The sequence below is a fragment of the Anabaena sp. CCY 9402-a genome, assembly GCF_963920945.1.
In the GTDB taxonomy this organism is placed as follows: Bacteria; Cyanobacteriota; Cyanobacteriia; order Cyanobacteriales; family Nostocaceae; genus Trichormus; species Trichormus minutissimus.
Window position 1 is genome coordinate 1 of sequence record NZ_CAWUDL010000021.1, and the last position, 57,671, is coordinate 57,671.

Annotated in this window: 50 protein-coding genes and 1 CRISPR repeat array (1 of these 51 running past the window's edge); of the genes, 25 read left to right on the forward strand and 25 right to left on the reverse strand. The window is 41.3% G+C overall.

Annotation, left to right across the window (positions count from 1 at the left end):
* Positions 1 to 233: 233 nt before the first annotated feature.
* A complete protein-coding gene (locus tag ACM0OR_RS09920; protein ID WP_414576090.1) occupies positions 234 to 1,175 on the reverse strand; it encodes a GNAT family N-acetyltransferase in 942 nt (313 codons plus the stop codon).
* A 450-nt stretch (positions 1,176 to 1,625) separates the two neighbouring features.
* Between ACM0OR_RS09920 and ACM0OR_RS09925 the strand changes: the two genes are divergently transcribed.
* Positions 1,626 to 2,456 carry a tetratricopeptide repeat protein gene (locus ACM0OR_RS09925; protein ID WP_414576091.1) on the forward strand — a complete coding sequence of 277 codons (831 nt, stop codon included), beginning with the start codon at positions 1,626 to 1,628 and terminating at the stop codon, positions 2,454 to 2,456.
* Between the two features lie 37 nt (positions 2,457 to 2,493).
* Here the strand turns inward: ACM0OR_RS09925 and ACM0OR_RS09930 are convergent, their stop codons facing one another.
* Complete coding sequence (locus ACM0OR_RS09930) at positions 2,494 to 3,708, reverse strand: FAD-dependent oxidoreductase (RefSeq protein ID WP_414576092.1); 1,215 nt, start codon at positions 3,706 to 3,708, stop codon at positions 2,494 to 2,496.
* Positions 3,709 to 4,097: 389 nt separating this feature from the next.
* Between ACM0OR_RS09930 and ACM0OR_RS09935 the strand changes: the two genes are divergently transcribed.
* A complete protein-coding gene (locus tag ACM0OR_RS09935; protein ID WP_414576093.1) occupies positions 4,098 to 5,381 on the forward strand; it encodes an ABC transporter ATP-binding protein in 1,284 nt (427 codons plus the stop codon).
* A 235-nt stretch (positions 5,382 to 5,616) separates the two neighbouring features.
* Positions 5,617 to 7,942: a CRISPR direct-repeat array (repeat unit 37 nt; unit sequence ATTGCAATTTCATTAACTCCCTATCAGGGATTGAAAC).
* Between the two features lie 637 nt (positions 7,943 to 8,579).
* Positions 8,580 to 9,065: an allophycocyanin gene (locus tag ACM0OR_RS09940; RefSeq protein ID WP_190699827.1), complete on the forward strand. Its 486-nt coding sequence runs from the start codon at positions 8,580 to 8,582 to the stop codon at positions 9,063 to 9,065.
* Between the two features lie 406 nt (positions 9,066 to 9,471).
* On the opposite strand, the gene ACM0OR_RS09945 is transcribed toward ACM0OR_RS09940, so the two are convergent.
* Together ACM0OR_RS09945 and ACM0OR_RS09950 are read right to left on the reverse strand one after the other, a co-directional pair.
* Positions 9,472 to 10,455: a hypothetical protein gene (locus tag ACM0OR_RS09945; RefSeq protein ID WP_414576142.1), complete on the reverse strand. Its 984-nt coding sequence runs from the start codon at positions 10,453 to 10,455 to the stop codon at positions 9,472 to 9,474.
* Between the two features lie 235 nt (positions 10,456 to 10,690).
* Positions 10,691 to 13,219 (reverse strand): sugar phosphate nucleotidyltransferase, encoded by a 2,529-nt coding sequence (locus ACM0OR_RS09950; protein WP_414576094.1) that lies wholly within the window; start codon positions 13,217 to 13,219, stop codon positions 10,691 to 10,693.
* A gap of 656 nt (positions 13,220 to 13,875) precedes the next feature.
* On the opposite strand from ACM0OR_RS09950, the gene ACM0OR_RS09955 reads away from it, so the two are divergent.
* A complete protein-coding gene (locus tag ACM0OR_RS09955; protein WP_190699821.1) occupies positions 13,876 to 14,064 on the forward strand; it encodes a hypothetical protein in 189 nt (62 codons plus the stop codon).
* 89 nt (positions 14,065 to 14,153) lie between these two features.
* Here the strand turns inward: ACM0OR_RS09955 and ACM0OR_RS09960 are convergent, their stop codons facing one another.
* The 6 genes from ACM0OR_RS09960 to ACM0OR_RS09985 form a co-directional block, all read right to left on the reverse strand.
* Positions 14,154 to 14,555 (reverse strand): hypothetical protein, encoded by a 402-nt coding sequence (locus ACM0OR_RS09960; RefSeq protein WP_414576095.1) that lies wholly within the window; start codon positions 14,553 to 14,555, stop codon positions 14,154 to 14,156.
* A 269-nt stretch (positions 14,556 to 14,824) separates the two neighbouring features.
* A complete protein-coding gene (locus ACM0OR_RS09965) occupies positions 14,825 to 15,094 on the reverse strand; it encodes a YciI family protein (RefSeq protein WP_237990939.1) in 270 nt (89 codons plus the stop codon).
* Between the two features lie 74 nt (positions 15,095 to 15,168).
* Entirely contained in the window at positions 15,169 to 15,741 is a 573-nt protein-coding gene (locus ACM0OR_RS09970) for a Uma2 family endonuclease (protein WP_414576096.1), read from the reverse strand.
* A gap of 66 nt (positions 15,742 to 15,807) precedes the next feature.
* Positions 15,808 to 16,173 carry a type II toxin-antitoxin system RelE/ParE family toxin gene (locus ACM0OR_RS09975; RefSeq protein WP_414576097.1) on the reverse strand — a complete coding sequence of 122 codons (366 nt, stop codon included), beginning with the start codon at positions 16,171 to 16,173 and terminating at the stop codon, positions 15,808 to 15,810.
* Complete coding sequence (locus ACM0OR_RS09980) at positions 16,163 to 16,402, reverse strand: hypothetical protein (protein WP_414576098.1); 240 nt, start codon at positions 16,400 to 16,402, stop codon at positions 16,163 to 16,165. Before ACM0OR_RS09980 ends, ACM0OR_RS09975 begins: the two co-directional genes overlap by 11 nt.
* A gap of 172 nt (positions 16,403 to 16,574) precedes the next feature.
* Positions 16,575 to 19,565 (reverse strand): NACHT domain-containing protein, encoded by a 2,991-nt coding sequence (locus tag ACM0OR_RS09985; RefSeq protein WP_414576099.1) that lies wholly within the window; start codon positions 19,563 to 19,565, stop codon positions 16,575 to 16,577.
* 168 nt (positions 19,566 to 19,733) lie between these two features.
* Here ACM0OR_RS09985 and ACM0OR_RS09990 point away from each other — a divergent pair, with 168 nt between their 5' ends.
* Positions 19,734 to 19,946: a hypothetical protein gene (locus ACM0OR_RS09990; RefSeq protein WP_414576100.1), complete on the forward strand. Its 213-nt coding sequence runs from the start codon at positions 19,734 to 19,736 to the stop codon at positions 19,944 to 19,946.
* A 149-nt stretch (positions 19,947 to 20,095) separates the two neighbouring features.
* Positions 20,096 to 20,314, forward strand: coding sequence for a hypothetical protein (locus ACM0OR_RS09995; RefSeq protein ID WP_414576101.1), 219 nt, complete (start codon positions 20,096 to 20,098; stop codon positions 20,312 to 20,314).
* On the opposite strand, the gene pheT is transcribed toward ACM0OR_RS09995, so the two are convergent.
* Together pheT and rimI are read right to left on the reverse strand one after the other, a co-directional pair.
* Positions 20,304 to 22,739, reverse strand: coding sequence for a phenylalanine--tRNA ligase subunit beta (gene pheT / locus ACM0OR_RS10000; protein WP_414576102.1), 2,436 nt, complete (start codon positions 22,737 to 22,739; stop codon positions 20,304 to 20,306). The genes ACM0OR_RS09995 and pheT overlap by 11 nt on opposite strands.
* Before the next feature lie 210 nt (positions 22,740 to 22,949).
* Positions 22,950 to 23,495 carry a ribosomal protein S18-alanine N-acetyltransferase gene (gene rimI / locus ACM0OR_RS10005; RefSeq protein WP_414576143.1) on the reverse strand — a complete coding sequence of 182 codons (546 nt, stop codon included), beginning with the start codon at positions 23,493 to 23,495 and terminating at the stop codon, positions 22,950 to 22,952.
* Between the two features lie 94 nt (positions 23,496 to 23,589).
* On the opposite strand from rimI, the gene lysA reads away from it, so the two are divergent.
* The 3 genes from lysA (at position 23,590) to ACM0OR_RS10020 (ending at position 26,903) form a co-directional block, all read left to right on the forward strand.
* Positions 23,590 to 24,993 carry a diaminopimelate decarboxylase gene (gene lysA / locus ACM0OR_RS10010; RefSeq protein ID WP_414576103.1) on the forward strand — a complete coding sequence of 468 codons (1,404 nt, stop codon included), beginning with the start codon at positions 23,590 to 23,592 and terminating at the stop codon, positions 24,991 to 24,993.
* 240 nt (positions 24,994 to 25,233) lie between these two features.
* Positions 25,234 to 26,157 (forward strand): diadenylate cyclase CdaA, encoded by a 924-nt coding sequence (gene cdaA, locus ACM0OR_RS10015; RefSeq protein ID WP_190699741.1) that lies wholly within the window; start codon positions 25,234 to 25,236, stop codon positions 26,155 to 26,157.
* Positions 26,154 to 26,903 carry an isoprenyl transferase gene (locus ACM0OR_RS10020; protein ID WP_414576104.1) on the forward strand — a complete coding sequence of 250 codons (750 nt, stop codon included), beginning with the start codon at positions 26,154 to 26,156 and terminating at the stop codon, positions 26,901 to 26,903. Before cdaA ends, ACM0OR_RS10020 begins: the two co-directional genes overlap by 4 nt.
* 141 nt (positions 26,904 to 27,044) lie before the next feature.
* On the opposite strand, the gene ACM0OR_RS10025 is transcribed toward ACM0OR_RS10020, so the two are convergent.
* Together ACM0OR_RS10025 and ACM0OR_RS10030 are read right to left on the reverse strand one after the other, a co-directional pair.
* The gene (locus ACM0OR_RS10025) at positions 27,045 to 27,317 is read right to left on the reverse strand and encodes a DUF3143 domain-containing protein (protein WP_414576105.1); all 273 of its coding nucleotides are present in this window, start codon (positions 27,315 to 27,317) and stop codon (positions 27,045 to 27,047) included.
* Positions 27,318 to 27,354: 37 nt separating this feature from the next.
* Positions 27,355 to 27,897: a J domain-containing protein gene (locus ACM0OR_RS10030; RefSeq protein WP_414576144.1), complete on the reverse strand. Its 543-nt coding sequence runs from the start codon at positions 27,895 to 27,897 to the stop codon at positions 27,355 to 27,357.
* A 195-nt stretch (positions 27,898 to 28,092) separates the two neighbouring features.
* Here ACM0OR_RS10030 and ACM0OR_RS10035 point away from each other — a divergent pair, with 195 nt between their 5' ends.
* The gene (locus ACM0OR_RS10035) at positions 28,093 to 28,974 is read left to right on the forward strand and encodes an Rpn family recombination-promoting nuclease/putative transposase (RefSeq protein ID WP_414576106.1); all 882 of its coding nucleotides are present in this window, start codon (positions 28,093 to 28,095) and stop codon (positions 28,972 to 28,974) included.
* Between the two features lie 35 nt (positions 28,975 to 29,009).
* On the opposite strand, the gene ACM0OR_RS10040 is transcribed toward ACM0OR_RS10035, so the two are convergent.
* Complete coding sequence (locus ACM0OR_RS10040) at positions 29,010 to 30,002, reverse strand: DnaJ C-terminal domain-containing protein (protein ID WP_414576107.1); 993 nt, start codon at positions 30,000 to 30,002, stop codon at positions 29,010 to 29,012.
* Between the two features lie 189 nt (positions 30,003 to 30,191).
* Positions 30,192 to 32,261, reverse strand: a complete 2,070-nt coding sequence (gene dnaK, locus ACM0OR_RS10045; protein ID WP_190699757.1) for a molecular chaperone DnaK — start codon at positions 32,259 to 32,261, stop codon at positions 30,192 to 30,194.
* Positions 32,262 to 32,579: 318 nt separating this feature from the next.
* Here dnaK and ACM0OR_RS10050 point away from each other — a divergent pair, with 318 nt between their 5' ends.
* Complete coding sequence (locus ACM0OR_RS10050; protein ID WP_414576108.1) at positions 32,580 to 33,428, forward strand: M28 family peptidase; 849 nt, start codon at positions 32,580 to 32,582, stop codon at positions 33,426 to 33,428.
* A 78-nt stretch (positions 33,429 to 33,506) separates the two neighbouring features.
* On the opposite strand, the gene ACM0OR_RS10055 is transcribed toward ACM0OR_RS10050, so the two are convergent.
* The 5 genes from ACM0OR_RS10055 to ACM0OR_RS10075 form a co-directional block, all read right to left on the reverse strand.
* Entirely contained in the window at positions 33,507 to 34,436 is a 930-nt protein-coding gene (locus tag ACM0OR_RS10055) for a bestrophin family protein (protein WP_414576109.1), read from the reverse strand.
* A 281-nt stretch (positions 34,437 to 34,717) separates the two neighbouring features.
* Positions 34,718 to 35,545: a type I methionyl aminopeptidase gene (gene map / locus ACM0OR_RS10060; protein ID WP_414576110.1), complete on the reverse strand. Its 828-nt coding sequence runs from the start codon at positions 35,543 to 35,545 to the stop codon at positions 34,718 to 34,720.
* Positions 35,546 to 35,677: 132 nt separating this feature from the next.
* A complete protein-coding gene (locus ACM0OR_RS10065) occupies positions 35,678 to 36,166 on the reverse strand; it encodes a cupredoxin domain-containing protein (RefSeq protein WP_414576145.1) in 489 nt (162 codons plus the stop codon).
* A gap of 58 nt (positions 36,167 to 36,224) precedes the next feature.
* A complete protein-coding gene (locus ACM0OR_RS10070) occupies positions 36,225 to 39,122 on the reverse strand; it encodes a M16 family metallopeptidase (RefSeq protein ID WP_414576111.1) in 2,898 nt (965 codons plus the stop codon).
* Positions 39,123 to 39,247: 125 nt separating this feature from the next.
* Positions 39,248 to 39,676, reverse strand: coding sequence for a VOC family protein (locus ACM0OR_RS10075; RefSeq protein ID WP_414576112.1), 429 nt, complete (start codon positions 39,674 to 39,676; stop codon positions 39,248 to 39,250).
* A gap of 86 nt (positions 39,677 to 39,762) precedes the next feature.
* Here ACM0OR_RS10075 and ACM0OR_RS10080 point away from each other — a divergent pair, with 86 nt between their 5' ends.
* Positions 39,763 to 40,086, forward strand: a complete 324-nt coding sequence (locus ACM0OR_RS10080) for an NIPSNAP family protein (RefSeq protein ID WP_414576113.1) — start codon at positions 39,763 to 39,765, stop codon at positions 40,084 to 40,086.
* Positions 40,087 to 40,209: 123 nt separating this feature from the next.
* On the opposite strand, the gene ACM0OR_RS10085 is transcribed toward ACM0OR_RS10080, so the two are convergent.
* Positions 40,210 to 40,722: a TIGR02652 family protein gene (locus ACM0OR_RS10085; protein WP_190699780.1), complete on the reverse strand. Its 513-nt coding sequence runs from the start codon at positions 40,720 to 40,722 to the stop codon at positions 40,210 to 40,212.
* A gap of 238 nt (positions 40,723 to 40,960) precedes the next feature.
* On the opposite strand from ACM0OR_RS10085, the gene ACM0OR_RS10090 reads away from it, so the two are divergent.
* From ACM0OR_RS10090 to ACM0OR_RS10115, 6 genes are all read left to right on the forward strand, one after another.
* Positions 40,961 to 41,485 (forward strand): gamma carbonic anhydrase family protein, encoded by a 525-nt coding sequence (locus ACM0OR_RS10090; protein WP_414576114.1) that lies wholly within the window; start codon positions 40,961 to 40,963, stop codon positions 41,483 to 41,485.
* Positions 41,486 to 41,667: 182 nt separating this feature from the next.
* The gene (locus ACM0OR_RS10095) at positions 41,668 to 41,793 is read left to right on the forward strand and encodes a photosystem II protein Y (RefSeq protein ID WP_414576115.1); all 126 of its coding nucleotides are present in this window, start codon (positions 41,668 to 41,670) and stop codon (positions 41,791 to 41,793) included.
* A 224-nt stretch (positions 41,794 to 42,017) separates the two neighbouring features.
* Positions 42,018 to 42,785 (forward strand): Uma2 family endonuclease, encoded by a 768-nt coding sequence (locus ACM0OR_RS10100; protein ID WP_414576116.1) that lies wholly within the window; start codon positions 42,018 to 42,020, stop codon positions 42,783 to 42,785.
* A gap of 237 nt (positions 42,786 to 43,022) precedes the next feature.
* Positions 43,023 to 44,270: a bifunctional folylpolyglutamate synthase/dihydrofolate synthase gene (locus ACM0OR_RS10105; RefSeq protein WP_414576117.1), complete on the forward strand. Its 1,248-nt coding sequence runs from the start codon at positions 43,023 to 43,025 to the stop codon at positions 44,268 to 44,270.
* A 646-nt stretch (positions 44,271 to 44,916) separates the two neighbouring features.
* Positions 44,917 to 46,092, forward strand: coding sequence for an FIST signal transduction protein (locus ACM0OR_RS10110; RefSeq protein WP_414576118.1), 1,176 nt, complete (start codon positions 44,917 to 44,919; stop codon positions 46,090 to 46,092).
* 6 nt (positions 46,093 to 46,098) lie between these two features.
* Positions 46,099 to 47,181 carry a sensor histidine kinase gene (locus ACM0OR_RS10115; RefSeq protein WP_414576119.1) on the forward strand — a complete coding sequence of 361 codons (1,083 nt, stop codon included), beginning with the start codon at positions 46,099 to 46,101 and terminating at the stop codon, positions 47,179 to 47,181.
* Positions 47,182 to 47,564: 383 nt separating this feature from the next.
* Here the strand turns inward: ACM0OR_RS10115 and ACM0OR_RS10120 are convergent, their stop codons facing one another.
* The gene (locus ACM0OR_RS10120; RefSeq protein WP_414576146.1) at positions 47,565 to 48,863 is read right to left on the reverse strand and encodes an ABC transporter substrate-binding protein; all 1,299 of its coding nucleotides are present in this window, start codon (positions 48,861 to 48,863) and stop codon (positions 47,565 to 47,567) included.
* A gap of 272 nt (positions 48,864 to 49,135) precedes the next feature.
* On the opposite strand from ACM0OR_RS10120, the gene pilM reads away from it, so the two are divergent.
* The 5 genes from pilM to ACM0OR_RS10145 all read left to right on the forward strand — a co-directional run bounded on the left by pilM (position 49,136) and on the right by ACM0OR_RS10145 (position 55,533).
* Entirely contained in the window at positions 49,136 to 50,245 is a 1,110-nt protein-coding gene (gene pilM, locus ACM0OR_RS10125) for a type IV pilus assembly protein PilM (RefSeq protein ID WP_414576120.1), read from the forward strand.
* 4 nt (positions 50,246 to 50,249) lie between these two features.
* Entirely contained in the window at positions 50,250 to 51,011 is a 762-nt protein-coding gene (locus tag ACM0OR_RS10130) for a PilN domain-containing protein (RefSeq protein WP_414576121.1), read from the forward strand.
* Complete coding sequence (locus tag ACM0OR_RS10135) at positions 51,008 to 51,769, forward strand: pilus assembly protein PilO (protein WP_323265431.1); 762 nt, start codon at positions 51,008 to 51,010, stop codon at positions 51,767 to 51,769. The genes ACM0OR_RS10130 and ACM0OR_RS10135 overlap by 4 nt, the downstream gene beginning before the upstream one ends.
* Positions 51,770 to 51,991: 222 nt before the next feature.
* Positions 51,992 to 54,373: an AMIN domain-containing protein gene (locus ACM0OR_RS10140; RefSeq protein ID WP_414576122.1), complete on the forward strand. Its 2,382-nt coding sequence runs from the start codon at positions 51,992 to 51,994 to the stop codon at positions 54,371 to 54,373.
* 518 nt (positions 54,374 to 54,891) lie between these two features.
* Positions 54,892 to 55,533 (forward strand): Uma2 family endonuclease, encoded by a 642-nt coding sequence (locus ACM0OR_RS10145; protein WP_414576123.1) that lies wholly within the window; start codon positions 54,892 to 54,894, stop codon positions 55,531 to 55,533.
* Between the two features lie 186 nt (positions 55,534 to 55,719).
* Here ACM0OR_RS10145 and ACM0OR_RS10150 read toward each other — a convergent pair whose 3' ends face one another.
* Both ACM0OR_RS10150 and ACM0OR_RS10155 read right to left on the reverse strand, forming a co-directional pair.
* Positions 55,720 to 55,950, reverse strand: a complete 231-nt coding sequence (locus ACM0OR_RS10150; protein ID WP_414576124.1) for a type II toxin-antitoxin system HicA family toxin — start codon at positions 55,948 to 55,950, stop codon at positions 55,720 to 55,722.
* Entirely contained in the window at positions 55,947 to 56,186 is a 240-nt protein-coding gene (locus tag ACM0OR_RS10155) for a type II toxin-antitoxin system HicB family antitoxin (RefSeq protein ID WP_414576125.1), read from the reverse strand. Before ACM0OR_RS10155 ends, ACM0OR_RS10150 begins: the two co-directional genes overlap by 4 nt.
* A 981-nt stretch (positions 56,187 to 57,167) precedes the next feature.
* On the opposite strand from ACM0OR_RS10155, the gene ACM0OR_RS10160 reads away from it, so the two are divergent.
* Positions 57,168 to 57,458 carry an HU family DNA-binding protein gene (locus ACM0OR_RS10160; RefSeq protein ID WP_190699735.1) on the forward strand — a complete coding sequence of 97 codons (291 nt, stop codon included), beginning with the start codon at positions 57,168 to 57,170 and terminating at the stop codon, positions 57,456 to 57,458.
* 20 nt (positions 57,459 to 57,478) lie between these two features.
* Positions 57,479 to 57,671: the 5' portion of a threonine-phosphate decarboxylase CobD gene (gene cobD, locus ACM0OR_RS10165; protein ID WP_414576126.1), read on the forward strand. Its footprint extends 953 nt past the window's final position; 193 of the gene's 1,146 nt are visible here — the first part of the coding sequence; the start codon lies at positions 57,479 to 57,481; the stop codon falls past the right edge of the window.

Sequence of the window (57,671 nt, forward strand, 5' to 3'; positions counted from 1 at the left end):
GTCTATCTTTTTAGGCTGGAAACTCGCTCAGGGTTGACTTGTGTATACACGGTAGCTCCCTTGCAGGGGAGAGGCTTTGATTTCTCCCCCTTCCCTAGTAGGGAAGGGGGTTGGGGGGTTAGGTTTCGCATTAGCTTTTCCACATGATGTGCAAAGTCAGATGTTAGGAGGGGTCAGAATAAGATGCAGCTTCACAAAAAATGGTATTAAATATTTTTGATTCCGAATTGAATTTATTGGCTATATTTAGCCATATTAAATACTTTTGTAGTTCCCCAAGATTGGCGTATAGATAACTGATGGGGAAAAATTCTTTTGTGCATAAATTTAACCATAGGCGTGTTATCAGCAACTATAGTAAACACCGCTTTAGTATCTGCTACTGTTACTAATTGAAGCTGAATTGCTTTTGCTAACAAGGGTATAGCACGACCTAGGCGTTGCAAATCTTCTCTGACAAAAAGTTTGGTATATCTGATTGTATCTACAGCAACTCGATGTGTAATCATCCAACCTACTACTTGGTTTTGAAAGCGTAACCCCAAGCTGTTAAGCGGTTCAATTATCTCTGGTTCTGTCCAGGGAGAGAGAATATCGGGATACCATCTAGAATTTGCTTGTTGTGTTTGAATTGATTCTTTTTCTTGTGTAGTTAATTCCATCCAAGGAAATATGCTATATCCAGAAGGTAAAGCATCAGCTAGTTTTAACCAAGAAGCATCCTTCATGTTAATTATTGGTGCAGAACAAACTAACATCCGTAACTGAGGGGTAGACCAATGACATTGCTTGAGGATTTTTTCTAAATAGGGAGTTGTAGAGTTAGGTACATAAACTAAATTAGCTTGTGAACAACCATGTTCAGCTAATTCTTCTTCTATGTAAGTGAGCAAAGTTTTACCTAGTCCATATCCCCGATGTTCTGGGATTACAAATAATGACAGAATTTCCCCAATTCTTTGATAATGAGAAGTTTCAGCTAAAATCAGCCCAACTGGTTGTGAACCCTGATTTACTCCTATTGCAACTATAGATTGATCAGTATCTATATTTCTGAGACGTGGACGAAAATGGGGGTAGGTCAGTTTCTCATAAAAGAGAGATATTTTACTGCTCAGGTTGACAAAATTATATAAAGATTGGGTATCTTTTTGATTTGGGCTGATTTCTAGCATTGGAAAACTATGTGATTTGGCAAAAAGAGTGTAAGTTTCAGAATTACTGTGTGTAATTAAAATATTTTAATTATTCTTTCATAAATAAATATTTTTTCTTTATTAAATAACGATAGAAAACCTCATTATATCACTTCAATATATAATCCTAACACTCTATCACACCTGGTTTTTGAAGATAGTAATATGTAATAGAGAAATAGTTTTAGGACATAAAAGTTTTACTTTAGGTATGATATTTTAATTGAATTCTAACGCCAATCTTGTCTGGTAGAATGAATAAATTTCAAAACTTTGTGGTATGGAAAAGATAATGGCTAAGTTTTTAACTATTAATAATCTTTTATTAACCTAAAAACTAGATAATTAGCTTAAGTGTATTTTTATCATCAAAATAATGTGACTTGCTATTAGTAGCATTGCCACTAAGAATTGACGAGATACAAGCTTATGAAAGGATTGAGTTGGACGATCGCAGCGACAGGATTGGCAGTAGCAATATACGGTTTGTCGGTAAATGCTGCAAATGTGTCAAATTCTCCAGAGTTAGGAAAAAAGCCAGGATTACGACTATCAGAAGTTAGCAATCAAGATGAGAAATTCTATAATCAAAGAGGTATTGATCGTGCATCAGCAGGAAAAATAACAGAAGCGATCGCAGATTTTAACCAAGCCTTAAAAATTAACCCTAAATATGCTGAGGCGTATAGAAATAGAGGTATAGCTCGCGGATTATCAGGAGATTTAAAAGCAGCGATCGCAGATTTTAATCAAGCCTTACAAATTAATCCTCAATATGCTGATGCTTATAAAAATCGCGGGAAAGCTCTCATGTTATCAGGAGATTTAAAAGCAGCGATCGCAGATTTTAATCAAGCCTTACAGATTAATCCTAATGATGATGATGCTTACTACAGCCGAGGCGTAGCACGCGACAAAGCAGGAGACTTAAAAGGCTCTATAGAAGATTTTAACCAAGCCTTGCGAATTAACCCTAAGTATGTAGATGCTTACAATAATCGGGGTGTGAAGTATGCACAAACAGGAGATTTAAAAGCAGCGATCGCAGATTTTAATCAAGCCTTACAAATTAATCCTAATAATGCAGATTCTTATAACAATCGTGGTCTTGCTTACTCTAAAATAGGAGATGTCAAAAGAGCGATCGCTGATTTACAAAAAGCAGCTAAACTTTTTCAGCAACAAGGCGACACAGCTAAATCTCAAGCAGCATTAGATCAAATTAGGCAGATCAATAATAGCTCAAAAATTAGGACGTAAAATGAAGTTTGATTCAGCACAGGCTAAACGCTTCTACTCACAACTCTTTCACATGAACCGGAAACACCCCTAAAGCAATTAATCTGGCTGGTAAATCGCGCAGAATCGGCAAGCGTAACCAGGCTGGGGGTTGGAAGGAGCGATTAGATGAAAGGATGGGGGCAAAAACTCGTTTTTGGATCAAAGTCTGAAATGCTTGAATAATGCGTGTGGGTAATTCGCGCCGATGCTGCACTTTTGCCAAGTCTTTCAGTTCTACATGGTGATTTTGCAGAGGTTTAGTTAACACATTCGCAGCCACCACCGCATCCTGAATGGCGTAGTTAATTCCCACACCCCCAACTGGTGACATGACATGAGCTGCATCACCCATGAGTAACAATCCTGGAAGATACCAGCGTTGCACACGGCTAGACTCCACAGAAAGAAACGCTATCTGTGACCAGTCGTGTAAATTATTAATTCGGTTGGCTAATTCTGGGACAACTTCCACAACCGATGTTTTTAATGTCTCTAAACCCTCAGCACGTAACTTCTGATAGCCTCCCTTAGAGATGACATAGGCAATTTGCCATTCATCACCACGGTCAAGCATCGCTACAATGTGACCGGAAGCAAAGCGTCCCATTCCGCCCTCACCGTCTTCTGGTTGACGCGGTAAGCGAAACCAAAGTACATCCATTGGTGGTGATGTTTCAATCGTGGCAAAATTTCCTAACTGTCGTAACTTGGAATGACGACCATCTGCACCAACTGTCAGCATAGCGCGGACTTCGTGCCAACCACCGCCGCCCCGATAACGTACACCTTGAATTACACTGTTTTCTACAATTACTTCTTGGACATTTGCCCCCATGACTAATTGAAAATTCGGATATTGTTGTGCTTCCTCGGTGATAAATTCTAAAAATTTCACCTGGGGAAGCATTGTAATGTAGGGATAGGGAGTTTTCAGGTGACTAAAATCAGCCAGTGTGATGGTATCTCCAGGGGTTTTAATCCTAATTTGGCGCATCTTAGCATGGGGCAATTGCAGCAAGCGATCGCTCAACCCCAATTCCTCCATAATTTCCATTACCGAGGGGTGAATCGTATCCCCGCGAAAATCTCGGTCAAAATCTTTGTGTACTTCCAACAGCATCACAGAAATTCCTTGCCGCGCCAGCAACAACGCCAAAACTGCTCCAGCCGGTCCACCACCAACAATGCAGCAATCTGTAGTTTGTAGGTCTACAATGTCATGGTTAGTCATGTTGCTTTCCTCCAAATTCAAAATTCAAAATTATACTCCTCCGGAGTTCGCGGTAGCGTAGCAAAGCAAGCTACGCGTTAGCGTCACGCAGTGAAGAACTTTTGGGGACTGGGGATGCAGGCGGTTTTGTTGTAATTCATAATTAGCTTACTGCTATGCTAACTCTTGACCAATGACTAAACTCAGTGCTGAGTCCTGAGTCCTGAGTGCTGAGTGAATTAAGAAGTCTTCAGCACTTATGTACTTGATAAAAGCCCTACCCCTTGTGGGTAGAATCTTTTTTTCAGGAGGAGGTTGATACCCCACCCATAAGAGGTGGTCTTTCAACTCAGGACACTGCTCAACGCTCCGCTACCGCTAACAGCACTCTTCATTATTGACTAAAACCCGTGGCACAAGTTTTTATAGAAAACGTTTATAAAAGTTTTCCTCCCCGCCGAGGGGAAGGGGTGGTATTACCAAGCGAATCTGGCAAGAAAAACGAGATACCACCAGAACAAGCAGGAAGTATCAATGTATTGCGTCGGATTAACCTCACCATTCCTGATGGGGAATTTATGGTATTGGTGGGGCCTTCTGGTTGCGGAAAAAGTACCCTATTGCGGTTAATTGCTGGCTTAGAAGAAATGACAGGCGGTAATATTTGGGTAGGCGATCGCTTGGTGAATGACTTACCCCCCAAGGAACGGGATATTGCAATGGTGTTTCAAAATTACGCCCTCTATCCCCATATGACGGTGTATGACAACATCGCCTTTGGTTTACGTCGTCGGGAATTAGGAAATGGGGAAAATCACCACTCCCAACTTCCAAATTGGGCTGAAAATCTCTTGGTGGGGACGACAAAAAAGCTACCCAAAGGATTACGTTATATATCGGATAAAGAGCGAGAAGTAGATCAACAGGTGCGGGGTGTAGCTGAGTTATTGCAAATTGAAATGCTGCTACATCGCTTACCCAAACAGCTATCAGGGGGACAAAGACAACGGGTAGCACTAGGAAGAGCGATCGCCCGCAATCCTCAAGTATTTTTAATGGATGAGCCGCTTTCTAACCTAGATGCGAAGTTAAGAGCAGAAACCCGCGCTCAAATCGTCAAATTACAGCGACAATTGGGAACAACGACGATTTACGTCACCCATGACCAAACTGAAGCTATGACAATGGGCGATCGCATCGCCATCATGAATCAAGGTCAAATTCAACAAGTCGCTTCTCCCTTAGAGCTTTATAACAACCCAAACAACCGCTTTGTCGCCGAATTTATTGGTACACCACCAATGAATTTTATTCCCGTAGAATTTCACGCACCTCTGTTAATTACCCATGCTCAATTCCGTCTCACCCTCCCAGAAATTTGGGCTAGTCCTTTGCAAAAATATGATGGACAAACCCTCATTTTAGGCATCCGTCCAGAACACTTGAACTTAGCTGTACCTGCTACTAAAAACTTACAAGTACAAGTAGACTTAGTAGAAAACCTGGGTAACGATGCTTTTATTACTGCAACACTAGTTGAAGAGCAATCTAATTTCGCTCATATCATCAATCCTCTGCAAGTACGAGTTCCACCAGAACGATTAGTCAGTGTAGGTGAGCAACTTTGGTTATCTCTAACGCCAGATAAAATTCACTTTTTCGACCCAAACACCGACTTAGCTATTTTTCCTTAGTCCCGTAAATGCGCGAATGGGTAGGTGTTCAAAATCGGCTTTTGACAACGCAGCCTGAAATTGCAGTAGCGTAAGGCTTTTGACAAATTTATTGATCAAAATAGCCGCGCACTTTATATAGTAAGGGTTTTAGGCATTTGTATACTAGTCAACCAAAATTTTTTATGCTACGATTACTGCATTCGCGCAACCGAACCTTGAAAACTAAATACAGACCGTATTTGAGGTCGCCGCTATTGCAATTTCATTAACTCCCTATCAGGGATTGAAACTCTATCTTAACAAACTTTATAACCTCTAACACTGATATTGCAATTTCATTAACTCCCTATCAGGGATTGAAACGAGTATTCCAACTAACTATCAAGAATTATCAGGATTTAGAAATTGCAATTTCATTAACTCCCTATCAGGGATTGAAACCAGTTGCAGGGCGACCGCGCTTTATGCGGCTGCGATTGCAATTTCATTAACTCCCTATCAGGGATTGAAACAATAACTTGTTTGATGATTGCATAATGTCTGATCCATTTGGCATTGCAATTTCATTAACTCCCTATCAGGGATTGAAACTTTCTAGTATCGCATACCCAACTGTAACCCATCTGTATTGCAATTTCATTAACTCCCTATCAGGGATTGAAACAGCTTGAATATCTCCCCAAGTCAGGGCGAATGCTTATTGCAATTTCATTAACTCCCTATCAGGGATTGAAACGCCACTATTCCAGCCTCTCTAACAGTTGAAAACTCTATATATTGCAATTTCATTAACTCCCTATCAGGGATTGAAACCTGCAACTGGACAAGGGGAAACGCGCTACATACCATTGCAATTTCATTAACTCCCTATCAGGGATTGAAACTAGTTGTAGTTCACCATCACTCTTCATTGCTTCTAATTGCAATTTCATTAACTCCCTATCAGGGATTGAAACTTCACCCGATGAAGTATTAAAAAATAGCTTGATAATTGCAATTTCATTAACTCCCTATCAGGGATTGAAACTCCAGAAAATAGTTTTCCTGTCGCCCAGGATATTCCTTGGGCTAAATTGCAATTTCATTAACTCCCTATCAGGGATTGAAACAGTTTGCCAATCTGATAATTGGTACTGGGTAGCAATTGCAATTTCATTAACTCCCTATCAGGGATTGAAACACTGTAAAATCTGAAAAGGTTGAAGTTACCAACAAATTGCAATTTCATTAACTCCCTATCAGGGATTGAAACACTAAAACAACCGCAGAATTGCTTGATAATGATTCAATTGCAATTTCATTAACTCCCTATCAGGGATTGAAACATATCTTCGCCCTACATCCCTACCCAGTTTCTTGAGGTAATTGCAATTTCATTAACTCCCTATCAGGGATTGAAACATGAGTAAGAATAGCTGTGAATGAATCTCCAAGATTGCAATTTCATTAACTCCCTATCAGGGATTGAAACAGTTTGCTTTTGATAGTCCTACAAAAAGGAATGCGAAAGATTGCAATTTCATTAACTCCCTATCAGGGATTGAAACAGCTCCTTCTGAGTAATCTTGTTGGCATCAAATTGCAATTTCATTAACTCCCTATCAGGGATTGAAACAGAGTTCAATGCTCACATCATTAGACAAATTGATATTGCAATTTCATTAACTCCCTATCAGGGATTGAAACTGATATACCAACAAAAGATGCGTGGTATTGATGTAAAATTGCAATTTCATTAACTCCCTATCAGGGATTGAAACAGGGTTAGGTGTGCTATCGTGGCGTTCGAGCCAACGCATATTGCAATTTCATTAACTCCCTATCAGGGATTGAAACAATATCATAATAGTCTGACTCCATTTCTAGATAATCTATTGCAATTTCATTAACTCCCTATCAGGGATTGAAACCAATACTCTGTACAAAAGAACAGGCAACTATGATTATTGCAATTTCATTAACTCCCTATCAGGGATTGAAACACCTTGTCCCGAATAACGACCGTTTCCTGTGGGGGAATATATTGCAATTTCATTAACTCCCTATCAGGGATTGAAACAAAGGATAACTTAATCCAGTATACTGCCATCTACCATTGCAATTTCATTAACTCCCTATCAGGGATTGAAACCTTATATATGCGTATATCGCGAGCCACCCATTTTGGATTGCAATTTCATTAACTCCCTATCAGGGATTGAAACTTTAGATTTATTTCGGAAATCAAGGAATGCAGCAATGATTGCAATTTCATTAACTCCCTATCAGGGATTGAAACATAATTAAAAAATTAGAGGCGAGTAGATTTAATATTAGATTGCAATTTCATTAACTCCCTATCAGGGATTGAAACATAGTTTGAATGTACAAGCTTTGATGTGTACCAGGAGTCCAATATTGCAATTTCATTAACTCCCTATCAGGGATTGAAACAGAATAAGTTTAATCCTTGTTCGGGGCGATCGCTCATTGCAATTTCATTAACTCCCTATCAGGGATTGAAACGGGTGTTCATGCCGGGGGCGTAGCAATTTCTTCACAAATTGCAATTTCATTAACTCCCTATCAGGGATTAAAACCAGGACTTACCGCCACTGCAAAGCGAGCCAAGACATTAGACTATAAAATCATACATTCATATAAGTCAATTCTCAGTATATTTAGCATACTAAAAGGCGATCGCCCCTTATCATCTTTTTGGCTAAAAAAAATCTATCTAATAACTCTTCCCACGATAGTTGCAGTCATAAAATATCTGGGTTCTTTTTATATAGAGACGCAATAAATCGCATCTGACAAAACCTAAGATGTCATAGAGAGAAGCGTTTGCAATGACAGAAAATATTATATTTATTTACACACATCTACTTACTTAGTATATAAACATTTATAAAAAGCCCAAACTTAAGTATTTCATCATACTAAATGGGTGTATTTCCCTGATATAAATTATTTAAGAGAATATAACTGCTATGATATAGATACAAAACAGCGAAAACGCTACACATCGTAAGGCAGCCAAGATGGATGCTCAATAGGGTTTTAAGGTATATGTAGCCAGGTAAAAAAATTTTTAAGCAGGCAGATTTGAGAGGAATCAGCTATCAGAATTTCAACCTTTAATATAGTAGCTTTGTCTTAGTCTACTAGTTAAATCACCCCTAGAATTCTCATAGAGCAAACCGAACGTAATTTCTTTTTTTAAGGAGTCTTTTAATGAGCCTAATTATCAAGTCAATTCTTAGTGCAGATATAGAAGCTCGCTATCTTAGCCCTGGTGAATTAGGGTCAATTAAAAGCTTTATTAAGAGTGGTGAAAGCCGTCTGCGCCTTGTTCAGACTTTAACAGAAAACCGAGAGCGTATTGTTAAACAATCTGGAAATCAACTGTTTCAAAAGCGTCCAGATATTATTTCCCCTGGTGGGAATGCTTACGGACAGGAAATGACTGCAACTTGTCTACGAGATATGGATTACTACCTACGCTTGATTACTTACAGTATCGTCGCTGGTGACTCTACTCCCATTCAAGAGATTGGCATCAGTGGTGTTCGTCAAATGTATAGTTCTCTCGGCACTCCAATTGAAGCTGTTGCTGAAGGTATCCGTGCGATGAAGAGTTTTGCTACCTCAATGATGTCAGAAGAAGATGCTAACGAAGTTGGCAGTTACTTCGACTACTTAATTGCAGGACTCCAGTAAGGTAATGAATCACCTTGCTGGAACTGCTAGAGTAATTTAACTGTGTTGGACAAAAGTCTGACTAGAGTTCTACAAAATGTTGAATAAAGTAGAAGTAAATTGCTTTATAGCTACTTTATTTATTACTACAATGGAGAGTCATAATGTCTAAGGAAAAAAAAGGTAACAAAGAAGCGAAGAAACCAAAAAAAGATCCTGATAAGAAAAAGGAGAAAAAAGATCCAAATAGATATGATGGATTAGGTTAGTAAATTGAGAAGCTTTAAGTCTTGTCTCATGTGATTTTGATAATACTTCATCTAGTAATAGATATGTAGGAGTCACCAAATACATGAAACTCTAGTAAATCTTTTTACTAACTTTTTATAGACACATGAATCAGCCAATGCAAATGGCTGAGTTTTTTTTACATAAATCTAAATCTATCTAATAACTCTTCCCGCGATAGTTGTAGTAACAAAGGCGTAAATTCTTCTGGAGATAAAGCCAATAAAGGTTCAATCATTTCTCTTAATTCCGCATCTAAAGCACCAAACCTAACTTGTAATAAATTTTCTATAACTTTACGACGTTCTGCTTTAGTACCTTCTTGAATCCCCTCTTGCATCCCCTCTTGAATTCCTTGTTGTTTAGCTTCTGTTAGTCTCTGCTCGTAAACTTGACGTGCTTCTTGAATGCCTTGTTGTTTAGCTTCCGCCAGCTTTTGCTCGTAAATAGGTGATAAACGCATAATTAAATCTCTATCCTCCTGGTCTACATTTTGATTTACTTCTAAGGTGGTCTTTAAACTCAATAATAAATCAATTGCTTTGGCACGTAAGGGATGCTCTGAGGGAAGTGCTTCTAGTTCATCTATGGCTTGTTGCTGGACTCTGCCCTTACCTAAAATTCTTAACCATAATGTTTCTTCATTACAGGGTAATTGATGAATTGCTACAATTGCTGTTCGCAAATAATCAGCTAAAAAATGTACTCCTCTCTCCCAGTGTTCCGTATCTAGGTTAGCTCTGAAACCATCTAATATAGATTCAGAAGCCGTTGGTGACAGAATCCACAATCTGGGTAATTCTGATTCATTAATCCGATTTTTACCAACTTTACCTTGACGCTTAATTTCAGCGAAGATATCAAATAATTTGTTCATGCAACTACGGATTTCGGCAATTGTAGCTGCATTTCTAAATGGTTCAATTAATGCAGGTTCAGCCGCAATCCTTCCTAATAACCCTAAATCTATTGTATCGCTGATTGATGGGGGTGCAGGTGCAAAATAAATATCAATCTCTCTGATTTCTGCCGGAACTTTCCGACTTGTTTCCACTTCTCCTAATGGTTGTAACAATTCTTTAAGATAGTCTTTGGCAAACTGGTCGTAGGGAAACCTGGTCATTAGCTGATTTTTAGACTCTACCAAATATTTTACATGAGTGCGATCGCTACCAATAAACACGGGTGTCTGTAAAGAAAAAGCGTTCTACCTGAAAGACATCACGATTGTTTTGCAAATTCAAACTAATCCCAAATGCAATTTCAAGGCAGCATCAATTTAATGTTATCTCCCAATCGCTTTAAACATGAGGAGAGCGATCGCCTCTGGCGATCGCAATTACCCAACTAGGAAATCTTCAAACTTCCGCCGGGTGATATTCCTGCTGTCTTTCTACAAAGGTTTGCACACGGGAACGGTAATCTCTGACGATTTCATCCACCCAATCGCGTTCATTACTGTTGGCATACAAATGCACTAACGGTTCACTCGCATCAGGTAAAACTAACAGCCAACTATCATCGAAGGGTTGGCGAATTTTCACGCCATCGATGAGTTCGAGGTTTTGGGCGGGGTGAGTTTCCACTAAGTAACGCATCAATGCACCCTTAGCTGACCAAGGACAGCGAATGGTATAGTTTTTGTGAATGACACGGGGTAATTCTGCTCGAACAGTAGCTAGCGATCGCTCCTGAATGGTCAACATCTCAATAATTTTGGCGATGCAGAACATGGAATCAAAGCCGGGATGTAACTGTGGGAAGATAAAACCCGTATCACCGCTACCACCTAGCACCACATTGGCATTTTTCTGGCAAGCTTCCATTAATGCGGTTGGGTTCGCTTTGGTACGAATCACCCGCCCATCATGACGACGCGCCACCTGTTCCACTGCACTGGATGAATGCACCGGCACAACTACCGTCCCTCTAGGGTTAGAGGTGAGGATCATATCTACCATCAGGGCGGTTAACAGTTCGCCCCGAATCGCGAAACCTGACTCATCTACTAAAATTAGCTGTTCGCCGTTGGCTGATACTTGCACACCAAAATTAGCTTTCAAAGCTTCCACCACATGACCCAATTGAGTCAGGAGTGCTTCGCGGTCAGTGGTAGTTACAGCATTTTTATTTAGACTGGCGTTGAGAACAACAGCATCAGCACCAAATTTATCTAGCATTTGCGGTAAAACTGCCCCAGACACCGCATACACGTAATCAATCACCACTTTAGCCCGACTATTGCGGAGGGTGAAAACGTGTAATAGCTTCTCAAAAGCTGTGCAGTAAAGGTCAATGACTTGACTGGGGTAAGCGACATCCCCAATTTCATGAGCCAAGGCGCGGCGCATATCTTCTTTAAAGAAAGCCCCCTCAATTTTCTTTTCCAGGGCTTTGGAAATATTAATCCCCTTACCATCCATGAATTCTATCAGGATGTAGTCTGGGCGATCGGGGTGTACCCGGACATGAATACCACCTGCTATTTTCATGTTGGGTATGACTGTCCGCGCAATAGGAATGGCTGTCGCATCAAGGTTCTGCACATCTACACCCACTGACATCAAACCCGCGATTAATGACCTTGTAACCATGCGGGAGACGTTGCGTTGGTCGCGGGAGACAGCTACTTTAGATTTGGGCTTTAAGGTAGAACCATAAGCAGCCCCCAACTTGACGGCAAATTCTGGGGTGATGTCGATATTAGCTAATCCTTGCACACCCCGTTGCCCAAATAAGTTGCGTTGGGCTGTGCTACCCCAAATCAGGTTAATGTTTAAGATTGCCCCTGATTCAATTTTCTTACTCGGCCAAACTCTGACACCGGGGCTAATTTGGGCTTCTTCCCCAATAGTGGATAAAGAACCAACTACAGCCGCTTCTAAGACATGAGCGCGGCGGTCTACACGAGTTCCACGGGAGATGACGCAGGCACTCAATTGAGCTTCATCACCGATAATTGCGCCATTCCAGACAATCGGACGCTTGAGATTGGCATCAGCCCCAACGGTGACGTTATCCCCAATGATAGTTCCCCCTTCAATTTGGACTCTCGCACCGATACGGCAGTTGTTTCCGATCAATGCTGGGGTTTCGATATGGGCGGAGGGGTCAATGTAAGTATTTTGTCCTATCCACAAATCAGACATTTCTTGTTTGTAGGCAAAATCAAGTTTTACCTTCCGTTCTAAAGCATCATACTGGGCTTCCCGATAGGCATCTAAATGACCGACATCACACCAGTACCCTTGGGCAATGTAACCGTACATGGGTTCATCTTTAGCCAGCAGCAAGGGGAATAAATCTTTAGAAAAGTCGCATTCAGTGTGATCTGGCAGATATTCTAAAACTTCTGGTTCGAGAATATAAGTCCCAGTATTGACGGTATCCGAAAAAATTTCACTGGAGGAGGGTTTTTCTAGAAAGCGGTTAATTTTACCAGTTTCATCGGTGATGACTACCCCAAATTCAATGGGGTTAGGAACTCTAGTTAAAATTAACGTGGCTTTAGATTGTTTTTGTTTGTGAAAAGCGATCGCAGCTGTTAAATCAAAATCTGTGATACTATCACCGCTAATCACTAAAAAAGTTTCATCCAAAAGTTCGGCGATATTTTTGACGCAGCCTGCTGTTCCCAACGGTTGGTCTTCCTCCACAGCGTAGGTCATTTGTACGCCAAAATCACTGCCATCTTGAAAATAATCCCGCAAGACATCAGGTAAATAATGCAAGGTTGCAATCACTTCCGTAATTTGATGTCTTTTGAGTAAATTGATAATATGTTCAGCAATGGGTCGATTCAGAATCGGCACCATCGGTTTTGGTAGATCACAAGTTAACGGGCGAAGTCGCGTTCCCGAACCGCCTGCCATCAGCACTGCACGCATAAATCCTCCTTAACCTTTTACAGCCATATATTGGTTGCAAACCTGTGAGAGTATATTGTGTTTTTCTCCAGTCTCCTACAAACACTGATTGTTGAGGAACTTCCGCTAGAGACATCTAGTGAGAAATCAGTATAAGTGTTTATGCCAATCAAACACTTGCTACCAAAATATCAGAACTTATACAACGATAATTTTGGCAATTTGCGGGTGTAAGGCTGTAAGGCTGTAAGGTTTTTAAACACCTACACCCTTACATCCCTATACCCCTGCATCCCTTGCCCAAATCCTTGATTTTGCGTTTTCATGCGTAAGTCCTCAAGATGTTCCTACTGCTCAAGTTTCATTATGTTAGCTATGAGAACCTTGAGAGACAACCAGGAAGAAGGAAAAAGTAATATAGAAATTAAATAATACTCTGTATATCTTTTATACCTGAATTTGCTATCTTTGTGTTGTTCTATCGTGGCAGTAGATATAATTTCTGGTTAACCCGTAAATAGCTATGATGGTTAGAATCATCTACAATTTCAAGGGCAGAGGTATGATGAACTAACTCAGAGTTTAAATATTGGTGTATTGATGTTAGTTATGAAATGCCTACATCATGTAGTAATACTTATCTTGAATTTTGTCACTAACTAATGGAGTTGATGGCGATGAATTTATTTATTTTTGCTTTAATTGTGGTTTATGCAGGTGGTGCTTGGAAATTTTGGACTGGTTTTACGCGGACTAATTTTTCTAAATCTCTACCCAATCGTATTGGTTTATCTTTGTTATGGCCGGTTTTATTTGTTGCCAATAAATCTTATCGGAGTAACTTCAGGAAAGCTTTGAAGGGTTAGATTAGAGAAGTGAGAATATTTCTACTACAGAACCCCGGTTTATTGAAAAAACCGGGGTTCTAGATTGTTTGAGATTCTATCAAAAGAAATTATCTTTTTCTGTTGCGATAAATATGAACGGCTGTACCTGCGGCTGCACCATTGATAGCATTATTTCCTGGTCTTCTGCAACCACCAATTACCGCCCCAGTCACTGTACTAGCACCAGCACCTACAACCGCATCTTGACCCAAATTACGGTTTCTGCGATTGCGTCTCAAGCCATTAGCACCGTTCACAGCTGCACCAGCCACTGCACCCTTAATAGCATTGTTTGCTACAGAACCGCACCTGGTAAAAATTCCAGTTACTGCACTAGCACCAGCACCAATTAAGGCATCTTCTACGACTTTGTTATCAGCAGCAGCCGGTTGTGCTTGTAGCAAGGTGACACTGGCTAAACTTGCAGCCATGAGGCTGGGTAGAAATGCGCGTTTGAGGATTTTTTTCATAGGGTTCACTTTGTGAAAACATCTACAATTAGATCAAAATAGCAATTTTCGCTGTTGCAGATGTAGTAGATGTTGTTATTTTTGGTGTAGACAACTGCAACTATTTTATTAATGTCACTATTGCATAATGGCATTAATAAAATAGCAATAGCATCTACTATAAGCCGTAATCTTTTATATTTCTTTAAAAAATATTCTCGTAATAGACAATAAAAAAACTGGCACATTATCAAATTTTTAATGTACCAAGTATTATATGTGTGACGAACCTAAAAAGCTTGAATCCACTCTTTCACAGAGTATTCAGTCCAAATACCATTTTGCCAGTAAGGGTCATTTTCGATTAGCTGGCGCACAGTGGCTTCATCTTCAGCTTCGTAAAGACCAAAAACTTTGGTAACGTCCTTGGTAGGGCCAATTGTAATTAGCACACCAGATTCTTTTTGTTTGGCTAAACCGTCTAAGTGTGCTTCACGGTAAGGTGCGCGTTTTTCCAGAACGTCTTCGCAGTAAGAACCCCACATCACATATTTGGGCATGATGAATTTTAGATTGATTAACTACCTCTTGTCATCTTATGAGAAAATGGCATTTGGGCAGACAAGCTATTTTTTTACGTATTAATTTTCGTTGGTCTTAGCCATGCAAAAACCTGCGTAACAGTTAAATTTAGTTGTAAAAATTCCGGTACAGGTAATACTTCATCGCCAGCCATCTCTATAGGTTGCTGTCCCGGCAAAAAGACTAAAATCAAGCGTTCATCTGGATCAATTAACCAGCCTAAGCGAGTGCCATGTTTTAAACAGTGGAGAATATTTGTAATTACCTTGGTTGTATTCTGTTCTGGTGAAAGAATTTCAATTGTCCAATCGGGATAAACACCAAAGGTATTTTCAATTTCCCCATTCACATCAAAGGGAATCCGTTCCCAAGCAAATACACTCACGTCTGGAACAATCGAACGTCCGCCAAACGTGCAGCGTAATTCTGGGAAAGCTAAGGCAATTTCTTGTTCTTCAGCAATGTTGTTAACTGCATTACAAAGTTTTAGTTGTAGGCGGGAGTGTTTGCCTTGTGGCATTGGTTTTTGATAGATACGACCGTCGATAAATTCACTAGTAGGTTTGGTTTCTGGTAGTTTAAGGAACTCTGCTAACGAAATTGATTTGTGCAGCGTGGTTGACATAGCTGTGCAAATGCCATATTTAGTTGAAATTTTAGCATTTTTAAGTTTTGGATTTTGAGGGTGTGGCTATTCTTCTGGATTTCGCTGCTGAAAATCACTTAAGATTTCTTTGATTTCGTCTGCTAAGATATCTTCCTGCTCAGATTTCGAGTAGATGGTTACTAAAATAATATTTGTATCGGTCTTGACATAATAAATTACTCGATACCCACCACTTTTACCTTTTTGAACATCACTATTTTTAACTCGTAGCTTAAAAATGGTGTATCCAACTCCGGGTATTGGGTTTCCCGGTAATTCTCCTGATTGCAGTTGTTCTATAACTGGTTGTACATCATTACGAATACTGCGATACTTCTTTGCTAAAATACGCAAGTTGCGTTGAAATTTAGCAGTAGCTACAACTTGAATTAAGGGTGGTTCACTCTGCATCAATACCTACCCACAGTTGAGAGATAGGTACAGTGTTTCCAGTCATCGCATCGTACCAACCTTGACGAAAACTTTCGCTTGCAGACTCGACAAGTACATCATCCTCTTGATTCTCTTCTGTAATGAGGACAATGACTCGGACTCGACTGTGTTTTGCTATGGTCAACGGTTCGTCTAAGGAAAGTTGACCAAGTTCATTGACAGTTCCCTGAACCTCAATTGCTTTCATGGTGATGAATTTAAGTTGTGCTGTTAATAGTATAGGATTTGAATTGATAAGTTTTACTTAAGCTGTGGTAACGACAACATAAGCATTTGCCACAAATAGATAAGCTGTCACAACAACAGAACTTAGTGATCTAACGACAAAATAAGTTGTCGTGACTAACGCACAAATATAATTAACTAGGGCGTAACCATTCTAAAATTTCATTAACTGACTGGTTGAGTGTAAAGACTTTGAGGGTGTTGTAGTCTGGTATGGGGTCGCTAATCAAACAAATCGCACCTTCAAATTTGCTGATAGCGTTGAGAAAGGCATGGCTGTATGTCGCCTCATCTTTATTATTAGTTGCGCCTGGGTGAAATATTAAAACTACTCGTTTGTCAGTTTTTAGTAGTTTGAAGTAAACTTTTAAAGCTGACATATTGTTTGGTTGTCCAGAAATATGTTCTGGGCAACCTTGGCTAACCATTTCGGCATAAATTTCGGCTGCTGGGTTATCTGGTTCGATGAATTGACTGGTGTCGATACAGATTAAGTGAATGTTTTGGCTAAGTTGAGAGTCTTTGTTAATTGCAGCTTGCAAGCGTTGGGGTAAGTTAAGATAGGTACGAATGACTTCTTCACGATTTTCTTGATACCACGCATCGTAAAAATCTGGGTAGGACATATTTTCGGCGCAGTAAAAAAGAATATCGTGACAGATACCATAAGGATCGGTCTGATGTTTATCTACATAATTTTTTAAACTTTTAACTACTAGGCTAGATAAACTTACAGAGTAGTTTACTTCCTCTAAAATAGATTTTAGGCTCTCCAATGCTGCTTCACATATTAATTCATGATGATTAAATTGTGTTTGAAAAATTTCCAGAACATCATGAACTGATTGAACTGTATCAAAAGAAATTTTAACTTTTTTCCGTAGTGCATTTAATATATCTAAACCTGAAATGTTGCCAAAATATGAAAATTGCATACCCCACACTTCTTTTTTAGATTGCAGAGGAAATTGTAAATATTCATACACTTCTTCAGGAACTCTAAAATATGGAGGAGAAGGTAATAAATGATTATGATAAAAATTATGATAAAAATGTGGATATAAAACATTAAATTTTAGTTCACAATAATCTTCATCAAATTGTATTATCTCATTAAGACTACAACCTAAAAACTCCTTGATTCCATTTTTCACTAAAATATAGGCTTTACTAGCGTATGCTCCTTCAACTTTATTTTTAGGCTGTAAAAATTCGCAAATTTTTTGGATAAATGCTTCCTTATCCTCTTTACTCACATCTACATCCTCTCTTCCCAACCACAGCAAAATAACCTCTCTCCACTGCGGTTCAAAAATGCGGTAAATTCTTTGTGTCGGATTGTCAGGAACATGATTAAAAAAATCCTTCTGCCAATCCTTAACATTTAAAGCTGCAAAATATTCTTGAAAATTAGGATGAAAGAAAGCATAAACTTCTTCATCATTTTCAGCTAATCTATCTACTAAATTCAACCAACCAACATCACAAGCTAATTTAAATAATCTCTCACCCATTTCTTTATGTGCTGAACTCCGCCGCAAGCGAAACATTGCACTACTGTTAATTCCTGCAAAAGCTAATTTGCTTAAAGCACAGTGTAATTCATCCTTTAAATTATCAGAGTTACATAACTCAGGAAATAACTCTGATTTCCATTCATAAAAATAGCGGGTAAATCTCTGATAAAGTGCGGCTTTCGTTTCTGGTAATTCTCTCTGCTTATCTAAATCAAATGTCTGACACAACAGCGACAACCGCAGAGGATTCGTTACTAATTTACGAATATTTTCATGTTTAGTTTCTTTTAATTTTGCCTGTAGTGTCTTCCCTTTTTGTAAATCACCAGCACGCTCAAACCACTGTTGAATAAATTCATCAATTTGTTCTGGTTTAAATTCTTGGGTTTTATAAGTATCAAATCCTGTGAGTGTATTATTAACCTGGGCATCCCAAACATTTAACCGACAAGTTAAAACCACTCGCGCCTGTCTCAAAGATGCTGTCAGTTCTCGATTAATTTTGGTTAATGCTTGCACAGGTGAATTTTCACCCATTTCATCTACACCATCTAACAGTAACCAAACTCTCTCTTTACCAAAACAAGCAAGTAATTGACGTTTAATTTCTGGCGTGACGACAACATCAGATTTAACTAATCTCATTGCTTCAGTCAGCCATTGCTTGAGTAAATATTCCTCAATGGTTCTTCCCTGTAAGCTGGCGAGAGAAATACAGATGGGTAAATCTTGGGTGTTGTCTTTAATAAAGGAAGCTATTGTACTCAATAAAGTAGTTTTACCTGCTCCTGGTTCACCGATGATAGCAATATGTTTATTATTTCCGCTTGGCTGTTGTGTAATTACTTCTCGGAGAAATGCGCCATGTTCATAGGTTTTGACTAGGACTTCTTGGGTTAATTCATAGACATTTTCTCTGTCTCGATGTTCATCTTGTTGTCGGCGTTGCTGCTGTTTGCGTTCCACCAGTCCCAAGGGAACATAAACGTTAATTTCAAAACCTTGTTCTGTCGCTTTGCGTCTGAGTTTTGCAGCCTCCTGCTGACTTTCCAGCATGGCGGTGCAAACTTCACGCCAGTTAATGCTGTCATCTATTGCTTTTGTAAGCTGAGAATTTGCGGAAGAATTTTGCTTCTTATTCTTGGGATGTTCATCCCACTTTTGCTTAATTACTGCTAAATTTTCTTCTTTTGTTGCTGTCTGATGCTTCAGTGTGAGCGTAAATTTCCAATAACCAGGCTTAGTAGTTTCATCTTTGACCAAGATTTTTAATTCTCGGAGACTATCGAAGATATATTGCACTTCCTGCAATTCTTTATCTTGCTGACTACTACCAGATTCTGTTTGACGTTGAGGGAGTTTTAAATTTTTAACTAACTTTAGTAAATGTTCTTTTTTTGTGCCTACTTCAACTGTACGGCTGATTTTTGCTCTTGTTTGTTTAGTTTCGTATCCTGTGACTTTGAGTTTGTCACTATCCCACTGAACATAAAGCTGGGGTTTTAGTTGTAATTTGTCTGATTGCTGTTCTGATAGTTGCAGCAAAGCTCCCACCAAATTTAGCACATTGTCTAGAACCGATTCATCCCAGCGAATATTCCTTGGCATTCGTTAAATATAAACACTATCTTAAGAAATTTGTTTTGCCCAAACAAATAAGCTTCCCCAAGCTGCAAACCTTGGTGATACAGGCATTATAGATTATGCTTGGGGAACGTGTCTGGGGAAATACCCAAAAAAACAATTCACCTTGTAACCACAAACAAGGTGAATGCAATGGTGACTAAAAAAACTAATTTCAGCTTGAACCGTAAAATTATTACCTTGCTGCTAGTTTTGCAAACTTTACTGTTGGGTGTTCAAGCTAAAAACCTCATTCAACAGGGAGACTCAGCTATTGAGGTGATGATTTGGCTGATTAATCAATGTTTTCCTGTGCTGCAACGGGCTAAAGGTTTGCAGGATGGGGAAAGAAAGGGTGATAAGTAATGCTGTGTGAAACTTTCTCTCGAACCTAACCCCCAACCCCTTCCCTACGAGGGAAGGGGAGCAAGAATTAATGTAGAGACGTTGTATGCAACGTCTCTACAATTGCAGGCTACCATGTACACACAAGAGAGTTAATCGATACGTTGACGATGTTAATCGATACGTTGACGATGTTGGGCGATACGTTGACGATGTTGGGCGATACATTGCCAATGTTGGGCGGTACGTTGGCAATGTTAGGCGGTACGTTGGCAATGTTAGGCGGTACATTCACCGATTTTTTCTACAGCTTTGGCCAAGATTCCCGACTTCTTCAAGAAGTCGGGAATCTGAATTGGGCAAATCTTAAAATTCAGATTAACTTCTGAGGTTAACGCCGAATTTCTCTACCAAGGCTTCCCGAACTTTGTTGTGAACCGGCTCAACTTCGGTATCAGTAAGAGTACGATCGCCTGCCCGATATACTAGACGAAAGGCTAAACTGCGTTGTCCTTGGGGGACGTTTTCGCCACGATATTCGTCAAACATTTCTACAGATTCCAATAAACCTGTACCAGCTTTGGTAATAGCTTTTTCAATGTCGGCGACAGAGATTTTCACCGGTGCAAAGAAAGCGATATCGCGATCGCTCGCTGGATAGGTAGAATATGCCTTAAATGCTGGGATAAGAATTTCATCTTGGTCTAAGGCATCCAATAGCACATTTAAATCTAATTGGAATAGATAAACCGATTCTGGTAAATCTTTATCCCGGCGGAGTTGGGGGTGGAGTTGTCCAAATACACCTAAACTAGTTCCCCTAATCCATAAAGAGGCGGTGCGTCCTGGGTGGAGGCGTGCATCACGACAATCTGGCTGATATTCTACTAGTATTCCTAGTTCCTGGAAGACGCTTTCTAAAATCCCTTTGGCTTCAAACCAGGTCATAGGTTGTTCTTTTCCACCCTTTGACCATTTGCCGATGGTTCTATCTCCTCCCATGATGCCAGCGATCGCATCTTTTTCTAACAAACCTTCTTCTTCTTGCCAGAAAATCCGCCCAATTTCAAAACCATTGAGTGAACCGTTACCTTGTTCGAGGTTGTATTGAAACGCGTCAATTAACCCAGAAAGTAAATCGGTACGCAAGGCGGAATATTCAGCAAATAAAGGATTACTTAAAACGATTTGTCTGCTATTCCCTGGCTTGACTAAGGAATATTGAATCAATTCCGTCAAACCTTCCGCCCGCAACGCCGCGCGTAACTTGCGAGTTAATTCTTGGTCTAAGGGTAAATAACCAGCTTCTGCCTTATCCGGTAAAGTATCACAGAAGCGATCGTAACCATAGAGACGAGCAACTTCTTCAATTAAATCAATTTCCCGCTCTAAGTCACGGTAACGATAAGGCGGAACGGTAACATTCCAAGTTTTCTCTTCCGTCGGAGTTAGCTGACAACCCAACGCCGTGAGGATTCTTTCTACATCTTCTGCTGCTAGTTCTCCCGTTTCTTCACCCAAAATCACTGGACCTAGCACATCATTCATCTTGTCTAAACGCAGTGAAATCGAATGACTCCAAGTAGAGGGGTCAGGACGGGTATCAGTAATTTCTTGATGAACAATTACACCCCCAGCCAATTCAGCGATGAGGGATAAAGCCCGGCGACAAGCTACTTCTAACTCTGCACGGTTGACACCGCGTTCATACCTTCCCGAAGCTTCACTTCTCAAGCCTACACTGCGGGAGGAACGGCGAATGGCGACGGAATCAAATAACGCTGCTTCTAAAACTAGGCTTTGTGTACCGTCATGGACTTCTGTTTCTTCCCCACCCATGACCCCCGCTAAAGCCACGGGTTTATCGTTAACGGTAATTAATAGATTCTGTGTGGCGAGGTTGCGAGTTTGCCCATCTAGGGTTTTGAGGGTTTCCCCTGAGTTAGCAAAACGCACACCAATCTGTAAGGTTTCTGTGCCACCTACAGATTTTAAACGCTCTTTGTCAAAAGCGTGTAGTGGTTGTCCCCATTCCAACAATACATAGTTAGTAATATCAACTATATTATTAATCGGTCGCACTCCCGCCGCCCGCAAACGCTGTTGTAACCATTCTGGGGAAGTGGCAATTTTTACCTGGTCAATAACTGTACCAATGTAAGCCGGACAAGCTTGGGTGTCAGCGATTTTTAAACTTAACGCCCCGGCATTTTGAAATACAGATACTTCCCCAGGTGCAGGAATGCTCAACTGTGCGCCAGTCAAAGCCGCTACTTCCCGCGCTATCCCTACCATACTCAAAGCATCAGCACGGTTAGCGGTGGCGGCGACATCTAAAATTACGTCATCCAAACCCAACAACGGCCGCACATCACTACCCACGGAGAGATTTTCTTGGGGGAAAATATGAATCCCGTCTAAATCCGTAGGTAAACCGAGTTCCTTTAAAGAACAAATCATCCCCTGGGAAGGGACACCGCGCAGTTTGGCGGGTTTGATTTTTAAATCGATGTTTGGTAAATAAGTTCCTGTAGTCGCCACTGGAACATAGATATCTGCCCGCACATTAGCAGCACCACAGACAATATTTAAAGTCTCACCTGTACCGACATCGACCTGGCAAACACTCAATTTATCAGCGTTGGGGTGGGGTTGACGCTCAAGCACTCTTCCCACTACAACGCCGTTTGCCCAAGTGCGACGGTCTTCAATGTCTTCGACTTCAAACCCAGCCAGCGTCAGGGTTTCCGCCAATTCTTCGTGGCTCAGTTTTATCTCTACTAGTTCCCGCAGCCAATTCAGAGATATACGCATGAGTGTGCTTGTTTTAAAATTCGTCTTTTGCTCTAATTCTAGGTTGCCTCTGTGGTTTTGAGGTTTTCCCGTTCATCATCCTACTACGTTGTGACCAGGCAGTTCCAATCAAACCAGGCGATCGCATTTGCAATCAATTAAAAGTGAGGCGAATAGCACTACTGAAGAGTTTGCATATCAGGATAGTTAAGAATTTTCTGATCTCAATAATCAAATTAACTGCCAAGCCGATTTTTCCAACTGAGTCTCAATCATATTGTGCCAGTGCTGCAATTTTTCTGTAAATGAGGGCTGTTGTAAATCCGAAAGCCAAAGAATCAAGGCATCTTCACCGTTGTCTTGGTAATAACGCCGTCTCCGGCCTGCTGTTTTGAACCCAAATTTTTGGTATAAAGAGATTGCTGCTTCATTAGAAGCGCGGACTTCCAGGGTAGCTCGTTCTAAATTGCGATCGCTAGCTGTTTTCAGCAAAGCATAAATTAAAGCCTGTCCCAAGCCCTGACGTTGATATTGGGGATGAACTGCCACAATTGTAATGTGAGCTTCCTCTAAAATCGACCAGAAGCACCCCATACCCAGCAAGGTTTTGCTGGAGTGCGGGGCAAATATTCCCAGTAAATCACTGTTAGGACTATCCAGTTCTCTTTGGTAGCCCTCCAGCGTCCAAAGTCCACCAAAACAGGCTTGATCTAGTTCTAAAATTGCACTTAGATCCTCTGAGGTCAATGATTTGAGTTTTAAGTTAGAAGATAAGATCACTTTTATTGGGATAAGAAGACAAACCCTTTGTAAACTGGGATCGGGAGACTTGCTCACGCCCATAATTTAAACAAGGACAATCTATATAAATATGGTATCGACTCACCCTGCTGAGGTTCAATATGCTGGAACGCAGTATTTACCTCAAAGCCAGAGCATAAATACAAATACTTCCCCCAACCAAGAACTTTTACCCCTAACAGCGAAAGTTAATAGTGATGGGTGCTTGGAAATCGGTGGGTGTGATGTCACAACCCTAGTTCAGCAGTTTGGCTCACCTTTGTATATTTTAGATGAGGAAACCCTCAGAACAGCCTGCCAACAATATCGAGATAGCTTTCAAAAATACTATCAAGGCGAATCTCAGGTAATCTATGCTTCTAAAGCCTGGAATTGTCTGGCTGTCGGTGCGATTATCGCCTCGGAAGGGTTAGGAATTGATGTTGTCTCTGGCGGTGAACTTTATACAGCTCTAGCTGCTGGGATTAGTCCTGAAAAAATTTACCTCCACGGTAATAATAAATCCCGTGAAGAACTAAATTTCGCCATTGAGTCTGGGATCACGATTGTTGTAGATAACTGGTATGAATTACATACCTTGGTGGAGATGTTGCACGCAATGTCTATACCACCAGTGCGGATCATGTTGCGACTGACACCAGGGATTGAATGTCATACTCACGAATATATCCGCACAGGACACCTAGACAGTAAGTTTGGCTTTGATCCCAACGATTTAAATGAGGTGTTTGAGTTCGTCAGCCAACAACCAAATTTAAATTGTGTAGGCTTACACGCTCATATTGGTTCGCAAATTTTTGAGCGTCAACCCCATCAGGATTTAGCGGCTGTGATGGTGCAGTGGTTAAGAGATGCGGTTAAATACGGTTTAAATATCACCGAATTAAATGTTGGTGGCGGTTTGGGCATTAAATATGTAGAATCAGATGATCCACCAAGCATTGATGAGTGGGTAAAGGCGATTTGTGAAGTTGTGCAGGCAGCTTGTGCAGTCGAAAATCTACCTCTACCAAAGTTACTCTCTGAACCAGGGCGATCGCTAATTGCTCCAGCTTGTGTTACTGCTTACACCATCGGTTCATCTAAAACAATACCGGAAATTCGTACCTACGTCGCCATAGATGGCGGTATGTCTGATAATCCCCGTCCCATTACCTACCAGTCAGTTTATCGCGCCGTCGTTGCCAACAAATTGTCTGCGCCTATGACAGAAACCGTCACAATTGCGGGTAAACATTGCGAATCAGGGGATATTTTAATCAAAAATGCCCAACTGCCAAGAACTGAACCTGGGGATATTCTCGTAGTTATGGGAACTGGTGCGTACAATTACAGTATGGCCTCCAACTATAACCGTTTACCCAGACCGGCAGCAGTTGTAGTGGCAAATGGCGAAGCAAACTTAATTTTGCAACGCGAAACTTATCAAGATTTAATTCGACAAGATTGCTTACCTGAAAGATTAAAGAGTTAGTCATGATTTATTAGTTATTAGTCGTTATTTAAGTCCAGGGTTTCTGGGATTTTTTCCTGAATCACTGGCTTTAAACTAGAATTTCTTTGATTATTCTGGAGAAGCAAGCAAAACAAAATGTCCCAACCAGAAGAAAAAAGAGAGGAAACAGTGCATGAAAGTTCATGAGTTAATAACTAATGACTAATAACTATTAATTACTGACTATTAACTAAAAGTATTAAGAGTAATCCAGATGTCATGAGAGATTGGTGGAAGCAATGGCTGGCAAACCTAGGATGGTCTCAGTCCTTGCTGCTGGGGACTCTGGATATTGTATTGGTGCTGGCGTTGACTTACATGATACTAGTTATTATTAGTGAGCGTCGCACACTGTGGATGGTGCGGGGTTTCATTGTCTTAATGCTAGCCTCAGCACTAAGCGGTAGGTTTGGTCTACCACTCTTAAATTTTGTCCTAGAAAAGTTAGTAATTGGCTGTGCTGTAGCAATGGCAGTTGCTCTCCAGTCAGAGTTCCGCCGATTTTTAGAACAATTGGGACGAGGTGAATTCCGGCAATTGTTTCAACCATCTAATCTGACTATTCCTAAGTCTGATAGTGTAATAGATGAAATTGTGGAAGCGGTTAAAGAACTCTCTAAAAACCGAATTGGAGCTTTACTAATTTTGGAAACAACTGGCCCCATTGACGAACGGGATTTTTCTGTACCTGGTGTCAAACTCAATGCGGATGTTTCCAAAGAACTGATACACACGATTTTTCAACCGAAGACCCTGCTGCACGATGGCGCAACATTAATCCGTGGTTCACGGATTGTATCTTCGGGTATAATTTTACCGCTTTCGGGACGCACAGCCTCGCGCCAATTGGGTACACGCCACAGGGCGGCGATGGGAATTACTGAGCGCGTCGAAAATTGTATTTGTGTCGTTGTATCAGAAGAAACTGGTTCTATTTCCCTCGCGGAACGGGGAACTCTAAATAGGCCATTGACGATTAGGAAGCTCAAAGAGTCTTTAGAGGCTCGATTGTCCCCAACTGTAGATCGGGAAGCGGTAGCTCCTGGTTTGTTAAGCTTGGGTCTTCAGATTGGTAGTAAGGCACTAAAACTAGCTTCACGTTTACTTGGATTACCCTCGACCGCTTCTCAAGACAAAAAATGACAATACAACAAACTGAACTGCAAGAATTGCCCCTGGACTTGAAACGAGAACTACTGCCCAAACACGTTGCGGTAATTATGGATGGCAATGGTAGATGGGCTAAACGTCAAGGTCTACCGCGAATTATGGGTCATAAGCGCGGAGTTGATGCCCTCAAGGATTTGCTGCGTTGTTGTAAAGATTGGGGGATTCAAGCATTAACGGCTTATGCCTTTTCCACAGAAAACTGGAAAAGACCCCAAGAAGAAGTAGATTTCTTGATGACGCTGTTTCAGAGAGTGTTACGTCAAGAGTTGCGGGAAATGGTCGAGGAAAATGTCCAAATTCAGTTTGTGGGAAATTTAGCAGCTTTGCCGCGATCGCTACAAGCGGAAATTTCCCGTTCAATGGAAGAAACCAAGCATAATCGCGCTATCCGGTTTTCTGTGGCGACTAACTACGGCGGGCGACAAGAGATTTTACAAGCTTGCCGGGCGATCGCCCAAAAAGTCCAGCAAGGTCTCCTCCAACCTGATGAAATCTCTGAAGAAGTATTTGAACGCCACTTATACACAGCCGGAATTTCCGACCCAGATTTGCTCATCCGCACTAGTGGAGAAATGCGCCTCTCCAATTTCCTCCTCTGGCAAATGGCTTATGGAGAAATTTACATTACTGATACCCTCTGGCCAGATTTTGACCGCGCTGAATTTCACCGCGCCTTATGTGCTTATCAGCAAAGGGAGCGACGATTTGGCAAGGTTTAGAGATAGGTGACAGGTGAAAAGAAAGCAGGGGAAGCAGGAGAAGCATGGGGAGAAAAATACAATGCCCAATAATGCCTACCTACTCACTACTCACTACTCACTACTCACTACTCAGCACTCAGCACTCAGCACTCACCACTGCTAAGGGCCAGAAAACACCGCTTGTTCGATATCTTCTCGACTCAGGGAATATTTGAAGGCGCGTTGGATATCTTGTCCATTTTCCCCAGCTTGGACGTATCGCACGATAATTTGCTCGATATCCAGCCAGAGTTCAGCTTGCCAACTAGGTCTTTGTATGCGCCAGCAATGTAGTTGTGTATCATCTTGTTGACAGCCTTGGTCTTTTAACCACTGCTCAATTTGTGGCAGAGGATGACTGTATAAGGGCGTATCTGAGGGAAGTATAGACATAAAAATTCAAAATTGTTTATTAGTTATTAGTCATTAGTTACTTTACCTGTAACCTGTCACCTCTCCCCACAGAAGAAATTGGTCGTTGTAGTGTAACTGTTGGTTGTGGTATCTGGGTTTGTAAAGCTTGATCACCACGAGTTAGACCGATGGCGATCGCTAGCAGTAAACAACCTACCAAAGTCACAGCTAAAATAAATAAAGCAAAAATTTCGCCAGAGGAGAGGGGGCGATCACCTCCGGTGGGGCGTAGCCCATCACTGGCATCCAAGTAAGCTGATTTTGAGTAATCATAAGCAGAAGAGACAGGATGGTGCAAATCAGGCGGTGCTTGAATCACCCCAAACCGAGAATAGCCTATCTTGATGTCATAATTTAAACGCCTTTCGGGATTACTCAGGGTGGCGTAGGCTTCGTTAATTTGCTGAAATTTTGGGGTGGCGACAGCAGCAGGTAATTCTGTGCTATCGGGATGATAGCGTTTACTCAGTTCCCGATAAGCGCGACGAATATCGATAACTGATGCTGAGGGATGCAGCCCTAGCATAGAGTAATAGCTGGGTTTATTGCTTTGCGGCATTGCCCCATGTTGATTCACAGCTGTTTGATTCACCTTGCAATCAAGTTTCTTAATATTGTAAACCTGCCACTCTCACTAAGTTACGATAAATTTCATAGGACTTAGGCAGAAGAAAGGATAAATATTTCTCTCCTACACCTCCTGATTTATCTGTGGGGTAATTAATTTTGAATTTTGAGTTCGGAGCGCAGCGACTTGACTAAATCCGCAGATGTCAGCACTAAAAAATTAATCAGCCTTGCACCCGACAATTGGGTAAGATGGGTAACTCAAATGCCTGATATCGTTGCGGGAGAAATTCTTAATTCTGAATTTCAGTGGATTAGCCGACAAAGTGATGTTTTAGTCCGTGTCACCAGTTCTGAACACGGTGAATTTCTGGTTCTCAACGAATTGCAATTACGCTACCAACGCCAAATGCCACGCCGAATGCGTGCTTATGCAGCATTGGCAGAAGAAAAATATAATTTACCTACGTACCCGGTTTTAATCAATATTCTCAAAACGAGTAACGAAGAAATACCTACAAGCTTTACATCAAATCTGGCAGGGTTACGTGCAATCCAAGATTATCGGGTGATTAACCTTTGGGAAGTTGATGTGAATATTGCCTTGAAACAACCCTTACCATGCTTATTGCCATTTGTTCCCATTCTCAAAGGTGGTGAGGATGAGTCTCTCATTCGAGAAGCATTGCAAATTCTCCGTGCAGATGAACAGTTAAACCAATTAGAAACAGTCTTAGCTTTTTTTGCTACGTTTGTTTTAGATAGTTCCTTAGTTCAAGAGATTATGAGGTGGGATATGACTGTATTACGTGAATCACCCTGGTATCAAGAAATTTTGCGTGAAGGTGAAGCACGAGGCGAAGCACGCGGGGAAGCACGCGGGGAAGCACGTGGGGAACGGCGTGGAATAATATCTAGTATCGAAATTAATTTAGAGGCGAAATTTGGCGAGGATGGCTGGCAATTGCTGCCACAAATCAATCAAATTAGCGACATAGCACAATTAAAAGAACTTTTACGCCATGTTATTACAGCAAGCACAATTGAGGAATTACGTCAACTGCTGTAGTACAATTCAACAGGTGAATTTTTCAAAGCACAATCCTAACCCAATAAATCAGCGCGGGGTTTAAAGGTTTCAATTTGCCGTAGCTTTTCGTATAGTTCTCGTTCTTCCTGGCTAATGTTTTTCGGGGTAACTATTTGGATTTCGACCAATTGATCACCACGTTTACCATCTTCGATGGGATAACCTTTATTAGCCAAGCGGAATCTTTGACCAGACCTAACTCCTGGAGGGATGGTCATTTTCACAGGACCATCCAGAGTGGGTGCTTCGACCTGTCCGCCTAAGACTGCTTCAGTGGGAGTTACTGGTACTTGGCAAGATATATTAGAACCTTCAATTTTAAATAATGGATGAGGCTCGACGGTAATTTTTAAGTAGAGGTCGCCGCCACCAATGCCTTGATTTCGCAGGCGGACACTTTGCCCTGTCACCATAGCGGGGGGCATATTTACTTCTAGCGATCGCCCGTCTTCTAGTCTAATGCGTTCTGTTCCACCTTGATACGCTTTTTCTAATGGTAGGGTTAACCTAGCTTCGATATCCCGACGAGTGGGACGCGGTGGATTTTTAGGAACTGTGTATTGGACTTTACTTTTTGGGGTACGGAAGGGATCAGTCGTAGTGCTGCTACTTGCCCCATTTCTAGTGTCTTGGCGAACACCTACACCCACAACTTGATTAATAAAGTCTTCAAAATTGGCAAACTGGCTAGGATCTACATTTTGATTGGGATTGCGTTCTGCTGTACGTTCCCAAGCTTTAGGTTTTGGTGTTTGTTTACTAAAGCCTTTTTGCTTCCAGTAACGGCTAAATTGGTCGTACTGCGCTCGTTTAGCGGTGTCAGAAAGGACTTCGTAAGCTTCCCCAATATCTTTAAATTTGTCTTCTGCTGCTTTGTTGCCTGGGTTGAGATCAGGGTGATATTGTCTAGCTAACCGCCGATAATTCTTTTTAATGTCCTCATTGGTAGCATCTTTATCTACCCCTAAAATTTCGTAGTAATCTCGAAAATTCTGCAAATTCTGCATATTCATTTAATTAGCTTTTAAATTTTAGATTTTAGTAATCGTTAACTAGTAATGGATAATATCAATTACTAATTACCAATTACTAAATCCGAATTCAGGAAGAAGGGGTTTAAGGGTGTAGGGGACAAATTAGACAATGTAAATTATATTTCCCATGCCTAATGCCCAATGCCCAATGCCTCATTCCCTCTATAACCAATCATCATCTTCATCCCAATTATCCTGGTAACTCGGCCGGGCAGAACGACGAGGAGGCGGACTGCTATCGTAGGTAGAACGGCGATCGCGTTCATAATCTCTGTTATAGTCTCGCTTGTAAGAGTCGCGTTCAGAGTAGCTGTCTCGATAATTATCTCTAGAAAAGTCGCGATCGCGTTCTTTGTCTTTATCGCCTGTAAAGATGTCCCGAATTGTGCCGAATAAATCGTCGTCTTCGTCCTCAGCATAATACTCGCGGACTTCCCGATTCAGTTCATACAAAGCATCTTGCAAGTCAACATAGGCTTGATCGATGCCGCGATCGTCATCTTCTTTGAGACTGTCCCGCAGTTCTCGGCTAATATTATCAATGCGTTGGCGACGGTTACGGGCAAACTGCATTCCAAATTCTAAGGCGACTTCTCTTAGCTGTCGTTCGGCTTGCAAAATCAAAGCTTCCGAACGGGTGCGTTTTTCTACCCTTTCTTTGCGTTCCCGATCAACATCAGCATATTTTTGAGCATCCTGAATCATCCGGTTAACTTCAGATTCACTCAAGGTAGAAGCACCTTGAATGGTGATACTCTGTTCTCTGCCCGTGGTTCTATCTAAGGCTGTCACCTGTAAAATCCCGTTAGCATCAATATCTAACGACACTTGAATTTGTGGGATTCCCCGTGGTGCGGGTGGAATGCCATAGAGTTTGAACCTGCCCAAAGATTTATTATCATCTGCCATTTCCCGTTCACCTTGGGCAACGTGGATTTCCACGCTGTTTTGGTTATTTTCTGAGGTGGAGAAAATATCAGAACGGCGGACTGGGATAGTAGTATTGCGAGGAATCAGTTTTTTCATTACGCCGCCGATGGTTTCTAAGCCCAAAGATAAAGGCGTAACATCCAATAGCAGCACATCTTTAAATTCCCCGGCGAGGATACCTGCTTGAATGGCTGCACCCATCGCCACGACTTCATCAGGATTGACATTTTCGCTAGGTTCAATGCCAATCATATCCCGCACCAGTTGTTTCACCATTGGCATTCGTGTAGAACCACCAACTAGTACGACTTCTTCAATGTCGTCTGGACGCAAGCCTGCATCTTTTAAAGCCCGTTTGACTGGGGTGCGAATACGTCCTAATAAGTCAGCACACAAACCTTCAAACTGGGAGCGTGTGAGGCGAGTTTCTAGATGTTTGGGGCCGTCTTCCGTAGCAGTGATAAAGGGTAAGTTAATGTCGGTGACGCTGACGGCAGAAAGTTCTATTTTGGCTTTTTCTGCGGCTTCCATCAAACGTTGCAAAGCTTGGCGATCGCGTCTTAAGTCTACACCTTCTGCTTCTAAAAATTGCTCTGCTAACCAATCAACTACTTTTTTATCAAAGTCATTACCACCTAGTTGAGTATCACCACTGGTAGATTTAACTTCAAACACCCCATCGCCTACTTCCAGAATTGATACGTCAAATGTTCCACCACCCAAGTCAAATACTAAGATGGTTTCCGTATAACCCCGATCTAACCCATAAGCTAGGGATGCGGCTGTCGGTTCGTTGAGAATCCGCAACACTTCCAACCCAGCAATCCTACCTGCATCGCGGGTTGCTTGCCTTTGGGAATCATTAAAATAAGCCGGAACTGTAATTACTGCCCCGGTGACTTGTGCGCCTAAGTAGGTGCTGGCATCGTCTGCCAATTTTTTCAGCACCATTGCCGAGATTTCTTCGGAGGCAAAGTCTTTATTGAGACGGGGACAGGCAATCTTGATATTACCTACATCGTCTTTACGGATAGTGTAGGGTACACGCTTCGATTCTGAGTTCAGTTCGCCGTACTTGCGCCCGATAAAGCGTTTAACTGCAAAATAAGTATTTTGCGGGTTGAGGACTGTTTGCCGTCTTGCCATTTGCCCAACCACCCGTTCGCCTTCTTTGCTGAAGCCAACTACGGAGGGGGTTGTTCGCATTCCTTCTGCATTGGCAATCACCACCGGCTTGCCACCCTCCATTACGGCGACTACTGAGTTGGTTGTACCCAAGTCGATGCCGACTACCTTGCCCATGCGTTACTCTTCTCCTAGTGTGACTTATACATATATTATGATTGGGCGGAACTACCTCTAGCTTAGTGCTACAGGGTAAAATTGCCTCAATGGTATAATAGAGATCATCGAAGCAAAAATTGAAGGAATTAAAGCTTGAGGAGTTAGTTGCAAGACTAGGATAGCATTCACCATGCTGAGTATGTCCTAGAACCCTGAAATCTTGTACTCCATTGACTTAAGTTCATTGCTGCTTTAAGTTGGGAAATCCCCCTATAAATCTTTGTTTTTTGCTTTATCCCTACATGATAAATTTGAGATTAAAAATCTTCTAAACACTTGAATTTACAAGAAAGATTACATAATCACCTCCAACAGATAGCGCGAGAACGCGATCCTTACATGGCGACTGCGGGACATTTCTTTGTCCAAGAATACATCCGCCAAGAATTTTCTCAATGGGGAAGTGTGGAAATCCACACCTTTGCTGTTAACAATAGAAATTTTCATAATCTCATCCTCAATTTACCTGCCCAATCTACACCCAAAAAACAGGATTTACCTCCAATTCTAATTGGCGCACACTATGATGCTGTACCAGGAACGTCAGGGGCTGATGATAATGCTACAGGTGTGGCGGTATTGTTGGAATTAGCGAGGAAATTTGCCGCACAACCAGCTAAATATCCCTTGCGGCTGGTGGCTTTTGATATGGAGGAATATGGTTTGTTGGGTAGTGCTGACTATGCAGCCTTACTGCGACAACAAAAGCAACCTTTACGCTTGATGATGTCTCTAGAAATGTTGGGATATCGTGATTTTACCCCTGGTAGCCAAAGTTATCCCCCTCCTTTGGAACGCTTTTACCCCGATACTGGTGATTTTATTGCTTTAATTGGCAATTTACGCACAATTCCTGATTTAATCGGCATGAGTCGCAGTATTCGCCAAGCTGGGATATCAAGTCAGTGGCTACCAGTGCCAAATAGAGGCTTGATAGTCCGTCAAACCAGATTAAGCGATCATGCTCCGTTTTGGGATGCAGGTTATCCGGCCATGATGGTGACAGACACAGCTTTTTTACGAAATCCTCACTATCATCAACGTAGTGACACAATTGCTACTCTAGATTTCGATTTTCTTGTTGGTGTTTGCGAAGGTTTGGAACTAGGTATTAGGAAGGTGTAGGGGACTGGGGACTGGGGATTGGGGACTCAGCACTCAGCACTCAGCATCGGCTAAACGCCGCGCTACCGCTAACAGCACTCAGCACTCAGGAGGCAGAAGGGGTAATTCAGTATCTTCAGGCGATCGCACATTCAAAGATAAACTGATTAAATCATCAATATTGCGTTTCATGGTGTGACAAATTGCATCTAATGGTAAATCATTGGCATCATAACCAAAGGGGTTTTCTATCTCTAAACCAATGGCTTCAATCCCGAATAAAGTAAAACTTACCAACGCTACAACTGCGCCTGTCCACCATTCTAAACTCTGTACCATCTGAAATGGTAAAAGCAAGCAATACAGTAATAATAATTGCTTCAAATGAATGGAATAAGCTAGAGGCATGGGTGTTTTTAAAATCCGTTCACAACCCCCCAAATTATCTATTAGATTGTTTAATAATTCTTGTATTGATATTAATTGATATGAGTTGAGGCAATTTCGGCTATGCTGTCTTTGTAAATAATCTCCAATCCAAAAGGCTATTTCTAAGGGCGGATTATTCATATTTATAAGTTTAAAATATTTAGAAGATGACATTAATTCTTCTAACTCATTATTTACTGGTTCGCTACGTAAATGTAATTTGGTAGCTACAGCAAAAGCCACTAATAAATATAAAACATTGATTTTGTTCTCTTTATCTTTTGGGGATATTTCATCAATAGAGACTAAAATTTGCCTAGCTAGATTGCGGACGTTATTTACTATTGAACCCCAGAATTTTCTACCTTCCCAAAAGCGATCGTAAGCTGTATTAGTACGAAAAACTAATAATAGACCTAAAACAATACTAGGAATAATAGTTCCTAGAATAGGTTGAGATACAGGTAATTTTAAATAATAAAGTAAGGAAACTGAAACTCCAAATAAGCCACACCCAATAACCCGTTTATATATTGATGAAATAACTGAACCTTTATACTGAAAAGCTATTTGCAACCATTGCATTCTTTCAACCTTCATAGTGTGTATAGTAGTCCTATTTAATTTGTAGAAATTACGATACTTCAAAACTTCGGTTTCTTTGCAAAACTGAGGTTCTCGAATTTTATAAATAAGTTAAAAATCATAACGCTAGATATAGCATAAGTAACGTTGAAGAATTTACACATATAAGGCTCGTATTTGATTTTTGAAACACGCTTATTGGTGTGGCAAGCCTAAAGTAGTGCATTAGTTTTTGCTAGCCTGTCAGCAAAAAGCGCTCGCCTGGGTATGCGATCGCTCTTTGCTATAATTTTTAATTAAACTTTAGTACGATCGGTCAAAATTTCATACCCAGTTTCAGTTACCAAAACTGTATGCTCAAACTGTGCTGACAAGGAATTATCCACAGTTACAGCTGTCCATCTGTCTGATAAGGTGCGTGTATGTTTAGAACCAGCATTCAAAATTGGCTCAATCGCCAACGTCATACCGGCACGCAGTTTCACGTTGGGCATTTCCCGTGTACGGTAGTTAAATACTGAGGGTTCTTCGTGTAAGTTGCGTCCTACACCATGTCCAGTAAATTCTTCAACCACGCTAAAGCCGTTAACTTTGACATGATCTTCAATTGCGCCGGCTAAATCAAGCAGATATGCGCCTGCTTTGACTTGTTCTATACCTTTATAAAGGGCTTCTTCGGCGACGCGAATTAGTTTAGCAGCATCTGGGGTAACTTCACCCACGGCAATTGTAATGCAGGAATCACCATGAAACCCTTGATAATAAGCACCTGTATCTACTTTTAATACGTCCCCAGCACGAATCACTTTTTTGGGATTGGGGATACCATGCACCACTTCATTATTAATGCTGGAACAGATAGAACCAGTAAAACCGTGATATCCCTTAAAGCTTGGTGTTGCGTCCATTTCTCGGATGCGTTTTTCTGCATAAGCATCCAAGTCGGCTGTAGTCATTCCTGGCTTGACTAATTCCGAAATTTCTTTGAGGACAGTAGCAACAATTTTTGCTGATTGCCGCATAATATCAATTTCACGCGGCGATTTAATTTCAATCCCCCGGCGTTGTTTGCTGGATTGTGTAGGCTTAGGTGCTTGAGAAAGCAAGTTGGTGAAAATGTTCATGGGAAACTAATAATTACTTGCGCTTTGCCGCTAAATTTGCAGTGTTTATCTAAAGTTTAATTGAGAAATAATATCTATATTTACGTTAGCTGATTTTTTGTTGCCAATTAGTCAACAGTCAACCTCCCTTGTCTATTTACCAGCAATAATAATCTCCCCTGTCATCCCTGCTTCTGTGTGTCCAGGGATAGAACAACGCAAGCTATATTTTCCTGGTTTCATTGGCACAAACACCCATTCTGCTACCGCACCAGGCTTGAGTTCCAGTTCATGAATTGCGCCCTTAATCTCTACTTTTCCAGCTTCAACTTTTTGCGTCCAGATAACATCAGCAAAATCTTTGGCTGTAAAGTAGTGTTTCATTTGACTGGGATTAGTTAGCTTGAGTTGATAACGTTTCCCGGCTACAAAGTCCAAGTGATTTGGCTCAAATTTCAGTTCGTTAGCAGAATTGCCTAAACTAACTGTAATTTCTGTAGCTGGCATTTTCAGCAAATCACCAGTAAGATTTGCCGCGATCGCCAGACGAGGATGGCTGAAAACCAAACCTAGCAGTAATGCCAAAATTACACAGCTACGCCGAATTAATATCAACCCAGTATAAAAAATCTCCATCAACATTATGAACAAGATAATATAGGGACGAGGCAGAAGTTCTTTAATTACGAATTGACTTCCATTATCTAACACTTTGGCTAGCCAACATAGCAGGGCCGGCAGTAACTACAACAATTTGGTCAGGGTGCAGTAACTCACGGGCGGCTTGATTAACGTCATCGAGAGTAACTTGCTGAATTTTTTGTGTATAAGTATGTAACTCTGTTTTGTCCAAACCATACACCTGATTCATCAAGATGTTACTGGTTAACTCTTCTGGATCTGCCAGAGAGACATTATAACCACCAATTAAGGTACGTTTAGCCATCTCTAATTCTGTGGCTGTAACACCGTGCTGATGGATTTGTTGGAGTAATTGACGGGTACTAGCGATCGCTTGATTTGCATCTTCTGGACTGGTTTGCATTTCAATCCAAAATGTCCCAAAGTCTTTTTCGGCTTGAAAATGGCTATAAATTCCGTAGGTTAAGCCTTGGCGATCGCGCACTTCTGCCCCTAGGCGGCTCGATAGGGTGTCTCCTCCTAAAATTTGATTTAAAACCAAAGCTTGGTAAAATCTGGGGTCTTGGCGTTTGATACCTGTATAACCCATGTAAGTAATAGCTTGTGTTTTACCGGGGACAATTGGGTTCACCCGGACAAGACTACTGGGGTTTGAGACTTGGGGATATTCTATGCTGGGTGCTTGTCCACTCACGCGCCAATTACCAAACTCTGCTTGAATGAGCGATCGCACTTTGTCTGGGTCAAAATCTCCCACGACTACCAATACCATCGTATCTGGACGATAATATTTACTTTGGAAAGCCACAATATCCTGACGTTTAATGCGTCGCAGACTCTCCTGTGTAGGAAACTGGTGTAGGGGATGTTTTTTTGGGTAAATCGATTGTAAAAATATTCTTTTGGCTACTTCCGCCGGATTATCTAAGTCCGATTTGAGGTCTGTTAAAGCTTGTTGGCGGTTTAATTCCAATTCTTTTTGCGGAAATGTACTATTTTTCAGAGCATCTGCTAAGGTTTTGATTAAAACAGGTAAGTCTTCAGCCAGACTATTGCCCTCAATCTGCACACCATTGCGGTAGGCGGCAAAGTCCAAAGTCGCGCCTCTATCTTCCAAAGCTTTGGCTAAGGTGGAAGCATTTTTGGTTTTAGTCCCACTCATCAAGCCATCGGTTACCAGCATAGCTAATCCGGCTTGTTCACCTGGGTCAAATTCTGTACCTGCTTTGATATGACCACTTAAGGTAATGGTAGGTGTACTGCGATCGCTTAACAATAATACCTGTAGGCCGTTAGCTAAGGTAAATTGCTGTGGTAGTTTGAAGGCAGTGTTTTGAGCATCACTCTGATCAGTATCGATGGCTGGTAGATACTGCATCATCTCGGAGGGTGGAACAGGTGAATTACCAGATAAATTCTCTCTTATGTGTGGCGGTGACTGTTTTGTGCCAATTTCTTTGGCTTGAGTGACAACTGGTTGAAAAATACCCACTGTTCGGGCAGATTTTGCCAGATATTTGTTTAATACACCCACAACATCTGCGGCGGTGACTTGACGAACGGCTGCTAAATAATGATCTGTAAAGCGATAATCACCCGTAGTTGTCTCATCATTGCCTAACTGCATGGCTTGATCAGTGATATTACGGTTACTCAAGATTATGGCAGCTTCTAACTGTCTTTTGGCTCTAGCTAATTCTGCGGCTGTTATACCTTTTTGGGTTAACTTGGCGATCGCATTATTCAGCACTGAGTCAATTTTAGTCAAATCTTGGTCAGGATCTGCTGTGACTAACAACTCATACCAACCTGCTTTGTGTAAGCTAACCACTGAACCTGAAATATCATTTGCTAATCCCGATTCCACCAAGGTTTGATACAGTCGGGAATTTCTTCCTTCTGTCAAGATGTAGTCAGCAATCTCTAAAGCTGGTATATCTTGGTGATTTGCCTGTGGTAGTGGATATACAGCTTGTAATAATGTGGCTGATCCTGGTTCTCGGAGGATAATTGGCGATTGGGGACTTTTAACTGCATCTGAAACAGTCATTTCTTGACCTAACCCCCTAACCCCCTTCCCTACTAGGGAAGGGGGAAAAGTCAAAGCCTCTCTCCTGTTAGGGGAGGGGTTTGAGATATTCTGACTTTTAGGAATATTGCCGAAGATTTCTTTGACTGTGGCTAGGGTTTTTTCGGCTTGACAATCGCCAACAATGACTAAGACGGCATTGTCAGGATGATAAAACTGGTGATAATACTGCTGTATTTGCTCAGGCTGGAATTTTTCCACATCCGCCTTAGTCCCACCCACGGGTAAACCATACGCATAATTGGGAAATACTGACCGCAGGATAGCTCGATTGAGGCGATATTCTGGGCTATTTTCGTAACCCTGCAATTCGGAAATGACCACCCGCTTCTCTTTAGCTAGGTGTTCGCCATCCATCAGCGCATTTTGCATTCTATCTGCTTCTAAAACTAGCAGTGCTTTGAGCTTGTTCTGTTCTACAGTTCCGTAATAAGCTGTTTGGTCATAACTCGTAAAAGCGTTTGAGTCACTGCCTAAAGCACTAAATAACCAGCCAAATTGAGTTGGACGGCTGGTTGTGCCTTTAAACATCATATGTTCTAGTTGGTGAGCTATGCCGTTAACTCCCAATGCTTCATAGCGTGAACCGAACTTGTACCACACCTGCACACTTACCACTGGTGCTGTATGTACTTCTTTAATGAAGACAGTTAGACCATTGTCTAATAATGTCTTATGAACATTTTCTGTTAATTTTAATTCTTGGGGATTTTTGGTCACTAATGTTAATTGGTGATTCACTCGATTAGAAGTAGTTATATGTTGACTCTCAGCAGGTACATTGCCAAGAAATAATACCGCAACTAATGAAATACCCAACAGCAAAAAATAATAACGGTATTTATAGCACGCAGATAAGACAGACATTTATTTCGGTAGATGTACGGAAATTAATTTATTTTGAGTGCCGAGAATTATCTAATTCTCCTGAGAATATGTTACCTCGGCAATATGAATAATGTATATAAATAGACCAAATAAATGACAGGAAACTAATTAAGTTGGGTTAAAAATCGGATGAATTCTAAGGGTAAGCCATCCGTATCAGCAACAAATGCTACTTCTAAGATGCGATCGCCTATTTGCTGCTGAGTCGGTTCTAAAAGAATTTTTAACGGTGGTAATTCTGGTGTCAATGCTACACGTTCTTGTAAACTTTTCAACCATCTCGGTAAATCTGGGGTAATTTCTGTTACATCAAAAGACAGGTGATAGTATCCCACATAATGTTCATCACCAAAGGCATCCGGGGCTGGTTTTGGCTGGGGAATTTGAATCAGTTCAATTCTGCCGCCTAAGCCTTCCATCCAGCAAGCTAGGGTGTAGCCGGTAGTGAAGCGTTCACAGACACTAAAGCCTAGTATTTCATAAAAGGCGATCGCTTGATGGATATTCGCAGTGCGGATAGAAGCGTGGTGCATGGTTTAGTCTACAGTCAATGCTACAGATGCGCCGTTATGTGTTTGTACAACTTCAGAATATCACTTCAGAATAAAAGCAGATTGATATGATTACTTGCTATTTGCGTTACGTTATCGACCCCGATAAAATTTCGGATTTTGAAGCATACGGACTTATGTGGATTCCGTTGGTGGAAAAATTCGGTGGAAAGCATCACGGCTATTTTCTTCCACATGAAGGAGCTAATAATATTGCCCTAGCTCTGTTCAGTTTTCCTAGCCTTGCGGCATACGAGCGATACCGGATAGATTCCCAGCATGATCCAGCTTGTCACGAAGCGTATGAATTTGCGCGCCAAACAAAGTGCATTATTAGTTATGAGCGATCATTTATGCGTCCCGTTTTAGGCGATGTTAATAATTTTAAATAAAAAAGCAGAATATCATCCTTGATTTACAGGCATTTCAGCGATTCAAACAGGTAACTTATTATTGCGGAATGCCTTAGTCATTGGTCATTAGTTAATTGACGGATGACTAATGACCAATAACCATTACTCAAACAATCTGAAATAAGGGTAGCGCACGGGAACACCCGGTTCTTTATCTAAATCGAAATTAATCACTTCCCAGCAATCATCTTCGGCTGTTTCGGGACTAAATTCGACAGGTAAGCCGTATAATCTTGCAGATGATGTTTCCTGCTGTCCAGAACGCCAAGGTGTGCTGCGTTCTAGATAGCCACTCATCAACTCCTGATAACGTCTGGCGATGATCACTCGTGTTGCTCGATAGCCTTGGGTGTATAACTTATCTAAGGCTTCGTGGATTTCAAAGCGAATGCCATCAGGATGAGTGTGCTGTCTATACCACTCATTGTTCCACCTCCGCCAATGTCGCCCAGACTGTAGATGAACTAACTCTCCAGTTTTGGGATTAGCTTCAAATGCGCCATGACGGGGGCATAAATAGGTATCAGTTAGTGTCAGTGCCGGGATTGTTTGGCGACAATGGGGACACTGTATGTCAGCCCCAAACATAGGGTACTGCAAGCCTGGATTCATCATGAAGTGCGTACAAACATAGTTTCGTCTTCACCAGCACCAGAGGGTTGGATTTTACACTTCGGCTCTACCAATCCGAGAGTTTTATTCACTGCCGCACATGAACAATGTGAAGCAAGAACAATTTTCACTTTTGTCTTCCTCCACTTGGAGGATTGACGCTGTGATATTCTGGTTTTGCAACCAGGCTCTCAGGATGGAGTTTCTCCAGTGTTCCTGGGTACCATATTCCTATTCTATCGTGTCTATCTCTTCTTACTGGCCTTCTCCCGATTTTTCTCAAGCCGCCTTCATTGCATCCAATGCGGTTGTTATGGGTTCGGTCAACATAGCAACCGGAGTCAGCATCTGGTATGGAGCAGTAGTGAGGGCGGATGTAGAACGCATTGACATTGGCGAATGCACAAATATTCAAGACGGGGCTATTTTACACGGTGATCCTGGTTTGCCCACAATTTTAGAAGATCATGTGACTATAGGACATCGTGCTGTAGTCCATTCTGCCCACATTGAACGCGGCAGTTTAATTGGCATCGGCGCAGTGGTTTTAGATGGAGTCAGAGTAGGATCTGGTAGCATCATTGGTGCTGGTGCAGTAGTAACCAAGAATATACCCCCCTTATCTCTAGTTGTGGGCATTCCCGGCAAAGTTTTACGTCCAGTTACACCAGCCGAAGCCGCAGAACTTATCGAACACGCCGAACGTTACAAAAAGTTAGCCTTAGTACACGCTGGTAAGGGAACGGATATTGGGTTTAATTCGTAAGGGTTTAGAGGTGTAGGGGTGAAGGAAAATCCCATTCCTAATGTCCAATTCCCATTGACTTTTGACTAACTACTTAAACTTTCTTTACAAAAGTAGCTAGCAAAATTGCCCACTTCAGCTAAAAATAAAAATGAGAGTAGTTGACAAAACTTTAATTTCTACTTGATAGAGGGGTACTAGAAATGGATGTTGATTTTCGTGTAGTGATTGTTTTAGCACCAGTTGCTGTTGCTGCTGGTTGGGCTGCATTTAATATTGGTGCTGCGGCTATCAGACAAGTTCAAAACTTTTTGAATAGAGAAGCCTAAACTCTAGTTTAAGATTAATAATTTAACCGACTGTTATCTTTACGGAAACAGTCGGTTTTGTTGATTTTGGGTACTGGAAATTTTAGATTTTAGATTTGGATTGAATAATCTAAAATCCACTCATTGAAAAGCTGGGGACTGGTTTTACTCGTTGTACTTAGAAATACTGGATTAGCTGTACCAATTGAGTGATACAATATAAAGAAACTGCAAAAACCTAGCTTATGGTAGCCCAAATCACGCCACTAGATATTTGTTGGCAACCATTGCCTGATGATTTTCAGCTAGAGGATGAACCAGTGGAAAATACAGGTCAGCCAATCTTGGCTGGTGCTTTGCGTGAAAGCTTAGAAATTAGTGGGTTCATCCAAGAGCAAATGTTAATCGCATCGAATTTTGCGATTTGTGCCACAGTCAATGGGCAATTTATTGCTAAAGCACCAGATTGGGTGTACATTCCCCGTGTAAATCAAATGGTGGGCGATCGCACCAGCTATACTCCTTACTTAGAAGGAGAAATCCCGGCGATAGTCATGGAATTTTTATCCCAGACCGAAGGGGAAGAGTATTCATCAAAGCGCACCTACCCGCCGGGGAAGTGGTTTTTCTACGAACAAATTTTACAAGTTCCCATTTACATCATTTTTGATCCAGATGGTGGATTGTTGGAGTTTCATCAACTAGAAAATGGACGCTATGAGTTAAAGCAACCAGATGAGAATGGTCGCCATTGGATAGCAACTATGGGATTATTTTTAGGAACTTGGCGTGGGACGAAAGAGGGGAGAACTGGTTATTGGTTGCGATGGTGGGATGAATCGGGTAATTTGTTACCTTGGGCTGTAGAGATGGTAGAACAGGAACGACAGCGTGCGCAACAAGCCCAGGAACTAGCTGAACAGGAACGCCTGCAAAAAGAACGCTTAATAGCTTATTTACAATCGCAAGGGATTGATCCTACTAGTTTACTCACAGATGAAACAGAAGGTTAGGCTTTTGTTGCATTTTCGGGGTTGTTTGTAGGCGCGAGATAAGGTACTTCCAGATAAAAAAATATCCAAAATGTAGGGTGCGTCAGTTTGAGAAAACTTAACTATACCCAGAAGTTATTCGTACTGACGCACCCTACCAACCCTAGCTTATGTTTGATACTTGTAAGTGTTTATTCTCAACTCTATCCATCAAGAGTATTTAATAATGCCAAAGTATTTTCAGCCAATATCCTCATCGTGAATATAGATTCTCTACTGCAATCATTTCAACATTTTGGCGTTAACCTGGGACTTTCGCGCATTAACGGACTCTTAGCTAATTTGGGCAACCCTCATCACCAAGTCAGTGTGATTCATGTTGCGGGGACAAATGGCAAAGGTTCTGTCTGCGCTTATTTGTCCTCTGTGCTGACTCAAGCAGGTTATCGTACAGGACGCTACACTTCTCCCCATCTAGTGAATTGGACAGAACGTATCTGTCTGAATGAGCAGCAAATTTCTGCTGAGAAGTTTTGCGAATTATTGCTACAAGTTAAGTCCGCTATTAACTCGGATGATTCCCCGACTCAATTTGAAATCATTACCGCCGCAGCTTGGTTGTATTTTGCCCAGCAGCAAGTTGACATAGCCGTGATAGAGGTGGGACTGGGGGGACGCTTGGATGCGACTAATGTGATATCTGAGCCGCTTGTGACGGTGATTACCTCCATTAGCCGGGAACATTGGCAGCAACTAGGTTCTACTGTGGCTGAAATTGCTAGAGAAAAAGCGGGTATTCTTAAGCCTGGATGTCCGGCTGTAGTTGGGACATTACCATCGGATGCTCAACAAGTTGTGCGATCGCTCGCTCAAGAATTACAATGTCCATTAATTACGCCACAACCTGCCCAACAGATAACTCCAGGATGGGCGGAGTATCAATCAATTCACCATTCAAAATTAATTAAATATCCTTTACCTTTACAGGGGCAAATTCAGTTAAATAATTCCGCCTTGGCTTTAGCTACTTTAGAAATACTGCAACAAAAAGGTTGGCAGATTTCTGAGAAAGCAATTATCAACGGTATGGCTAAAACTAAATGGCCAGGGCGGATGCAATGGGTTAATTGGCATCAACACAAGTTATTAATTGATGGCGCACATAATCCAGCCGCCGCTCAGGTTTTACGTAATTATGTAGATACTTTCAATACTCAAAATCTAACTTGGGTGATGGGGATGCTATCTACTAAAGACCATGCCGATATTTTTAAAGTTTTATTAAAACCGAATGACAGATTATATTTAGTACCAGTACCAGATAATAATTCAGCCAATCCCATAGAATTAGCAAAAATAGCTTGTGATATTTGCCCAGATTTACAACTTTGTCAAGCTTATCCAGATTTAATATCATCACTAACAGCAGCCATTTCTACATCAGATAGTTTAGTGGTTTTGTGCGGTTCTCTTTATTTAGTAGGAAATTTTTTAGGTAAAATATAACTTCTCTAGTCAGAACCTTCAGAACCTCGCTTTCTTAAGGAAGATAGGGTTCTTGACTCTAATGAATAATTAATAAATATCTCCCCCTCCTAACTCTCCACTCACCACTTCCTACTCCCAAGCTTTATTAAAAATTTGTATCAGCCCTGTTCATCTCTCCTGATTTTTGGGAAATCTGAATTTAGTAGTAGAAATTCCAAAGTTAGGTTTGGCTCATAAGTATGTTGATTGATCAACCTGTTTACCTACATATAGAAATCCTGAATCATATGTATAAACTTTTAAGTAATGTAGTAATTTAGGGTGGTTTTTAATGGGCAGAAACTACCCTAATAAGTATCTTTAAAAAAGAAAATCGGACTACTATAGCAAGCCGTACAACAGAATGTGTAAATCATAAGTCAGAAGTAAAATAGGCTTTGAATCTGCATAAACACTGAATAAGAAATATCTAGACAACTACAGCATTTATCTAATAATTCGATAAAGATAATGATGCAAATAAGTATAAAAACGGAGAAGTGAATACTTTTGCCGAGTAAGTTTTTGAAGAAATTAGATGAAATTGGTTTGATGTAACCATAAATTCCACCTTGACGGTAGGAGACAAATAAATTAATTCTTGGTTAATTAAGGGGATAAAGAAATGCTAAAAGTTATTCTTGGACATAGTGATGATCCTGATGCTCAAGGAGCAATTGAAGAAGTTTTAGAACAATGTGTTAGTGATTTAAGTAATCTAGTAGACATTCCACCCAAGGCGGGTATTTTATTTGCAGCTATTGATTTTGATCATGCTTTGATTCTGAAAGAAATTAACCAAGTATTTCCAGGAATTGACTTAATTGGTTGTACTACAGATGGTGAGATATCTTCAATTTTAGGGTTTCAGCAAGATTCTTTGACACTAATGCTTTTTTGCTCTGATACTGTAGAAATTCGTGCTGGTGTCGGATATGGAGTCAAAGAAAACCCCTTAACTGCGGCTCACCAAGCTGTGCATCAAGCAACTGAGAACTGCAAAACATCTGCTAAATTATGTATACCTTTACCAGCTAGTTATCTAGTAGATGGTTCAACTACCAATGGGGGGTTAATTCTCGAAGGATTGAAGTTAGCTTTAGGTTCTCAGACACCAATTTTAGGTGGGACAGCCGGAGATCAATTTAGATTTCAAACTACTTATCAATTTTTCCGCAACGAAGTTTTGACAGATGCTTTACCCATTCTGATTTTTTCTGGAGATATTCTATTGTCATATGGTACTGGCTGCGGCTGGAAACCAATTGGACGTAAGAGTATTGTTACGAAAGCTCAGGGAACAGTCCTTTATGAAATTGATGGTGTATCAGCACTAGAATTTTATCAGCGATATTTAGGCGATCGCCACCCAACAGCGGAAAATCCTTTAGCAGTGTATGAAGGAGATAGCGATCGCTATTATATGCGAGTCCCTAATACCTGTGATCTGCAAACTGGCAGTATCAATTTTTTGGGGGATGTACCAGAACAAGCCATAGTTCAGATGACAGACTTCAATCGCGATGAAATTCTTCATAGCGTTAAGACTTCACTTCAGACTGCCTTGGAACGGTATCCTGGAACTGAACCAGATGCCATCTTACTATTCTCCTGTTGTTGTCGTCGTTGGCTATTAGGCACAAAAGCTAAAGAAGAATATCAATTTGTCAAAACAGAACTCGCCAAAGCAATACCCATATGTGGATTCTATACCTACGGTGAATTTGCACCCCTAGAAGCACAGGGTTCAACTTACTATCACCAAGAGACGTTTGTTACCCTGCTGCTAGGAACAAAATAAAGGGTTATGCAAGATATAGACTACGAGAGCAGACTCAAGGAATTAGAAAAAACTGTGCGGATTCTCAAAAAAAAACTAGAGCGTTCTGAAGTTGATCGTGAGCAATTGGAGAATGCTAGTGAATTGAGAGAAGCAGTCCTCAAAAATGTCATTCGAGAGCTGGAAGAATCACAAACTGCTTTAGAAAATCGGAGTAAAGAACTAGAAACTACTCTTGGTAATCTCAAAGCTTTACAACTCAAACTAGTGGCATCTGAGAAAATGTCTGCTCTTGGAGTTTTAGTTGCAGGGATTGCTCACGAAATTAATAACCCAGTCAGTTTTATTTACGGTAATTTGAATCATGCTAACAATTATTTTCAAGATTTGCTAAGTTTAGTAGAAATTTATCAGAAGTATTACCCTAAACCAGTAGCTGCAATTAAACAAAAAATCCGAGAAATTGAACTTGACTTTCTCAAGGAAGATTCGGAAAAACTTTTCCAATCTATGACAGGAGGTGCAGAACGCATTTGTGATATTGTTAAATCACTGCGGACATTTTCCCGCCTAGATGAAGCCGAATTTAAAGCAGTCAATATTCATGATGGTATTGATAGCACATTAGTAATTTTAAATAACCGTCTCAAACCATCACCTGATAATTTATATGGTATTAAAATTATTCGTAACTATGGAAAATTACCATTAGTAGAATGTTATGCTGGACAACTTAATCAAGTGTTTATGAATATCCTGGCTAATGCAACTGATGCTTTAGACGAGAAAGTGATCAAGCATAAACAAAAGCAGAATCAAGATTTACTAAATCCTAAAATTGATATTTGTACTAAAGTAATTGATCATGATTGGGTAGAAATTAGTATTGCTGATAATGGTCTAGGAATTGACGAGCAAGTACAGACAAAATTATTTGACCCATTTTTTACAACCAAAGATGTTGGTAAAGGCACAGGCTTGGGTTTATCTATTAGCTACCGAATTATTATTGAATTGCATGGTGGTAAATTGAAATGCCATTCAACACCAGGAGGAGGCGCAACATTTGTCATTCAAATTCCTATTCGACAATCTAAAATTAATTCGTAATTCGTAATTCGTAATTCGTAATTCGTAATGGGCTAACGCCCCGCTCCGCTCTAAGAGGGTGTTTGAAAAGTCCCCTTTTATGTCATGCTGACGAAGGAAGCATCCCAGTATAACGGTGAAAACGCGGATTCTTCCTTCCGCAAAGCTCCACTCAGAATGACAAAGGATACCTGATAAAACTTTTCAAACAGCCTCTAAACGCAGCTATGCCGCAGGCTTTACGTAATTCGTAATTGATCAACAGTGAACAGTCATCAGTTGCTTAATGACTGTTCACTGTTGTAACTCCCCAGTTCCCAGCTTTTCAATGAGTGGATTTGCAATTGTGGATTTTAAATTATTCAATCTAAAATCCACAATCTAAAATTCTTAGTCCTTAGTCCCTAACGATTATTCCATTCTTGTGCCGCATCTTCTACTGCTTTATCTACAGTTTTTTCTCCTAACATTGCTGCTTGTAAGTTTTCGTAAATCGCTTTTTGCAGCTTTTTAATATCTTTCAATCCTGGAGTTAAAATTTCTGCTTGTTGCAGTTGTTGTGCGCTGACAACTCTGGCTTTTTCTACTGTGGAAGCATTAGCTGGAATATCTTTAAAGTAACTATCAGCTAGTGCTTTAGTTGTCGATGGTAGAACATTCGCCGCTTTGGCAAAGGCTAATTGATTCTCATCATTAGTGAGGAATAAACCAAATTTCACCGCCGCATCTGGTTGTTTTGTATCGCGGGGAATCACAATATTCATCACAGCGACATTTTTTTTGCCTGTGTCACCAGTAAGTTGGGGAGAAATTGCTGAAGCTTGAGCAATTTTAGGTGCATTGTTGGCGATAGTTTTGAGAAACTCTGGCCCGGAAGCCAAGAAAGCTGTCTCACCAGATTGGTATAAATCAATGGCGTGGCGATGTCCTTGTGTCAGTGCTTCTTTTGGTAATAACCCTTTTTTATAAAGTTCTACCCAATACTGAAACGCTGCTTTACCTTGAGGCGTGTTAAAAGCTGCTTTTCCCTCAGCGTCTACTAGGGCGACTCCCATCTGCACCAATGATTGCAGCACTTCACCGGAATCCTGCGGGACAAAAGTCACAAAAAAGGCGTATTTCCCCGTCTTATCTTTAATTTGTTGCGCTTCTTGTGCTAATTCTGCGTAAGTAGTGGGTGGTTTATTAATACCTGCCTGTTTTAATAAATCGGTGTTATAAATGGTTAACCTTGTGGTGAGATACCAGGGAATTCCAAAACTTTTACCATTGAGTGTGCTGGCTTTCCAAATATTCGGAAGATAGGAGGAACGGGCTTCCTGTGGGATTTTTGCATCCAAATCTAACCAGGCATTTCGACCTGCTAATTGAGCAGCAAAGTCTGGATTGAGGTTAACAACATCAGGTGGCGTTTTTGCGGAGACAGCTGTTAAGATTTTGTTCTCCATCGCCGCCCAAGGGACATCAACCCAGTTTACCTTTATACCTGGATTTTGTGACTCAAAGTTGTTAATTAGGCTTTGGAAGTAGTTTGTAAATTGAGGTTGGAGTTGCATAGTCCAAAACTCAATATTTGCTGTTCCAGAAGCAGCTTGTTGAGTATTTGTATTAGTTTTTCCGGTGCTGCAACTGACAACCCAACTAGTCAGTAATCCTAACATTACCAGAGCGACTAGTTGTTTAAATTTTTGTACTTGAATCATTTTACCAGTATTTTTACGCTTGATTAGGTTCAAAAGCTTATGCAGAATTGTCGAGATTATAGACTTAAAAGGAACAGTTGTGAGTGGTGTTTAGCGGTAGCGCGGCGTTGATTCAATGTCCTGAGTAATTTAGGGTGGGTAAAAAAAGCTAGGTGTATTTCTAAGTTTGGTCAAAAGTTTATAGCCGACGTGACTAATAAACGTTGACCATTGACTAATGACTACTTAAGTGTGAAGCAAAGTTTCAATTTTACAGTTTGGCGGGCATTACTGTGGTGAAAAGTTTTAGTAGTCTGTTTGGCAAATCTCATAGAGGGGTGGGTGTTGAAATAGCACCGGAACGAGTGAATGTAGTCCAACTACGCAAGCAACGCCAGGGTTTGAAAATCGAATCTTTCACATCAGTACCAGTTCCAGAAGGAATTGTTAGTGATGGTCAAATTACTGACCCCCCAGCAATGGCGCAATTGATTCAACAGGCCTTAGCTGAAAGTAAAATCAAGACTTCTCGTGTGGCGACTGGTGTCCCAGGACGTGATTCGATTGTACGGATTATTCCTGTACCAGCAGAGTTGGACGATCGGGAACTCCGGGATATGGTGTTGAACCACGAAGCAGGGTTGTATTTACCCTATCCCCGTGAGGAGGCTGACGTAGATTATCAAAAACTTGGGTACTTTGTAGATGAGGACGGTATTGAAAAGGTACAGGTGTTATTAGTTGCTACTCGTAAGGAGGTGACAGATACATATATTCGTACCTTTGAGCAGGCAGGATTGCAAATTAATGTTTTAGAGATTAACAGTTTTGCACTGATTCGGACAATTCGCGATCGCCATTTGCGAGAATTAAGTCCACAAGAAGCAGCCGTTTTGGTTGACATCGAGTTCGACAGTACAGAAATAGCGATCGTCGTAAACGGTATACCCCAATTTTCCCGGACTGTGCCTATTGGTACATACCAAATGCAAATGGCTTTAGCTAGAGCCATGAGCCTACCTACATCACGGGATATGGAACTGTTATATGAAATGAAAATTCCATTAACTCCCATAGACGGTGATAAAACTGGGGTGACAGAAGCTGACCCAGGGATGGCTGGGGTGTTGCGAATCTTGGGAGAACTCACTGATGAGCTACGCCGCTCTATAGATTTTTACTTAAATCAAAGTGAAAACTTAGAGGTAGCACAGATTTTCTTAGCTGGCCCTGGAGGTGGATTACAACAGTTAGATGAATTCTTTACACAAAGACTAAGTATACCTACTAGCCAAATAGATCCTATTGGGTCTTTGTCGTTGCAAGTTGATCAAGGAAATTACCCCGCAACACAGCGTTCTGGTTTAGGCATAATCCTTGGTTTAGGAATGCGGGAGGTGTAATAAAATGTACAGTTTAGATATTAACTTTCTTAAGGATCGTCCAGCCTACCAGCCCAAACTTGATAAAAAATCAGGAATTAAACTGCCAACTGGAAATTTAACACCAGTGTATATAGGGGTGGTTCTGGGTCTAGGTTGTCCTGTTTTGGTAGGTGCTGGGTTGTGGTTTTTGCAAGCTAAAACTAGTGAGCTAGAACAAGCGATCGCCCAACTAGAAGAACAAAGTAAAAAATTAGACGCAGAAATCAGCAATATTAACCAAATCAAGGCACAGACATCCGCCGTTAAAGCGGAAACCCAAAGTCTAGTTACCGTCTTTGACCAAATTCGACCTTGGTCAGCCATGTTAGAAGATTTGCGCGATCGCATCCCCGCGACAGTGCAAATTGAAAATGTCAGGCAAATTCCCCCAGCCGCCGCAGTAGAAGGACAACCTTCTCCTAATCCCGCAGGTGGAATAGAAATCACCGGATTGGCTCGCTCTTTTGACAATGTGAACGACTTTTTATTAAGTCTGCAACAGTCGCGGTTCTTAAAGTCTTCCGCAAGCAGGATTATTACAGCTACTTTAGTAGATGCACCAGTACAAGCAACAGCTAGAAATGGTGTAACAATTAAACCACCCCAAGTAGTCAAATATACGATTCAATCGAGCCTCAGTGATGTTCCAGCTTCGGAATTGATTCGGGAATTAGAGCAAAAAGGCACAGTGGGACTAGTAACCCGAATTCGCAGTATGCAACAAACAGGAGTCATTACACGATGACGCTGAGTGAAGATTTAAATTTTGCCGAACACGCTGGAGAGCTAGATTCAGAGCCAACTTACCCTGTTGTTTTTGGTATCAGCTTTACACCCAAAATCATTGGTATTTTGGTGGGGGTCGTAGGTCTGGCAGGAGCTATGTATATGCTGCTCAATATGCTAATGCCCGCTTGGGACAGCTATCAGCAAAAGCAAGGACAAAATGACGAACTCCAAGGACAAATCCAGCAAAAGCAGGCTACTATCAAACAGATTGGTAAGGTTAAAGAAGAGCTAGCCCAAGCAAAACAGCAAAAACAACAGGTTTTAGCTTTATTTTCTGACGAGAAAACCTTAGATACCTTACTGTTAGATATAAATCGTTTAGTAGAGTCTGGTAGTTCTCCAACTCCCCTAAATGCAGTGAGAGCCAAACTACAAAAGTTTGTACCAACTACAGATAAACCAGAAATTGTTACCGATAGTTCCCTGGGAGCATCCGTCAACGGCAAGCTCAAACGCAGTAGCATTAATGTCGAAATCGTTGGTACTTATGAACAAACCCAATCTATTATTCGGAATATAGAGCGTTTACAGCCATTACTAATAGTTAAAGACTATCAATCAGCATTAGCAAATATACAAGCTACAGATCCATCTGGCAAACCTCTACGGAGGGTAGGGGCTGCACCAATTACTACATCTTTCCAATTACAAGCATTAATGCCGCTTAATTCAGAAGATGCAGCTGCTGCGGCTAAAGCGGCAACTAAGAAGTAGTTAGAGGCTACGGGCTTTTAGTTTGGGTTAAGATCCCCCCGCCTGCGGCGACCCCCTTAAAAAGTGGGTAAAAGAGGGTTAGAAGCCCCTTTAAAGAAGGTTAGAAGTCCCCCTTTTTAAGAGTCTTAGAAGCCCCTTTTATTAAGGGGGTTTGGGGGGATCTTAACCCAACCTATACTCTATTTTTCAATTTTGAATTGCTTATTAAGTGAGGAATGAACTGTGAAACAGTTTCACGGTAATAATTTTATTTTGGGTACGGCTGCTTTATCTTTTCTGGCAGCACAACCAGTATTAGCACAAATTACACAAGTTAGTGAAGTCAAGTTAGCTCCCGTTAATGGGGGCGTTAGCGTGACTCTCAAAACTTCTGCCGGCTCGCGTCCACAAGTTTTTACGACGAAACGAGGTAAGGCTTTAGTTTCAGATATTATCAACACCCAACTGCGTTTAAAGCAAGGGAATAATTTCCGCCAAGAAAAACCGGCGGCGGGAATTGCTTCTGTTGAAGTTGTGCAACTTGATGCTAATAGTATCCGGGTGATAGTGACTGGTGATAATGATGCCCCTGGTGGTCAACCTGTAGTCAGGAAATCAGATGCAATTACCCTCGGCTATACTCCATCAACAGGGACTACAGCATCAGCACCAATTACCCCTACACCACCTGCGACTACTCCACCTCCTGGGGCTATGGTTGCTCAACCAGGTGCAGTTCCAAATGTGCTTGTACCTAACCCGGAAATCACAATTGATGGTAAACCAGCACAACCTGCTGGTGTCGGTCAACCTGTCAGCCAAGCCCCGCCATTCTTACCCAGAGCCGTCGCCCCGCCAGTCGGGGATATTGCGATTTCTGCTACCGATGCGTCCCCTAGCACCATAGATTTAGGTACACAGGAACGTGTACCTCGTTTAGTCTTGCGGGATGCACCAGTCCGTGAGGTTTTATCGCTGCTGGCTCGTGCTGCTAATCTCAACTTGGCTTATATCGGTGATGGTGATAGTAAAGCTGCACCCGGAGGGCAAGGAATATCTCAAACAATCTCTTTAGATATAGAAAATGAGCCTGTGCAAGATGTGTTTAACTATGTCTTGCGTCTGAGTGGTTTAGAAGCTAACCGCAGCAATAGGACTATTTTTGTTGGGCCGAAACTACCTAACTCAACGCGTGATGTGATTATGCGTAGCTTGAGGCTCAATCAGGTAAATGTCGGGGTTGCTTTAAACTTTTTGGTTGGCTTGGGAGCTGAAACTGCCGTCAGTAGGGAACGCCAAGTAACTAACGTAAATGCTGTACCTGTTGGTACTGGAGTTGCTCCTATTACCCAAACGCAGACGACGACAGAAACTAGAGTAGAAACTCAAAGGATTGATTTTAAAGACTCTAGTCCATTACTTCGAGGTTTACAAGCATTAGGTGATGAGCGTACCAATGCGCTGACCTTAATTGGCCCCCCTAGGTTAGTTGAGATGGCGATGAATCAATTAACTCAGCTTGATATTCGTCGTCGTCAAGCGGTAGTTAATGTCAAGATTATCGATGTTAACCTGACAGGAAATCAAGACTACAACGCCAGCGTTTCCTTTGGTATTGGTAATAATTACTTCTCTACGGATAGTGGTGCAGCATCTCTGAATTTTGGTGGTTCTAGGCCAGCTACTAGTACGGAAGCAAGAAATAGTGTAACTAGTACACCTACAACAACTAATCCACTTAGTAATACTAATATTTTCCTAGATCCTAACAATCCAAATATAGGAGTACCTAGTGCTGGCGTAAACACTAATCCAACACAACCAGGACTTACAGCATTTACTGAAGCAACTCCAGGAACAGTTACAGCTGTACCAACTCAATTTGATCCTGTTACTGGTGAACCAACTCAATTTAGTCGTCAGGTGACTGGTGGTACTCCTGCTCAATACACATATAGTTTGCCCACTATCTACCAGTTTCCTAAGCGTCTTCTTGCTAGTTTGCAAGCACAAGTTACAAATGGTAACGCCAAGATTTTGACTGACCCAACTTTAATTGTGCAAGAAGGTCAAACAGCTAATGTCAAACTAACTCAGGAAGTAGTAGGAAACATCACGAGCGAAACTACTCGCGGTGATGGTACTTCTACACAAACAGTTACAGCTGAAAAAACAGATGTAGGTTTAACCTTGGCCGTCAAACTAGATAGGATTGACGACAATGGTTTTGTTTCTTTATCAGTAGCTCCTGTCGTCAAAGCACCCCAATCTTCTGCTGTACTCAATGTTTCAGGTAATAGTCAAACAATATTTTTGGTATCTGAACGCTCCCTTAATTCTGGACTGATTCGCTTGCGAGATGGTCAAACACTCATTCTCTCAGGCATTATTCAAGACCAAGACCGAGCAAGTGTATCTAAGATTCCTATTTTGGGGGATCTTCCACTGATTGGTTCACTGTTTAGAAGAACAAACAGAACCAATGAACGCAGAGAGGTAATTATATTACTCACACCTCAAGTTATGGATGATTCTGAAAACTCTGCTTACGGCTATAATTACAGCCCTAGCCCACAGGTGCGGCAAATGCTTGAGCGTCGTGGTTTGGGTACGCCTAAGCGATAATACCAATTCGTAATTCGTAATTCGTAATTCAAAAAAGTCAGATGTATCTAAGTTTTGGGTTGATATCTGTTGGCTGATTTTGGCGAATTGGTATCAGGAAGAAAATGCAATCTACTAGATAAACCACAAGCTTTTAAGCTTTGTGGTATTTTTTTTGATAGCCCTGAAAACAAAAAGCTGTGCCATCTATATTCTTAGGGAACACAAAAAAATAAATTATCCGCAATTGATGGTTGGGTAGGGTGCGTCAGTGCGATAGAACCTAACTATACTCAGAAATTATTCATACTGACGCACCCTACACCCGCATTTCTCGCAAACAGTAGGGGCGGGTTCACAGATATGCTCGAATCATTCATGACTATTTCGCTCAAAGAGTCCCTACGGACTCTGGACTGAGGTTGCAATAATTGGTGAGAAATCCGGGTAACACACCCTACAATTTTGGTGAGCAAACCAACTACTGCAAAATATGCCAAACTCTTGGTATCAGCCAATATCCTGGGGAGAAATCAACTATGGTGGCGATAACACAACCAGCAGAAACTAGAACTTTACTCCACAACATCAGCTGGCAAACTTTTAAAACTATGCTCCTGGAGATGGGAACAGAGCGCAATTCCCGACTAGCTTACGAAAATGGAATAGTAGAAATTATGTCCCCACTCATGCCACACGAAAACTCCAACCGCCTTATAGAGGTATTTGTTGGTGTCCTTTGTGAAGAATTTGGTTTAGAGATTAAACGTTCTGGCTCTCTGACTTTAACGCGGGATGATTTAGAACGGGGGGCAGAGCCAGATAGTAGCTACTACATCCAAAATGAAGCTTTAGTGAGAAATAAAGAAAATATTGACCTAGCTACTGACCCTCCGCCTGATTTGGTGCTAGAGGTGGAATATTCTCGCTCTGCAATAGACAAATTGAAGTTGTATGCAGCGATGGGAGTTCCTGAGTTTTGGCGTTATAACGGCAGTACATTAAGAATTTATACGCTTGTAGGTAGGCAATATTCAGAAGTACAAATGAGCATGACTTTTGCATCTGTGTCGGTGAGGGAGATTCCCCAGTTTGTTGTAGCAGCTAAACAGAATGGGGAAGTTTCTACTACTCGTGCTTTTCGTGCTTGGGTGAAGGGGAAACTTTCCTCAGTGGATTAAGATGCTTGCACGCCACCCCTAGCCCCTACTAAGCGAGGCTTGTACACACCAATTCATCAAGTGTTTTAGCGTTAGCTTACCATAGGCGATGGCTTCCAGCCGACCGAAGGTCATCGCCATTGTATATTTGTGGAGAATCGGAGCAATCTAGATGATGAGTTCTATGCTTGAATTACCTTTCACATATTATTTTTGTAACAACTCAAAAAATGTTTCTTTATCAATGCCAATGTCTTGAATCATTCCCATTAGAGTACCTTGTTTTAGGTCTTTTCCAGAATGAATCAGAACGACAACTCGACTCCCCTGGACATTCTTGTAAATGGCATGGCTACCCTTTTGACGATCAAGATAAAAACCTAATTTTTCAACTACTTTAACAAAATCTTTAGCTTCGACACTAGGAAAATTACTCATATTAAGATGCTTAATGGCTTAACAATTAAATCTTCTTTAGGGATAGGTTGATGTTCAGCCATTAAACTTTCAAGATATAATTCAATAGCTTCTGTAATATTCTCAACAGCTTCTTCAAAAGTGTCACCTTGAGAATGACAGCCCTTGAGAACAGGACAAAAAGCGTGATAGCCACCATCTTGTTCTTTTTCTAGAAGAACCGTATAGTTATAGACTTGCTTACTGTTATTTTCCATATATTCCACCTGTTTTGAAAGCTACTATTTTTAGCTTAGACCGTTTCTGTTAAAACTCACTGTAACGCACCTTGACATTGAGTTTTATCAATACGCAACGCTACCGCGAACAGGAAGCAAGCTACGCTTTTGACTCGCGTAATTCCCCTCCCTGCTTCGCTCCCTACGGTGTACACACAAGTCTGATCACCTCATCCCCTATTGTTTCGATCCCCCCTAACCCCCCTTAAAAAAGGGGGAATTAGAATCAAAGTCCCCCTTTTGAAGGAGGATTTAGGGGGATAAAACCACATTTTGCACTCAGCATAGAGATGTGTGTACACCGTAGGCTTCGCTCCCGGAAGGGGAATTACGCAAAACGGTTAAAACTACTATGAACTTGTAGTCAAGTCGCTTCTCTACGTTCCCTGCGGGACGCTAGCGCGAACGCGGAAGTGTGTCGTTCGCGCTAGCGTTGCCTAGCAAAGACAGACGCAACGTGTTAAGCATTGGCGCAGCCTTTACGCTCCAATTCAAAATTCTTGCATTAAAGACAATTTTAGTGTAGACCTTAGCCGAAGGGAGGAGAGAAATTGTGATGGTATGCGATCGCTTATGGCGGGGCGCAGCCCATCGCGTCAGAAAAATTAATTAAAACGCTCTACTGACTTTTTATTTCTTTACTTTTAACTTGTGACTTAATTCTAACCAGGGCTTTCACTAAGTATTTATTCCTACTTTTGGGGTGGTTTTGAGTGCAACAATCACCCAAAAAATAAAAAAAATGCCGAAATCTATATAAATTAATGGTTTCATCTATCCACTTCTGGCTGGAACACCTTAGAATGATTCATTGAAAAGTCGAGCCGATGGGATTTACAGACATTTTGAGTAGAAATACTCCCTAAGGACGATTTTTGTGTTCTGTAAAACAGAGATTTAAGTAAAGATGCTACACAGTGCATCTAGAAAAAATCTCAACTAAAAATTAAGGAGTTCCAAATGAACAAGGGTGAATTGGTTGATGCCGTATCTGAAAAGGCTAGTGTGACTAAGAAGCAAGCTGATGCTGTCTTAACTGCTGCTTTGGAAACGATTATTGAAGCTGTTTCCTCTGGCGATAAGGTGACACTGGTAGGTTTTGGCTCTTTTGAATCACGGGAACGCAAGGCTCGTGAAGGTCGTAACCCCAAAACTAACGAAAAGATGGAAATTCCCGCGACTAGAGTTCCTGCTTTCTCTGCTGGTAAGCTATTTAGAGAAAGAGTTGCGCCCCCAAAAGCGCAGGCGTAACTGTTAGGAATTTTGATTTGATGCGGCAACCGGCTCATGGGGGAAATTTAGCTTGGGCAGCAGCACTGGCTGGCTGTCCGGCTGATGCTATTGTGGATTTTTCTGCGAGTATCAGCCCCTTAGGCCCACCCAAAAGTGCGATCGCTGCTATTCAATCGCAAATGGGTAATCTCAGGCACTATCCAGACCCAGATTACAGTGACCTGAGATTAG

Bases quoted from the DNA above. Each gene is read 5' to 3' on its own strand.
- ACM0OR_RS09920 (WP_414576090.1), bottom strand. From the start codon at position 1,175: ATGCTAGAAATCAGCCCAAATCAAAAAGATACCCAATCTTTATATAAT.
- ACM0OR_RS09925 (WP_414576091.1), top strand. From the start codon at position 1,626: ATGAAAGGATTGAGTTGGACGATCGCAGCGACAGGATTGGCAGTAGCA.
- ACM0OR_RS09930 (WP_414576092.1), bottom strand. From the start codon at position 3,708: ATGACTAACCATGACATTGTAGACCTACAAACTACAGATTGCTGCATT.
- ACM0OR_RS09940 (WP_190699827.1), top strand. From the start codon at position 8,580: ATGAGCCTAATTATCAAGTCAATTCTTAGTGCAGATATAGAAGCTCGC.
- ACM0OR_RS09945 (WP_414576142.1), bottom strand. From the start codon at position 10,455: ATGACCAGGTTTCCCTACGACCAGTTTGCCAAAGACTATCTTAAAGAA.
- ACM0OR_RS09950 (WP_414576094.1), bottom strand. From the start codon at position 13,219: ATGCGTGCAGTGCTGATGGCAGGCGGTTCGGGAACGCGACTTCGCCCG.
- ACM0OR_RS09955 (WP_190699821.1), top strand. From the start codon at position 13,876: ATGAATTTATTTATTTTTGCTTTAATTGTGGTTTATGCAGGTGGTGCT.
- ACM0OR_RS09960 (WP_414576095.1), bottom strand. From the start codon at position 14,555: ATGAAAAAAATCCTCAAACGCGCATTTCTACCCAGCCTCATGGCTGCA.
- ACM0OR_RS09965 (WP_237990939.1), bottom strand. From the start codon at position 15,094: ATGCCCAAATATGTGATGTGGGGTTCTTACTGCGAAGACGTTCTGGAA.
- ACM0OR_RS09970 (WP_414576096.1), bottom strand. From the start codon at position 15,741: ATGTCAACCACGCTGCACAAATCAATTTCGTTAGCAGAGTTCCTTAAA.
- ACM0OR_RS09975 (WP_414576097.1), bottom strand. From the start codon at position 16,173: ATGCAGAGTGAACCACCCTTAATTCAAGTTGTAGCTACTGCTAAATTT.
- ACM0OR_RS09980 (WP_414576098.1), bottom strand. From the start codon at position 16,402: ATGAAAGCAATTGAGGTTCAGGGAACTGTCAATGAACTTGGTCAACTT.
- ACM0OR_RS09985 (WP_414576099.1), bottom strand. From the start codon at position 19,565: ATGCCAAGGAATATTCGCTGGGATGAATCGGTTCTAGACAATGTGCTA.
- ACM0OR_RS09990 (WP_414576100.1), top strand. From the start codon at position 19,734: ATGGTGACTAAAAAAACTAATTTCAGCTTGAACCGTAAAATTATTACC.
- ACM0OR_RS09995 (WP_414576101.1), top strand. From the start codon at position 20,096: ATGTTAATCGATACGTTGACGATGTTGGGCGATACGTTGACGATGTTG.
- pheT (WP_414576102.1), bottom strand. From the start codon at position 22,739: ATGCGTATATCTCTGAATTGGCTGCGGGAACTAGTAGAGATAAAACTG.
- lysA (WP_414576103.1), top strand. From the start codon at position 23,590: ATGGTATCGACTCACCCTGCTGAGGTTCAATATGCTGGAACGCAGTAT.
- cdaA (WP_190699741.1), top strand. From the start codon at position 25,234: ATGAGAGATTGGTGGAAGCAATGGCTGGCAAACCTAGGATGGTCTCAG.
- ACM0OR_RS10020 (WP_414576104.1), top strand. From the start codon at position 26,154: ATGACAATACAACAAACTGAACTGCAAGAATTGCCCCTGGACTTGAAA.
- ACM0OR_RS10025 (WP_414576105.1), bottom strand. From the start codon at position 27,317: ATGTCTATACTTCCCTCAGATACGCCCTTATACAGTCATCCTCTGCCA.
- ACM0OR_RS10030 (WP_414576144.1), bottom strand. From the start codon at position 27,897: ATGCCGCAAAGCAATAAACCCAGCTATTACTCTATGCTAGGGCTGCAT.
- ACM0OR_RS10040 (WP_414576107.1), bottom strand. From the start codon at position 30,002: ATGCAGAATTTGCAGAATTTTCGAGATTACTACGAAATTTTAGGGGTA.
- dnaK (WP_190699757.1), bottom strand. From the start codon at position 32,261: ATGGGCAAGGTAGTCGGCATCGACTTGGGTACAACCAACTCAGTAGTC.
- ACM0OR_RS10055 (WP_414576109.1), bottom strand. From the start codon at position 34,436: ATGAAGGTTGAAAGAATGCAATGGTTGCAAATAGCTTTTCAGTATAAA.
- map (WP_414576110.1), bottom strand. From the start codon at position 35,545: ATGAACATTTTCACCAACTTGCTTTCTCAAGCACCTAAGCCTACACAA.
- ACM0OR_RS10065 (WP_414576145.1), bottom strand. From the start codon at position 36,166: ATGTTGATGGAGATTTTTTATACTGGGTTGATATTAATTCGGCGTAGC.
- ACM0OR_RS10070 (WP_414576111.1), bottom strand. From the start codon at position 39,122: ATGTCTGTCTTATCTGCGTGCTATAAATACCGTTATTATTTTTTGCTG.
- ACM0OR_RS10075 (WP_414576112.1), bottom strand. From the start codon at position 39,676: ATGCACCACGCTTCTATCCGCACTGCGAATATCCATCAAGCGATCGCC.
- ACM0OR_RS10080 (WP_414576113.1), top strand. From the start codon at position 39,763: ATGATTACTTGCTATTTGCGTTACGTTATCGACCCCGATAAAATTTCG.
- ACM0OR_RS10085 (WP_190699780.1), bottom strand. From the start codon at position 40,722: ATGATGAATCCAGGCTTGCAGTACCCTATGTTTGGGGCTGACATACAG.
- ACM0OR_RS10095 (WP_414576115.1), top strand. From the start codon at position 41,668: ATGGATGTTGATTTTCGTGTAGTGATTGTTTTAGCACCAGTTGCTGTT.
- ACM0OR_RS10100 (WP_414576116.1), top strand. From the start codon at position 42,018: ATGGTAGCCCAAATCACGCCACTAGATATTTGTTGGCAACCATTGCCT.
- ACM0OR_RS10110 (WP_414576118.1), top strand. From the start codon at position 44,917: ATGCTAAAAGTTATTCTTGGACATAGTGATGATCCTGATGCTCAAGGA.
- ACM0OR_RS10115 (WP_414576119.1), top strand. From the start codon at position 46,099: ATGCAAGATATAGACTACGAGAGCAGACTCAAGGAATTAGAAAAAACT.
- ACM0OR_RS10120 (WP_414576146.1), bottom strand. From the start codon at position 48,863: ATGATTCAAGTACAAAAATTTAAACAACTAGTCGCTCTGGTAATGTTA.
- ACM0OR_RS10130 (WP_414576121.1), top strand. From the start codon at position 50,250: ATGTACAGTTTAGATATTAACTTTCTTAAGGATCGTCCAGCCTACCAG.
- ACM0OR_RS10135 (WP_323265431.1), top strand. From the start codon at position 51,008: ATGACGCTGAGTGAAGATTTAAATTTTGCCGAACACGCTGGAGAGCTA.
- ACM0OR_RS10145 (WP_414576123.1), top strand. From the start codon at position 54,892: ATGGTGGCGATAACACAACCAGCAGAAACTAGAACTTTACTCCACAAC.
- ACM0OR_RS10150 (WP_414576124.1), bottom strand. From the start codon at position 55,950: ATGAGTAATTTTCCTAGTGTCGAAGCTAAAGATTTTGTTAAAGTAGTT.
- ACM0OR_RS10155 (WP_414576125.1), bottom strand. From the start codon at position 56,186: ATGGAAAATAACAGTAAGCAAGTCTATAACTATACGGTTCTTCTAGAA.
- ACM0OR_RS10160 (WP_190699735.1), top strand. From the start codon at position 57,168: ATGAACAAGGGTGAATTGGTTGATGCCGTATCTGAAAAGGCTAGTGTG.